A 55908-nucleotide genomic window follows, 5' to 3' on the forward strand; every position below is an offset into this window, starting at 1 on the left:
AACGAGGATGCACAAGGCGATGAAGGCAGGTTGACGCGGCGCATGCGCTGGGTCGGTGCGGGCCTGGTGGTGCTGGTGCTGGGCGGGCTGGTGTGGCAGGCGGTACAGGCCGGGCTCCAGCCGCCGCCGGAGGCGGAAGAGGTCGCCGTCGAAGACTTGGCCAATGCGAACACGGTGCAGAGGCTGGCCACGCTCGACGAGGCCCAGCTGTCGCAGCAGGGCGTGTCGGCCATGACGGCCGCGCTCGTGGCACCGGCCATGCAGGATCTTGCGGCCGATGAAATCGAGGTCTGCGGCCTGGGCCGCGTGAAGGCCGGTGCCGATGGCCGCCCGCGCGACATGGCGCCCATCGTGGGTGCCGCGCGGCGTGCGCGCGACCAGGTGCTGCCCATGCTTCTGTCCAGCCAGGACGACAACCTGCGCGCCGCCGGCCTGCTGATGGTCGCGCTCGACGAGGGCGCCGTGGCCGACGGCGTGCTCGACGGCGGCGCGGCGCGGGCGCGCGACGAGCTGGCCTCGCTGGCCGCGTTCAAGAGCACGCCGCAGGTCTACGCCTGGGCGATGCGGGCCTGCCAGCAGCAGCGCACCGCAGGGGTGTGCCGCATGCTGTCGGCCGAACAATGGGCGCGGCTGGAGCCGACCAACGCGATGGCCTGGCTGCAGGTGGCCGCCGACGCCTCGCTGCGCCGCGATGAGCCCGCGGTGGCCGAGGCCCTTTATCGCGTGTCGCACGCCACCCGGTCGGACGCGCGCCACGGCGCGCTTGCCGGCACGGTGCTCGCCAAGCTGCCGCCCGAGGCCGACCTGATGTCGCGCGTGAGCCTGGCCGCCGAGCTGACGAAGCTGGAGGCTCGTGCCGAGCTGCCGCTCGTGGCCGCCAGCCAGCACTGTGGCGTGAAGGACATGCGAGACGCCAACCGCCAGCAGCTGTGTTCGGGCGTCGCCGAAGTGCTGGCCCGGCGCGGCGGCACCGCCGCCGAAGTGGCCCTGGCCGCCAGCATCGGCGAACGCGCCGGCTGGCCGGCCGAGCGGGTGGCGGCCTTCGCCGAGGAGCGCGACGCGCTGGCGCAGCTGAGCGCAGCGGCGCAGTCCGATGCATGGAGCTGCAACGCCCTCGCGCAGACCCTCGGCCGCCTCCACGAGACCGCTCGCGTCGGCGAGATGGCCACCTTGCGCGGCGCGCTCAAGCGCTCGCCCGACGGCCCGGCAGTGCTGGCGAAGCGCTACCGCGAGTCGGTGGCCACGCGTGTGGCCTCGGCGGCGAGCGCCGCGTCGGCCACGGCGCAGTAGCCCGGCCCCCCGGGCGTCAGCGACCCTTCGCCATCGCGTCGGCGAGCGTGGCCGCCTCGGCGCCGAAGGCATACGCGTCCATGCCCAGGCAGCCGTAGGTCACCGCCTCGTGCAGGCGCTGCGGCACCGCATCGCGGCCGCCCGCGCCTGCGGCCACGTACCAGGGCAGCAGGTGCTCGTCGGTCGGGTGCATCTCCTTCGCGTGGGGGGCCTGCTCGCGGTAGGCGAAGAGGGCCTCCCAGTCGCGCTCGGCGCTGCGCTCGTGCATCCAGCGGCGGAAGGCCGCGCTGTCGGCGACTTCGGGCGCATCGAGGGCTGGGCGTTGCGCACCGAAGATGAGGCGCAGGTTGTGCGTGATGCTGCCGCTGCCCATCACCAGCACGCCCTGCTGGCGCAGCTCGGCCAGCGCTTCGCCGAGGGCGAACTGCTGGGCCGGCGGCATCGTCGGCACCCAGGCCAGCGGCAGCACGGGGATGTCGGCCTCGGGCCGCATGAAACGCAGCATGGTCCAGATGCCGTGGTCGAGGCCGCCTTCTTCGACGCGGTGCACCGGCCAGCCGGCGTCGGCCAGCCGCGCCTGCACCTGCGTGGCGAGCGCGGGGGCACCGGCTGCGTCGTAGCGCAGCTGGTAGAGCGCGTCGGGGAAGCCGCCGAAGTCGTGCACGGCGCGATGCTGAGCACCGGCGAGCAGCACCGGCTCACGCGCGAGGCTGTGCGCCGAGACCGCGAGGATGGCCTTCGGCCGGCCGAAGGTCGACTCGATGGCCGCTCCGAGCGACTGCAGGAACGGGCCGGTCGAACCGGGCTCCAACGCCAGCATGGGCGAGCCGTGCGAGAGGAAGAGGGCGGGGAGGGTGCGGGTGTCCATGAGGATCATTGAAGCACCCGCTCCCCCCGTGACCGTTCGGCCAATTTGCATGCAGTGTTCGCCTCGCGTCCAGCACCCATTTGCCCACGGCGAGCGGCCGCATCGGGTAAGGTGCCCGCACTTCGTTGGAGATCCGCATGTCCGTGCCGTCCAGGGCTTCTCTGTGGCAACTCGCGTCGCGCCAGCTGGCGCGCGACTTCCGCGCCGGTGAGCTGCGCCTGCTGCTGGTGGCGGTGACGCTCGCCGTGGCGGCGCTCACCGCCGTGGGCTTCTTCGCCGACCGCCTCAACCACGGCCTCGCGCGCGACGCCCGCCAGCTGCTGGGCGGTGACGCCATCGTCGCGAGCGACCAGCCGCTGCCGGCCGTCTTCACCCAGAAGGCGCAGGCCCTCGGCCTCAAGGTGGCGGCCACCGCGGCCTTCCCGAGCATGGGCCGTGCGCCCGACGAGAAGGGCGGCAACTCGCGCCTCGTGTCGGTCAAGAGCGTGAGCGATGCGTACCCGCTGCGCGGGGCGCTGCGCGTGGTGCAGACGCCGGGCGGCGCCGAAGAAGCGGTGACGCACGGCCCGGCGCGCGGCACGGTGTGGGTCGACGCGCCCCTGCTCGACAGCCTGCTGCTCCAGATCGGCGACGACCTCCTGCTGGGCGACGCCACGCTCAAGATCGCGGCGGTGATCGTGGTCGAGCCCGACCGCGGCGCCGGCTTCATGAGCTTTGCGCCGCGGGTGATGCTGCACGAGGCCGACCTCCTGTCGACGGCGCTGGTGCAGCCGGCCAGCCGCGTCACCTACCGCATGGCCGTGGCCGCCACCGGCGCCGACGAGGCGCCACTGCGCGAATACGTGCGCTGGGCCGACGAGCAGGTCAAGGGCCGCACGGTGCGCGGCGTGCGCGTCGAGTCGCTGGAGACCGGCCGCCCCGAGATGCGCCAGACGCTCGACCGCGCCGAGAAGTTCCTCAACCTCGTGGCCCTGCTGGCGGCGTTGCTGGCGGCGGTGGCGGTGGGCATAGCCGCGCGCGACTTCGCCGAGCGCCACCTCGACGACTGCGCCATGCTGCGCGTGCTCGGCCAGGCGCAGCGCACCATCGCGCTGCAGTACCTGATCGAGTTCGCGCTCGTGGGCCTGGCGGCGAGCGTGGCCGGTGTGGCCATCGGGTTTGCGGTGCACCACGTCTTCGTGTGGCTGCTGTCGGGCCTGGTGTCGGCCACGCTGCCGCTGCCCACCGCCTGGCCGGCGGTCTTCGGCGTGGGCGTGGGCTTCACGCTCCTGATGGGCTTCGGGCTCCCGCCGGTGCTGCAGCTCTCCCAGGTGCCGCCGCTGCGGGTGATCCGCCGCGACGTGGGCGCGCTGAAGCCCGCCTCGCTCGCGGTTCTCGGCGCCGGCGCGGCCGGCTTCGTGGCCTTGCTGCTGGCGGTGTCGTCCGACCTGCAGCTGGGCCTGATCGCGGTGGGCGGGTTTGCCGGCGCGGTGGCGGTGTTCGCGCTGCTGTCGTGGGTCGCCGTGCAGGTGCTGCGCCGCGCCGTGCCGGAGTCGCGCGCCCCGCGCTGGCTGGTGCTGGCCACGCGGCAGATCGCGGCACGGCCGGCGTTTGCGGTGCTGCAGGTGTCGGCGCTCAGCGTGGGCCTGCTCGCGCTCGTGCTGCTGGTGCTCTTGCGCACCGACCTCATCTCCAGCTGGCGGCAGGCCACGCCGCCTGATGCACCCAACCGTTTCGTCATCAACATCCAGCCCGAGCAGGGCGACGAGTTCCAGGCCAAGCTGCGCGCGGGCGGCGTGGCCAAGTTCGACTGGTACCCGATGATCCGCGGCCGTCTGGTGGCGATCAACGGCACCCCCGCCAAGCTCGACGACTACGACGACGAGCGCGCCAAGCGCCTGCTCGACCGCGAGTTCAACCTCAGCCACAGCGCCAAAGCGCCCATGCACAACGGCGTGACGGCCGGCCGCTGGGTCAGCGAAGAGAAGGGGGGCCTGAGCGTGGAGCAGGGCCTGGCCGAGACGCTGCGCCTGAAGCTCGGCGACACGCTGCGCTTCGACGTGGCGGGCCAGATGGTCGAGGGCCGCATCACCAGCCTGCGCAAGGTCGACTGGGGCTCGATGCGGGCCAACTTCTTCGTGATGTTCCCGACCGATCGCATGGTCGACGTGCCGGCGACCTACATCGCCGCGTTCCGCGCGCCGGCCACGGCGGGCTTCGACAACGCGTTGAGCCGCGACTTCCCCAACATCACCAACGTCGACGTGTCGGCCTCGATCGGGCAGATCCAGGCGGTGCTGGATCAGGTGGTGAGGGCGGTGGAGTTCTTGTTCACCTTCACCTTGGCGGCGGGGTTGGTGGTGCTGTTTGCGGCTGTCACCGCGACGCGTGAGGCGCGGGCACGGGAGTTCGCGGTGATGCGCGCGCTCGGGGCGAGCGGCAAGCTGCTGGCGCAGGTGCAGCGGGCCGAACTGCTCGGCGTGGGCGCGCTCGCGGGCGTGCTCGCGTCCGTCGCGGCGATGGCCGTGGGCTGGGCGCTGGCGAAGTACGCGTTCCAGTTCACGTGGAGCGCGTCGCCGTGGGTTCCCTTGGTGGGCGGCGCGGCGGGGGCGGTGCTGGCGCTGGGGGCGGGATGGTGGGGGTTGAGGGAGGTGCTGCGCAGGCCCGTGGTGGAGACCTTGCGGCGGGCTGCTGCTGAATAGCGCTGCGTGGTGGGTTGCCGGGATTTCACCCCGGCAGACCGCCACGCAGTGCAAAGATCAGCGCGCCACCCTGAACACTGACATCGCATCCGCCAACCGATGCGCCTGCTCCCGCAGCGACTCCGCCGCCGCGGCCGATTCCTCGACGAGCGCTGCGTTCTGCTGCGTCATCTGATCGAGCTGCGTCACTGCCACGTTCACCTGGCCGATGCCATCGCTCTGCTCAGACGCGGCCGTGCTGATCTCGCCAATGATGTCGGTCACGCGTTGCACCGAGTTCACGATCTCCGTCATCGTGGCGCCGGCGTCGGCCACGAGCCGTGAGCCCGCTTCCACCTTGTCGACGGAGTTCCCGATCAGGCCCTTGATCTCGCGCGCCGCTTCGGCGCTGCGCTGGGCCAGCGAGCGCACCTCGCCGGCCACCACCGCAAAGCCGCGGCCCTGCTCGCCAGCACGCGCCGCTTCGACCGCCGCGTTCAGCGCGAGGATGTTGGTCTGGAACGCGATGCCATCGATCACGCCGATGATGTCGCTGATCTTCTTGGAGCTCGCATTGATCTCGTCCATGGTCGACACGACCTGCGAGACCACGCTGCCGCCGCGCTGCGCCACCTCGGCGGCCGATGCCGCCAGTTGATTCGCCTGGCGTGCCGAGTCGGCGCTGTGCTTCACCGTGGCGGTGAGTTCTTCCATCGAGCTGGCGGTCTGCTGCAGGTTGCTCGCGGCCTGCTCGGTGCGTGAGGAAAGGTCGCTGTTGCCCGAGGCGATCTCCGCCGAGGCGGTGCTGATGCTGTCGGTGGCGTGGCGCACCTGGCCGATCACGCCGCTCAGCGAGACCTGCATGGTGTTGAGCGCACGCAGCAGGTCGCCCATTTCGTCGCGGCGCTCAGAGTTCACCGTGTGCGAGAGGTCGTTGGCGGCGATGGCGGTGGCGGCGCGCACGGCCTCGTGCACCGGCAGCACCACCGAGCGGGTGATGACGAAGGCCATCCCGGCGCCGACCGCGAGGCTGGCCAATGCCAGCGCGATCAGCACACCCTTGGCCATGGCCAGCGTGCTGCGCAGGGCCGCCTCTTCGGCGTCGGTGGCGTCGCGTTCGGTCTTCTGAAGTGCGCTCATCGCGGCCAGGTAGGCATCGGCAGCGGGCAGCAGCTTCTCCTTCAGCAGGGCTTCCACGGCAAACGGATCGGCCGCCTTCACGTGCGCCTGCATCTGGTTGCGCAGCTCGATGTAGGTGTCGCGACGTGTGGCGATGTCCTGCATCAGCTGGCGCGAGATCTCGCTCGTCATCCGCTTGTCGAGCGTCTCCTTGAGGGCGCTGATCTCTTGCGTGGTCGCCTTGATCTGCGGCTCGAAGTAGGCCTCGACATCGGGCTGGCCCGAGGCCTTGGCGATGGCGATGGTGCGCGCGAGGTTGAGCTGCGTCTTGCTGCGCCACTCGGTGACGAGGCTGGCGCGCTGGCTGCTGGCAGACAGGTCGCCCATCGCGTGCGAGGTGCGCTCCATCTGCACATAGGCCACGCCGGTCATCACCAGCAGCAGGGCGAGTACGGCACCGAAACCCAGGCCGAGCCGGGTGCGCATCTTCAGATTGTTCAGGCCGGTCATAGTTGCTCTTGTGGGTCTGTGTTGAGGGAGCTGGTGGTGCGCGCCGTCAGGCGCGCGCCACCCGGAAGACCGAGACCACCTCGGCCAGCTTGTGGGCCTGCTCGCGCAGAGATTCGGCGGCAGCGGCCGACTCTTCCACCAGCGCGGCGTTCTGCTGCGTCATCTGGTCGAGTTGCGTCACGGCCACGTTGATCTGGCCGATGCCATCGCTCTGCTCGCTCGAAGCGGCGGTGATCTCGCCGATGATGTCGGTCACGCGCTGCACCGAACCCACGATCTCGCTCATCGTGGCGCCGGCATCGGCGACCAGGCGCGAGCCGGCCTCGACCTTGTCGACCGAGCTTCCGATCAGGCCCTTGATCTCGCGCGCGGCTTCGGCGCTGCGCTGGGCCAGCGAGCGCACCTCACCGGCCACCACCGCGAAGCCGCGGCCCTGCTCGCCGGCACGCGCGGCTTCCACTGCCGCGTTGAGCGCGAGGATGTTGGTCTGGAAGGCGATGCCGTCGATCACGCCGATGATGTCGCTGATCTTCTTGGAGCTCGCGTTGATCTCGTCCATGGTCGACACGACCTGGGCAACCACACTGCCGCCGCGCTGCGCCACTTCGGCGGCCGACGAGGCGAGCTGGTTGGCCTGGCGGGCGGAGTCGGCGCTCTGGCGCACGGTGCCGGTGAGTTGCTCCATCGAGCTGGCGGCCTGCTGCAGGTTGCTGGCGGTCTGCTCGGTGCGCGACGAGAGGTCGGTGTTGCCTGTTGCGATCTCGGCCGAGGCGGTGCTGATGCTGTCGGTCGACGCACGCACGTTGCCCACCACGCGGCCCAGCGATTCGTTCATGTGCTGCAGGGCGCGCATCAGCGAGCCGAACTCGTCGCGGCGATTGGTCGAGATGCTTTGCGTGAGGTCGCCTTCGGCAATGGCGCCGGCCACGCGGATGGATTCGTTCAGCGGCTGGCGAATGCTGTGCACGAGCGTGGCGGCCACGAGCATGCCGAGCCCGATCACCAGGCCCGAACCGACGAATGCGGCGATCAGGATGCGCTGGCGGGCCTGGGCGGCTTCGGCGACGGCCTGCTCGCCCTTCTGGCGCTGCAGCTCGACGAAGGCGTCGATGGCGCCGAGGTAGCCGGCGGCGGTCTGTGCGTACTCGCCCTTGACGTGGGCCGTCACGGCGGTGCGGTCGCCGGCGGTCACGAGTTCGGTGGCCTTCTTGCTGGCGGCCACGAGCACTGCGCCCTTTTCGGCCACGGTCTTCATGGCGGCCTTGTCGGCCTCGGTGGTCGCGAGCTTGCCGATCTCGGCGCGCAGCGCGGCGATCTTCTTCGTGTCGTTGGCGAGGTTCTCCTTGAAGAGCTCGCCCACCGCGGGGTCGCTGCTGATGGCGTTGGCCATGCCACGGGTGACGGCGGTGTCGGTCAGACCCTTCCAGAGGGCCGAGCGTTCGATCAGGTCATGCGTGAGGGCGACCTGGCGGCCCGATTCGGCCTGCACGCTGGAAGCGGCGTAGGCGGCCAGCAGGGCGATGGAGAACATGGCTGCGAGCAGCAGCAGGATGGCGCCCCACAGCTTGCGGGAGACCGAAACGTTGTTGAGTGTCATGGTTCTTGTAGACGCGAGTGCAAAAAAACGTTCGTCAGAAACAGCTCGGGCGGTGAAGTGATCACCGCCCGAGGCGCAGAGAAGGCTCGGGCGCCTCAGTGCGATTCGTCCATCAGGCCCATGTCGGGGCTGGCCATCAGCGACTCGATGTCCATCATGATCAGCATGCGGTCGTTGACGCTGCTGATGCCGGTGATGAAGCTGGTGTCGACGGCCGAGGCCATCTCGGGCGCCGGCTTGATCGACTCGGCCGAGAGTTCGAGCACGTCGGAGACCGAGTCGACGACGGCGCCGACCACGCGGCCCTTGACGTTGAGCACGATCACCACGGTGAAGCTGTTGTACTCGGCGGTGTCGCAACCGAGCTTCAGGCGCAGGTCGACGATCGGCACGATCACGCCACGCAGGTTGACCACGCCCTTCACGAACTGCGGAGCGTTCGCGATGCGGGTGGGCACTTCGTAGGAGCGGATCTCCTGCACCTTCAGGATGTCGATGCCGTATTCCTCGGCGCCGAGGCGGAAGGTCAGGTACTCGCTGCCCGACTGGGCCGCCAGCGCGGCACGTGCCGCTTCGTGACGGGCGACGTGGGCTGCTTCGTGAATCATGTCCATGGGGTGTCCTCGTGAAATGGAAGCCGGGTGGAGGCTGTTCTGCTATGACTATCGGCTTGCCAGGTTGAAACTGAAGGTTCGATGTGTGTGGAATGCGCCCGCCTTTTCCGGCGGTGTGCGCGTCAGAAGGTTTCCCAGTCGTCGTCGGGCGCCGCGTTGGCGGTCGCGGGGGCCGGGGCTGCCGGCGTCTTGGCGGGAACGGCTGCCGCAACCGGCTCGGGCTTTGGCTTCGCTTCCGGCTTGGGAGCCACGGGCGCCGGCGCCGGCTTGGCGACGGCGGCCGGCTGCGGGGTGGCCTTGGCAGCCGGGGCCGGCTTGTGCACCGGCGCCGGAGCTGCCGACACCTTCGCCACCTGGGCCGACGCGCCTTCGAGCTTGAACGAGCCGACCACCTGCGCCAGGCGGATCGCCTGCTCCTTCAGAGCCTCGGCCGCGGCGGCCGATTCCTCGACGAGCGCGGCGTTCTGCTGCGTCATCTGGTCGAGCTGCAGCACCGCGTCGTTGACCTGGCTGATGCCCTGGCTCTGCTCGCTGGCAGCGGCGGTGATCTCGCCGATGATGTCGCTCACGCGCTGCACCGAGCCCACGATCTCGCCCATGGTGGCGCCGGCATCGGCGACCAGGCGCGAGCCGGTCTCCACCTTCTCGACGCTTGCGCCGATCAGGGTCTTGATCTCTTTGGCGGCCTGCGCCGAGCGGCCGGCCAGCGAGCGCACTTCGCTCGCCACCACCGCGAAGCCGCGGCCCTGCTCGCCGGCACGCGCCGCTTCCACCGCGGCGTTGAGCGCGAGGATGTTGGTCTGGAAGGCGATGCCGTCGATCACGCCGATGATGTCGGCGATCTTCTTCGAGCTGGCGTTGATCTCGTCCATGGTCGAGACGACCTGCGAGACCACGCTGCCGCCGCGCTGCGCCACCTCGGCGGCCGACGAGGCGAGCTGGTTGGCTTGGGCAGCCGAGTCGGCGCTTTGCTTCACCGTGCCGGTGAGCTGCTCCATGGAGCTGGCGGCCTTCTGAAGGTTGCTGGCGGTCTGCTCGGTGCGGACCGACAAGTCCTGGTTGCCCGAGGCGATCTCGGTGCTGGCGTTCTGGATCTGGGCCGACGAGGCCATCACCGTCTGCAGCGAGCTGCTGAGCTGGTGCGTCATCGCGCCGAGCGAGCGCATCAGGTCGCCCACTTCGTCGTTGCGATCGGTGCTGACGTTGGTGCACAGGTTGCCCTCGGCCACGGCGGTGGCCACGCCCACGGCGCGGCGCAGGTCGCGCACCACGCGGCGCTGCATCCACCAGGCGGCGCCCACGGCGCCCAGGCAGGCCAGACCGGCCAGCAGGCCCAGCAGCACGCTGTTGCGCGTGGCGGCGGCGGCGGCGGCGTCCATCTCGGCGCTGCTCGAGGATTCCATCTTCGCCACGAGCGCCCCCATGGCGGCCGTCATCGCGGCAAAGCTGGCATCGGCGTTCTGCATCGCGGCGATGCCGGTGTTGGGGTCGACGGTGGCGAGGTCGATGGCCGAGTCGGCGAGCTTGCCGTACTTGTCGATCTGCTGCGACAAGGCGGTCACGTCGTCCTTGAGGGCGGCGTCGGTGTCGCCTTCGGCCACGGCCGCGAGCGTGCGCTTCATGCCGCCGAGCTGGTTGCCCAGGCCCGTGCGGAAGGACTTGACCTTCGCATCGTCGAGCGAGCTCATCAGCGCCACGGTCTTGTAGACACTCGCGTGCGACTGGGCGAGCTGGTCCTGCACGCTCGTCACGGTGCGGAAGTTCTCCATGTCGCTCTTGAACGACGCCTGGCTCCGGGCGGCCGAGCGGCTTTGCAGCACGGTGCTCACCGCCCCCACCGACAGCACCACGGCCACCGTCAACAGCGGCGCGGCCAGCAGCTTCTTACCGAGATTCATGTGCAGTCCCGCAGCAGGCTTGCGCCGGTTTTATTTGTAGATGCCGCCGCAGACCACGGCGTCGTTGAGCTTCTCGCAGTACATGCTCTTGGGCTCGATCTTCTTGGTGACCGGGTTGGTGAACTTGTAGTCCTGCCAGAAGGTGCCCTTGGCTTGTGCCAGTTCCACGCGCTCCTTGACGAAGGCCTTGCCGTCCACGTCTTTCAGGTCGATCAGGTTCTTGCCGATCATCTTTTCGTTGGCACCGTGTGCATGCACCGTGCCGTCGAGGCCGTAGACCACGAGGTAGAGGTCGCGGTCGGTGAACTGGCCAGCCTTGTTGCTGATCTCGGTGTAACCCTTGTCCTTGCCATTGGCCTTGATGAAGGCCACGCCCTTCTTGACCATGGCCGTGGCTTCGGCCGCGGTGGCGTTGCCTTCCTTGGCGAAGGCGAAGGGTGCGAAGGCGAGGGTGGACAAGACGACGATGGCAGTGAGGTGTGCGCGCATGGAAGCTCCTGGTGACGCTTGACGGCAGGAATGCCGAGATTCACGGGGAATATCGGCAGGCCGAGGGCTGCTTGTAGGCATTCTGTGGGGGCGGGGGTGTGTTCAATTCGTGCAATAGCCGGCCCCTCGGGGTGCTTTTTTGCAGCCCCGAATGACAACGGCCCGTGAGGTCGTCACGGGCCGTGTGAGTGGAGGCGCGAGGCGCGTCAGAAGGTTTCCCAATCGTCGTCGGCGGCGACCTTGGCGGTGGCGGCCACAGGCGCGGGGGCCAACTGGGCAGGCGCGGCCACGGGGGCCGGGCGCGGCGCTGGCGCGGGAGCGGCGGCCACGGGCTTGGCCACCACGGCCGGCTTCGGTTCGGCCTTCACGTCCACCGGCTTGGGCGCGGCGGGCTTGGGCGCAGCCGGCTTGGCGGCCACCACCGGCTTGTGGACGACCGGCGCCAGCACCGGCGCTGCGGCGCGGGCGCTGTCGTTCGTGTTCAGCTTGAAGACCGCGACGGCCTCCACCAGCTTGCGCGCCTGGCCCTTCAGGCTCTCGGCGGCGGCAGCGCTTTCTTCCACCAGCGCGGCGTTCTGCTGCGTGGCCTGGTCCATCTGCGACACGGCCTCGCCGACCTGCGCCACGCCGGCCGATTGCTCAGTGCTGGCGGCGCTGATCTCGCCCATGATGTCGGTCACCCGCTTGATCGAGGCCACCACTTCCTGCATGGTGCTGCCGGCCTGGTCGACGAGGGCGGTGCCTTGCTCCACACGCTCCACGCTGGTGGAGATGAGGCTCTTGATCTCCTTGGCCGCTTCGGCGCTGCGCTGGGCCAGCGAGCGCACCTCGCTCGCCACCACCGCGAAGCCGCGGCCTTGTTCGCCGGCACGTGCGGCTTCCACCGCGGCATTGAGCGCGAGGATGTTGGTCTGGAAGGCGATGCCGTCGATGGTGCCGATGATGTCGGCGATGCGGCGCGAGGAATCGTTGATGCCCTTCATCGTCTCGACCACCCGGTCGACCACTTCGCCGCCGGAGACTGCCACGGTCGAGGCGCTCATCGCCAGCTGGTTGGCCTGGCGCGCGTTGTCGGCGTTCTGGCGCACGGTGCTGCCCAGTTCTTCCATCGAGGCAGCGGTCTCTTCGAGGGCGCTCGCCTGCTGCTCGGTGCGGCTCGACAGGTCGTGGTTGCCGGAGGAGATCTCGGCGCTGGCGGTGGCCACGCCTTCGGCGTTCTGGCGCACGCCTGTCACGATCTGGCGCAGGTTGACCTGCATCTTCGACAGTGCCTTGAACAGGTGGCCGATCTCGTCGCCCCGGTCGGTGCTGATCGTCTGGCTCAGGTCACCATCGGCAATGCGGTCTGCACTGCCGACGGCTTGCGAGGCGGCGACGACGATGTCGCGTGAGACCAGCCATCCAATGCCGAGCCCCAGCACGACCATGGCACACAGGCCCACGATCATGAACACGCGAGCCCGGGCGTAGGCGGCCTCTGCCTGCTTGGCGGAGTTGTCGCTGCCGCGAGCATTCAGCTCGACCAGTTTCTCGAGCGTGGCGTTGGCCGCAGCAAAGCTTTTCGCACCCTCACCGTTCAGGATCACCTTGGCTTCGACGGCCTTCAGTTCGCGCATCCGCTCGACCATGGTCGCGTTCATCCCGATGTAGGTCTTCAGCTCGGCATCGGCCGACTCGAAGAGCGCCTTCTCTTCAGGAGAACTCACGAGCTTGCTGTAGTCAGCCAAGTGCGAACCCAGCTGCTTCTGGATGGCGGCGAGCTTGGCTTCCACTGCGGGCACCTTGCTCGCGTCCTCGATCATGATGAGCTGCATGCGCTGCACGCGGAGCTGGGCAAGATCGTCCTTGATGGCATCGACCGTCCGCACGCTTGGCAGCCAATTGCTCGCCAGGTCGCCGGACGCATCGTTGACCAGGCGCAGCTGCCCCATCGACAGGAGGCTTTGCGCGAGCGCGATCACCAGGACGAGGGCAAATCCGCCCATCAGCTTGGTACGGATGCTGAGGTTCTTGATGTTCATGGGGCCCTGGTCTGGTAGGAGGTGAAACGGAAGGGAAGGGGGTCAGGCCGCGGTGCCGAGCTTGAAGGTGGCCACCACCTGGCTCAGGCTGCCCGCCTGGCGCTTCAGGCTTTCGGCCGCGGCGGCGCTTTGCTCCACGAGCGCGGCGTTCTGCTGCGTCATCTGGTCGAGGTGGGTGACGGCGTTGCTCACCTGGCCGATGCCACTGGTCTGCTCGGTGGTCGCCGAGCTGATCTCGCCGATCAGGTCGGACACGCGCTTGACCTGCGAGACGATGTCGTTCATGGTCGCGCCGGCTTCGCCGACGAGGCGTGAGCCGGCCTCGACGCGGTCGACGCTCGCGCCGATCAGTGCCTTGATCTCGCGGGCCGCTTCGGCGCTGCGCTGGGCCAGCGAGCGCACCTCGCCGGCCACCACCGCGAAGCCGCGGCCCTGCTCGCCGGCACGCGCGGCTTCCACCGCGGCGTTGAGCGCGAGGATGTTGGTCTGGAAGGCGATGCCGTCGATCACGCCGATGATGTCGGCGATCTTGCGCGAGCTGTCGGTGATCTCCTGCATGGTCGAGACCACCTGGCCCACGACCTCGCCGCCCTTCACCGCGGCCGAGCTGGCCGAGGTGGCGAGCTGGTTGGCCTGGCTGGCGGTGTCGGCGTTGTTGCGCACGGTGGCGTTCATCTCTTCCATCGAGGCGGCCGTCTGCTGCAGGTTGGACGCCTGCTGCTCGGTGCGCTGCGAAAGATCGGCGTTGCCGGTTGCGATCTGCGCCGAGCCGGTGGCGATGGAGTCGGAGGCGCTGCGCACCTGGCTCACCACCTGGGCGAGGTTGACCTGCATCTCGTGCAGCGAGGCCATCACGCTGCCGGCCGGTGCGGCCTGGGCGGCGCGCGACGGCGCGAGGTCGCCCACGGCCACGCGGCGGGCCACGTCGCCGAGTTCAGCCGGTTCGGCCCCCAGCGCGCGGCGCAGGTTTCGGGTGATGAGGAACGCCATGCCGATGGCCAGCGCCACGGCGAGGCCGCAGGCCACCAGCAGCGAGTTGCGGTTGAAGGCGTAGTTGGCCTGCATCTCGGTCACTTCGCTTTCACCGAGCTTGCGCAGGTAGTCGCTGTAGGCGCCGATGGTCTTCGACAGCTCGGCCAGCAGCGGGCGGCAGTCGTTGTTCATCATCGCGATGGACTCGTCGCGCTTGCTGTCGAGCGCGAGTTGCACGATCTGCTCGGAGACCTTGGCGTAGCGCGCCTCGATCGCTTCGATCTGCGCGACCTGCTTGCGCTCCTCTTCGGCCACATTGGGGTCGGCCACCATGCCCTTGAGCTTCTGGATGCGCTTGCCCACGTTGGCATGCGCTTCGAGCACGGCCTTCTTCTCGGCCTCGTGAATGGCGGGGCCGGACGAGAGCACGAGGTTGCGCGAGGCGATGGTGCGCTCGAACATCGCGCGGCGCACCGAGGCGGCCACCGAGATGCGGGCGCCGGTGTCGCCCACGTAGCGGCCGAAGTTGTCGTTGGCCTTGCTCAGGGCATGCAGGGCGAGGCCCGACACGAGCAGCACGATGGCCACGAGCGCCCCGAAGGCGGCCATCAGGCGAGAGGAGATCGTCAACTTGCTGGTATTCATTTTGGATTCCCTGTGGTGACGTTGATCTTCTTGGTGGGGGTCGGTGGTGCCGGCGGCATGACAGCCCGCTCGGCGCCGCAAGGGCTACGCTTCCAGGCGGAAGGTGCCCACCACCTTGCTCAGGTTGCCGGCCTGTTGCTGCAGGCTGTCGGCGGCGGCGGCGCTCTGTTCGACGAGCGCCGCGTTTTGCTGGGTCATCTGGTCGAGCTGGCTCACGGCGCTGTTGACCTGGCCGATGCCGTCGCTTTGCTCGCTGGCGGCGGCGGTGATCTCGCCGATGATGTCGGTCACACGCTGCACGGAGCCCACGATCTCGGTCATGGTGGCGCCGGCGTCGGCCACCAGCCGTGAGCCCGCTTCGACCTTGTCGACGGAGCTGCCGATCAGGCCCTTGATCTCGCGCGCCGCTTCGGCGCTGCGCTGGGCCAGCGAGCGCACTTCGCTCGCCACCACCGCGAAGCCACGGCCTTGCTCACCGGCACGGGCGGCTTCCACCGCGGCGTTGAGCGCAAGGATGTTGGTCTGGAAGGCGATGCCGTCGATCACGCCGATGATGTCGGCGATCTTCTTCGAGCTGGCGTTGATCTCGTTCATGGTCGAGACGACCTGCGAGACCACGCTGCCGCCGCGCTGCGCCACCTCGGCGGCCGACGAGGCGAGCTGGTTGGCCTGGCGGGCCGAGTCGGCACTTTGCTTCACCGTGCCGGTGAGCTGCTCCATGGAGCTCGCGGTCTGCTGCAGGTTGCTCGCGGCCTGCTCGGTGCGCGAGGAGAGGTCGCTGTTGCCGGAGGCGATCTCGGCCGAGGCGGTGCCGATGCTGTCGGTGGAGGTGCGCACCTGGCGGATGGTGTCGCGCAGCGATTGCTGCATGCCGGCCAGCGCCTGCAGCAGGCGGGCGGCTTCGTCCTTCCCGCGGGTGTCGACGTGTCGCTCGGCCAGGTCGCCCTGGGCGATGGCCTTGGCGAGCGCCTCGGCCTGGTCGAGCGGCTTGCAGATCGAGCGCATGTTGGCCAGCGTGAGCGGCAGGATGATCACCAGCAGCACGCCGATGGCACCAAGCAGCACGAAGGTGACGGTGCGGCCCGAGGCCTGCAGCCGCTGCTGGCCGGCGGCGGCCGACGCGTTGATCTCCTGCGCGAGCGAGTCGACCGTGGTCTGCGCCGCGGTGTAGTCGGCCTGGGCGCGGCTCACCACCACGAGGGCGGCACGGCCGGTGTCGAACGACTGGGCCTCGAGCTGCTTCACGATGGGCATGAAGCGGGTCTTGAAGGCGGTGAGCTGGGCCACGGCAGTCTTCGCATGTTCGGCCTGCGCGGGGTCGGTGAGGCCTTCGGCCAGCGTCTCGCCCAGCGCTTCGACTTCCTCGAAGGTCTTCATCCAGGCGTCGCGTGCCTTGCCGAACTTCTCGGGCGATTCGTACTGGATGAGCATGTCCTTCTCGTGAAGGCGCAGCTCGTTCATCGTGGTGCGCAAGGCGCCGATGCGCTGCAGCGACGCGAACTCGACGCTGAAAAAGGACATGCTGACCGAGTTGCTGTAGGTCTGGCCGGCAAAGCCGACCGCACCCACGACCAGCAGGGAGGCTGCGACCACGAACACGGCGCCCAGCATGCGGGTGCGGATCGTGAAGCTTCGGATGAGGTGGTTGAGGTTCATCGAAGTTCCTTCTCGATGGCGACCAGAACGAGGTGGCCGGGCGTGTGGTGCCCGGCCGTCGGGTGTCAGTGGCGGCTGCGGCGCACGAGGCTGCCGGTGTCCAGGATCAGCGCCACGCGGCCGTCGCCCATGATGGTGGCGCCCGACACGTCGTTGACCTTGCGGTAGTTGGCTTCGAGGTTCTTCACGACCACCTGCTGCTGGCCGAGGAGCTCGTCCACCAGCAGGGCGATGCGGCCGCCTTCGGCTTCCACCACCACCATGATTCCGCTCACGTGCTCGAAGTCGAAGCGCGGCACGCTGAACACGTGCTCGAGCTCCAGCACCGGCATGTATTCGTCACGCACGCTCACCACGCGGCCGCTGCCGCCGATGGTCTTGACCATGTCGGGCTGTACCTGGAACGACTCGACGACCGAGCTGAGCGGGAGGATGTAGACCTCTTCGCCCACGCCCACCGACATGCCGTCCATGATGGCCAGCGTGAGCGGCAGTCGCACCGAGACGCGCATGCCGTAGCCTTCGGCCGAGTCGATCTCGACCGAGCCGCCGAGTGCGGTGATGTTCTTCTTGACCACGTCCATGCCCACGCCGCGGCCCGACACGTCGGTCACCACATCGGCGGTGGAGAAGCCGGGCGCGAAGATCAGCGACCAGACTTCCGGGTCGGTCATGGAATCGGGTGCGTGGATGCCGCGCTCGCGGGCCTTCTTGAGCAGCTTCTCGCGCGACAGGCCACGGCCGTCGTCGCGCACCTCGATCACGATCGAGCCGCCCTGATGGGACGCGGAGAGCGTGATGGTGCCGGTCTCGGGCTTGCCCTTGGCCAGGCGGTCGGCGGGCGACTCGATGCCGTGGTCGCAGGAGTTGCGCACCAGGTGGGTCAGCGGGTCGGTGATCTTCTCCACCAGGCCCTTGTCGAGCTCGGTGGCTTCGCCGAGCGTCACGAAGTCGACCTTCTTGCCGAGCTTGGCGGCCAGGTCGCGCAGCATGCGCGGGAAGCGGCTGAACACCACCGACATCGGAATCATGCGGATCGACATCACCGATTCCTGCAGATCGCGGGTGTTGCGATCGAGGTCGGCGAGGCCGGCAGCCAGCTGCTGGTAGACCGCGGGGTCCAGGCCCTGCGTGTTCTGGGCCAGCATGGCCTGGGTGATGACGAGTTCGCCGACCAGGTTGATGAGCTGGTCGACCTTTTCCACCGACACGCGCAGCGTCGAAGCCTCGACGGCGGCGGCGGGACGGTCGGACTTCGCGACGGCCTTGGACGACGACGTGGCGGCCTTCGGGGGCGGCGCAACGTCGGTCGCATTGGCGGTGGCCGCGGCGGCGGGCGCTGCCGCGCCCGGAGCGCCGGGAGCGTCGTCGAAGAAGCCGTAGCCGGCGTCGGCCTTCTCTTCTTCGGGCGCGCCGGGGGCGCCGTTGTGGAAACCGTAGCCGGGGCCGAGCGGCAGGATCTGCACCTGCTCGCGGGCCACGTGGAAGGTGAAGAGGTCCAGCAGGTCGGAGTCGCTGCTGGTGGTGCAGACCTTGAAGCGGCGCACGCCGTCGGCGGCCATGCCGTTGTCGAGCGGGTCGATGGTGCCGAGGTCGGTGATTTCCTTGAACAGGTCGAGGATGTTGTTGGCCTGCTCCGGGTTGTCCATCGGGCCCACGCGCAGCTCCAGCATGCGGGCGCCTTCCTTGGCGGCAGCCGGTGCCGCTTCGGCGGCGGGGGCCGGTGCAGGCGCTGCCACGGGGGCCGCCACGGGGGCGGCGACCAGCGGCGCTTCGCCGGATGACATCGCGCGGATGTTGAACAGCAGCTCGGTGGTGTCGAGTTCGTCGCCCTCGCCGCCGTTCTGGTGGCGGGCGAGCTGGGCGCGCAGGGCGTCGCCCGACTGCAGCAGCACGTCGACCATCGCCGCGGTGGGCTCGAGTTCGTGGCGGCGCAGCTTGTCGAGCAGCGTCTCCATCTGGTGCGTCAGCTCGGCGACGTCCTTGAAGCCGAAGGTGGCCGCGCCACCCTTGATCGAGTGCGCACAGCGGAAGATGGCGTTCATCTCCTCGTCGTCGGCGGCTTCGACGTCGAAGTCGAGCAGCAGCTTCTCCATGCGGTCGAGGTTCTCGCCCGCTTCTTCGAAGAAGACTTGATAGAACTGGCTCAGGTCGATGCCGGCGCTCAGGTTCGCGCCTTCTTGAGACATCTCACCCATGTCGTGCTCCTGGTGTCTGTAGTGCTTGGAAAGAGGGCGGGTCGCTTACTTCACGACCTTCTTGATCACTTCGATCAGCTTGGCCGGATCGAAGGGCTTGACCAGCCAGCCGGTGGCACCGGCAGCACGACCGGCCTGCTTCATCTGGTCGCTCGACTCGGTGGTGAGGATCAGGATCGGCGTGGCCTTGAACTTCGGGTTGTCGCGCAGCTTCTTGGTCAGGCTGATGCCGTCCATGCGGGGCATGTTCTGGTCGGTCAGCACCAGGTCGAAGTCGCGGGCGTTGGACTTCTCGAAGGCGTCCTGGCCATCCACCGCCTCGACGACGTTGTAGCCGGCGCTCTTGAGCGTGAACGACACCATCTGGCGCATGGAGGCGGAATCGTCGACGGCGAGGATTGATTGCATGGCTTTCTCCGGGGGACTCGATGGATTTCGGTTAAACGGGGGATGTCTTTAGCGTCTGCCAGGTCTTGTCGGCTGACTCAGAACAATTCGATGGAACCAACGTCCATCTCGGCCTGTGTGACGGGATTCGGGCGCAGCGGAACCTCTTCCGCTGCCGCCATGCCGTCTTCGTCGTCGGCAAAGGCTTCGCGCGCCAGGCGGTCCACGCAGCTGCGCAGGCGCTTGTGGGTGTGGTTGATGAGCTGCGAGGCCATGTCCTGGAACTGCAGGGCCGTGACGGCGCCGCCCAGGTTCTGCATCACGTCGTCGAACACGGCTTCGCTCTCTTCCATGCCGTGGGGGTGCGAGCGCAGCGTGCGGATGTGCTCCGAGGCGCCGTGGAAGCGTTGCATCAGCGTGTCGCAGGCGTCGGCCAGCAGGGTTTGCAGCCGGTCGAGGTCGTTGCTCGCGGTCATCAGGTGGTCTTGCAGGTCGGCGGCCGCCTGCAAAGGCATCCCGCCGCCTTGCTCAGGCCAGGCTTGAGCGTCGTTCGCGTCTTCCATCAGCAGAGTTCTCCGCTCGATTTCGTTGGGGGTGCGTGGCCAATGCCTCGCACGAGGGTCATCTGGAAACATTTTTCGGCAGCTGGCCGGCAGACATAAGGGCGATGACGGCCCAGAAGTGCCACCAATTCAGGACATCGGCCACGCTTTGTGGCCTTGTTGGCATACTGGCCTCATGCCTCCCTTCGCCCCGCAAGAGAAGCGGCTGCGGCTGCTGCACCTGGAAGACTCCGAGCTGGACCACCAGCTCATGGTGGCCCACCTGCGCCGCGACGGGCTCGTGGCCGAAACGACCCGGGTCGACTCCGAAGCGGCCTTCCTGCAGGCGCTCGACGCCGAGCCCCCGTGGGACGTGGTCGTCTCCGACTACAACCTGCCGGGCTTCTCGGGCCTGGTGGCGCTCGACCTCATCAAGGCGAGCGGCAAGATGGTCCCGTTCATCCTCGTCTCGGGCGAGATCGGGGAAGACACCGCGGTCGAGGCGATGCGCAACGGCGCCTCCGACTACCTGTTGAAGAACAACCTGACGCGCCTGGCCCCGGCACTTCTTCACGCCGTGGAGACCCACGAGCTGCAACTGGCCCGCCAGCGCGCCGACCGCGAGCTGGGCGAGTCGAAGCAGCGCGTGCACGAGCTGGCCCAGCACCTGCAGGTGAGCGTGGAGCAGGAGCGCGCGGCCATCGCCCGCGAGATCCACGACGACGTGGGGGGCTCGCTCACCGCGCTCAAGTTCGACCTCGCCTGGATCGCCCGCCACAGCGATTCGCCCGAGGTGCTGGCGCGGGTCAACTCGGCCCTGGAGACCGTCACCCACGCCATCGAGGCCAGCCAGCGGGTGATGCACAACCTGCGCCCCGCCATCCTCGAGCAGGGCCTGATCGCTGCGTTGCAGTGGATGGCCAGCCGCTTCGAGAAGCGCACCGGCATCACCTGCGAATTCCGCAGCCGCCATGAGCACCTCACCCTGCCGCCCGGGGTGCCGCTGGTGGCCTACCGCACCGCGCAGGAGGCGCTGACCAACGTGTCCAAGCATGCGCAGGCCTCGGCGGTGCACATCGACCTGTCGCTGGCGGGCGGGGTGCTGTCGCTCGAGGTCAGCGACAACGGCCGCGGGCTGAGCCAGGACGACCTGGCCAAGGCACGCTCGTTCGGCATCCGCGGCCTGCACGAGCGTGCGGGCACGGTGGGGGGTTGGGTCGACCTCTCCAGCGGGCCTGGCGGCACCACGCTCATCCTGTCGGTACCGCTGGAGCCCGATACCGACAACATGGACCTCGAAATCACCGAGCCCGGCGAACTGAAAGACCCTTCTGGCCCCTACGATCCGACGGTATGGGGAGCTCTATGATCGTCCGTCCATCGATTGTTGTTGTCTGACTCAGCAGCCACCTCATGATCAAAGTTCTGCTCTGCGACGACCACGCGCTCATCCGGCGCGGCATCCGCGACACGCTCTCCGACGCGCCCGACATCCAGGTGATCGGCGAGGCCGGCGACTACGGCGAGCTGCGCACCCTGATGCGCACCGTGGGCGAGGCCGACGTGCTGGTGCTCGACATCAACCTGCCCGGGCGCAGCGGGCTCGACGTGCTGCATGTCCTCAAGGATGAGGGGACGACGATGCGGGTGCTGGTCGTGTCGATGTACCCGGAGGACCAGTACGCGATCCGCGCCTTGCGGGCGGGTGCCTTTGGCTATGTGAACAAGGGTGGCGACCCGGCGGTCATCGTGCAGGCGGTGCGCACGGTGGGGCAGGGGCGGAAGTATGTGACGCCTGAGATTGCGCAGATGCTGGTGGAGTCGCTGACGACGCCGGGGGCGGAGGCGGCGCATGAGAAGCTTTCTGATCGTGAGCTTCAGACGCTGGTGATGATCGCTTCCGGGAAGCGTCTTTCCGACATTGCGGAGGAGCTGACTTTGTCGCCGAAGACCGTCAGCGTGTATCGGGCTCGGGTGTTGGAGAAGCTTGGGTTGTCGAACAACTCGGAGATGACGGTTTACGCGATTCGCAATGGCTTGGTGGGCGGTGAGTAGGCTTTTCACTGCTTAGGCTGCTTGCCGGGATTTCGCCCCGGCGGGCGACCTTCTTTTCTTTGCTTGCCCAAAGAAAAGAAGGCAAAAGAAAGGGCACCCCGTTCGCCGGTCCGCCTAGGGCGGACTACTCTGCGCTGCTCGGTCTTGGGGTGTCGGGCAGAACTCACTCCGCGAGCTTCGCTCGCTACGTTCAAACAGCTGCCCGAAGTCAGTTCACGAAGCGTGCTGCGCACGCCACCCCAAGCCCTGCGCTGCTCGACGGCTCTCAAGGGCCCCGGGAAACCCTCGCCCGCTTCGCGGGCCTCGTACTCTCGGCTCGCTTCGCCTCGTGCTTGATGGGTGGGGCGCGCAGCGCTCCCACCTTGGAGGCGATGCGAAGCGAGCCGTCTGGTCGCCTTTTCTTGGTTACTTCTTTTGGCGAAGCAAAAGAAGTAACTCGGCCGCCGGGCCGAGACCCGGCAACCCGCCACGCAGTGCCAAAAAACAAAAAAGGGCGACCACCCGGCCGCCCTCTGCAAGAGACGAAAAACCTCAGAACCCGAGACTAGCCAGCAGGTCGTCCACCTCACCCTGGTTCGTGACTACATCGGTCCGACCCTCAGCATTCACCACCGGCCCATTCAGCTTCTCGGTCGTGTGCTCGATGACCTTCTGCGCCTCAGGCGGTGCCGCCTGAACGAGAAGCTTCACCAGGCTGTCTTCCAGATCGGCCGCCAGCGACACCACCTTGGCCACCACCTGGCCGGTCAGGTCGTGGAAGTCCTGCGCCATCATGATGTCGGTCAGGTGCTGGTCGATGCGCGCGGTCGCGGCTTCGACATCGCCCACGAAGTTCATCACCGAGCCCGAGGCCACGGCCTTCACCGGGTCGGCCACGATGGCGGCGGCGATGCGGCGCGTCTCGGCGGCGATGGCGTTGTGCTCCACCTTGGCCTGGTCGACCGAGTTCAGCACCTTGTTGGCCGCATTGCCGGTCTTCTCGGCGATGTAGTTCAGGCGGCTGCGCGCATCGGGCAGGCCGTTGGCGGCGTTCTGCAGCTTGGGCATCACGCCCAGCTGGTGCAGGGTGTCGTGCAGTTGGCGCGTGATCATGCCGAGCTGCTGGAACACTTCTGGCGAAGTCCCACCCGTGTGGGCGGCCGCATGGGCCGGCTCCAGCACGGCGATGTCGTCCATCTTCATGGTTCCCCCCTCCTCAGGCCGCGGTGGCCAGTTTTTGCATGATCTTTTGAACCTTCTCTTCCAAGGTGGCCTTGGTGAAAGGTTTGACGATGTAGCCGGCGGCGCCATCCTGGGCGGCGCGCACGATGTCTTCCTTGCGGGCTTCGGCGGTGACCATCAGCACGGGGATGTGCTTGAGGCTCGCTTCGGCCTTGATGGCGGCCAGCAGCTCGAAGCCGTTCATGTTGGGCATGTTGATGTCGCTGACGACGAAGTCGAACTTCGTGTTCTTCAGCAGGTTCAGCGCAGCCACGCCGTCTTCGGCCTCTTCGGCGTTGTTGTAGCCGAGTTCCTTCAGCAGGCCACGCACGATGCGGCGCATGGTGGAGAAGTCGTCGACGATCAGGAACTTCATGTCAGGGTTGCTCATGGCGGGACCTCGCAGTGCTACTGCCGCTGTTATCGGGCGTTCGGATTGGTTATTGAGGGGGCGATGCCGGCTTCAGGTGCGACTTTGGGCACAGCTGGCGCCGTCGTCGGCGGTTCTTCGGCAGGGGGCGGCTTGTTGAAGAAGCGGTCTTCCGCGTCGCGGTTCATCACGATGATGCTGATGCGCCGGTTGCCGGGGGCGAGCGGATCGTCTTTCTCGAAGGGCACGCTGGAGGCCAGGCCCTGCACGCGCAGCACACGGTCGAGTGGCAGGCCACCGGCGGTGAGTTCGCGGCGCGAGGCGTTGGCGCGGTCGGCCGAAAGCTCCCAGTTGCCGTAGCCCATCCCGTTGCGGTCGGCGGCGAAGGGTTGGGCGTCGGTGTGGCCCTCGAGCGTGAGGCGGTTGGGCACTTCGGCGAGCACGGAGCCGATGTCTCTCAGCAGCTCGCGCATGTACGGTTTCACGACCGCGCTGCCGCTGTCGAACATGGGGCGGCTCTGCTCGTCGATGATCTGGATGCGCAGGCCATCGGCGGTCATGTCGAGTTTGACCTGGTTCTTCACGTTGCCGAAGCGCTCGGCTTCGCGCAGCATCTTCTCGATGTGCGCCTTCACCTGCTCGAGCTTGCCGGTCTCGCCGGCACGCTGCTCGGCGCGCATGGCGGCGAGGTTGATGGTGCTGCGGGTGGTGTCGATGTCGCCACGCTTGACCTGGCCGCCCGAGCGGGTGAGGTCGGTGCCACCGCCCTTGACCACATGCGACGAATCGCCCGAGCCGCTGCCGCCGGAGAGCAGGGCCACCTTGAGCGGCGAGTTGAAATAGTCGGCGATGCCCTTCTTGTCGCCCTCGGTCGTGGAGCCGAGCAGCCACATGAGCAGGAAGAACGCCATCATCGCCGTCACGAAGTCGGCATACGCGATCTTCCACGCGCCGCCATGGGCAGCGTGGCCGCCCTTCTTGACGCGCTTGATGATGATCGGCTGCAGCTTCTTCGAGTCACCGGCCATGATTACTTCTTGCCTTTGACGTGGCCTTCGAGCTCAGCGAAGGTGGGGCGCTCGGTGGAGTACAGGACCTTGCGGCCGAATTCGACGGCGACCTGCGGGGCATAGCCCTGCATGCTGGCCAGCAGCGTGGTCTTGATGCACTGGAGTTCTTTCGTGCCTTCGTCGTTCTTCTGCTCCATCAGGCCGGCCAGTGGCTCGGCCACGGCGTAGGCGAGAAGAATGCCGAGGAAGGTGCCGACGAGTGCCGAGCCGATCATGCCGCCCAGGATGGCGGGCGGCTGGCCCACCGAACCCATGGTGTTCACCACGCCCAGCACCGCGGCCACGATGCCGAAGGCGGGCAGGGCGCCGGCCAGGCGGGCGATCGCCGCTGCGGGCGCGTGGGCCTCGTGGTGGTGGGTGTCGATCTCGCTGTCCATCAGGCTTTCGATCTCGTGGGCGTTCAGGTTGCCCGAGACCATCATGCGCAGGTAGTCGGTGACGAACTCGACCACGTGGTGGTCGCTGCCGACCGTCGCGTATTTCTTGAAGAGGGCCGAGCTCTGCGGCTCTTCCACGTCTTTTTCGATCGACATCAGGCCTTCCTTGCGGGCCTTCTGCAGGATGTCGTAGAGCAGCGCGAGCAGCTCCATGTAGCGTGCCTTGGTGTACTTGCTGCCCTTGAGCAGGGCGGGCAGCGCGGCCATCGTGGCCTTGAGCACCTTGGGCTGGTTGTTCACCACGAAGGCGCCGAGCGCGCCGCCCAGGATGGCCATCAGTTCCGTCGGCAAGGCGTGAATGATCACGGACATGTTGCCGCCGTGAATGATGTAGGCCCCGAAGATGCAACCCAGGGCGACGCCGTAGCCAATAAGAACAAACATGGTCGTTGGTGTTTCGTCGTCACACCCGCTGGCTCTGATCGGCTGGCGGGCTCAGGGCTTTATCGGCCCCAAGGGAACGCGTCTTGAGCGAGTGTGTGCAGCCAAAGCGTCAATTGATCGCCTCAACAGGCCGGCTTTTGCGGTCTAAACCGCCGGGGCCAAAAAAAACGGACCTCGAGAGGTCCGTCGGAAAGCACTTTCTAGGTGCCAGGAGGAGACAAAGCAAAAACTTCGATACGAGGCTTATCGGCTCGGTACGGGAAGACTTGAGACGTTTGGGGAAACCGGTGCACTCAGTGCATCTGGATCCCACCCGAGGCCTTGCCCTTGCCGGCGCGCGCCGGGGGGTTGCACAGGCCGCAGATGTAGTGCTTGCTGATCTCGTGCGGGTGGGTCACGAAGTGGCCACCGCACTTGGAGCACTTGGTCAGGGTCAGCATGCCGTTGTCGACGAACTTCACCAGGCGCCAGGCGCGGGTGACGGACAACAGGGCTTCGAGGTTCTGGGCCTGGGTCTGTTCCAGGTAGAGCTGGTAGGCCTTGATCACGGTGTCGATCTCGTCCATCTCGGCGACCTTGTTCAGGTACTCGTGGATGTTCATGAAGAGCGACGCGTGGATGTTGGGCTGCCAGGTCATGAACCAGTCGGTGGAGAAGGGCAGCTGGCCCTTGCTCGGCGACTTGCCCGAGACCTCTTTATAGAGACGCAGCAGACGTTCGTAAGACAGGTCGGTTTCGGATTCCAGCACTTGCAGGCGAGCGCCGAGGTTGATGAGCGTGACGGCGCGCTCGATCTGCTTGGCTTCGGTGAGGATGCTCTTGGTGCGCATGGGAATCTTCTCCTGGGGCTGTCTATGTATAGGTGTGGGACTGTCGGTCGATCAGAAGCTCAAGCGGCTTCTTGATGACGCCCGGCCATCAGGATCGAAGCGTGCAGGCGGCTCGTCGTGTCGTTCGAGGCGGCCTTGCCGTGGTTGGTCAGGAGGCCCCAGACCATGTCGTCGTCCATGCGGAAGCGGCACAGCAGCGTGTTGCCGGAGGCGACCTTCATCATCTGAGCCGGCGTCAGCAGCGCAATCATCGAAGCGCTCTCTTCGCTGATGCCCAGGCGGAAGAGGGCTTGTTCGCGGTCCGAGCGGATGAGGCTCTGGGCCAGCATCAGGTACGACAGGTTGGCTTCGCGGATTTCGGTCAGGATTTGGTCGGCGTTCATGCTGTTGTTCCTTGGGTCTGTCTGGTTGGTTGTCTGCTTGCGTTGCGATACGTCTCAACGTGGGATGGACTGTAAAGATCGGAATTGGGGGCCAACATCAGGCCGGTTCTGTGGCTTGAGTCCAGCTTCTTCTGTGGGGCGTGTCAGGCAACTTCCTACAAACGTAACCACATGCACGCCCTCTGTGACGCAGTGCACACGGGCAGGTGCTGGTTACCACTGATGCGGGGTGTAGATGGCTGACAAGCGGATCGTCTTGTCATCCGTTCGTGGTCGAGCGCACGAGCTTGTTGTGCTCGGGTTGCCCCACCCTCAAGACCGGCCGCCGCCTGCCGAAAACATTCAGTGGCCTTCAGTGCCGTGAACAACGACTGAAACGCCACCTTCATCCGGCTTGACAAATTTCTAAAGTTCCGGAAAAGGCAGGCCGATAAGCAAACCAACGGGGACGGGAAACCAGAACCGGGGTCCGGAGTAAGCGGCCAAGTGTTTCGAGTCGAGCAACCTAAAGAAGCTCTTCGCGGGATCTGAGGATGACGCACGCCGGGCGCAGCAGGCAGAGGCGAGGAGCCCCTGCCAGTTCGAAGCAGAAGCGAGGCCACTGACTGATAAGGGCCGAGCGACTGCGGAGGCAATGCCGGCGCTTGCCGGAAGTCACTTCAACCGTTATTGGAGATTTTCAAATGGCAATGACCATCAACACCAACATCTTCTCGCTGAACGCCCAGCGCAACACCGCTTCGACGCAGAACAGCCTCTCGACCGCCATGCAGCGCCTGTCCTCGGGTCTGCGCGTCAACAGCGCGAAGGACGACGCCGCCGGCCTCGCCATCGCCGAGCGCATGAATGCTCAAGTGCGCGGCATGAACGTCGCCTCGCGCAACGCCAACGACGGCATCTCGCTCGCACAGACCGCTGAAGGCGCGCTGGGCAAGGTGAGCGACGCACTGCAGCGCATGCGTGAACTGGCCGTGCAGTCGGCCAACGGCACCAACAACGCCGACGACCGCGACAACCTGCAGGCCGAGTTCCAGCAGCTGAACGACGAAGTCGCCCGTATCGTGGATGGCGCCAAGTTCAACGGCACCAATCTGCTGAACGCTGCCACCACGTTCACCTTCCAGGTGGGCGCCGGCACCGACACCGCCGACACGATCGACGTGGACTCCACCGACCTGACCGCCACCGTGACGGCCGTGGGCGCCCTCGACATCTCGGGTGCAGACGCCACCGGCGCGACCGCTGCCCTGGATGCGCTGGACACCGCCATCACCGACGTCACGACTGGCCGTGCCGCGATGGGTGCCGTGCAGAACCGCTTCGACTCCGTGATCGCCAACCTGGCGACCTCGGCCGAGAACCTCTCTGCCGCTCGTGGCCGCATCATGGACGCCGACTTCGCATCGGAGACGATGAACCTGTCGCGTGCCCAGATCCTGCAGCAGGCCGGCACCGCGATGATCTCGCAAGCCAACCAGCTGCCGCAGCAAGTGCTGTCGCTCCTGCGCTAATTCATCTGCCTCCTGGCGGTTGATCCGGACGCCCCTCCCGCTTCGGCGGGTGGGGCGTTCGCTTTTCAGAAACAGCCGGTTTTCCGGCTTCATTTCGGCCTTATGGGCTGAGGCGGCCCGTCAAACAATGCGCTCCACAGGTCCTCGAAGGTGGCCTGGTCATCCTCGAAGGAGTGCAACATGCCCCAGACCATCAACACGAATCTCAACTCGCTGAATGCGCAGAGAAACCTGAGCTCCTCGCAGGGGTCACTCTCGATCGCCATGCAGCGCCTGTCGTCCGGCTTGCGCGTCAACAGCGCCAAGGACGACGCCGCCGGCCTTGCCATCGCCGAACGCATGAACGCGCAAGTGCGCGGCATGAACGTCGCGGCGCGCAACGCCAACGACGGCATCTCGCTCGCGCAGACCGCTGAAGGCGCGTTGGGCAAGATCGGTGACGCCATGCAGCGCATGCGTGAACTGGCCGTGCAGTCGGCCAACGGCACCAACAACTCGCAAGACCGCGACAACCTGCAGGCCGAGTTCCAGCAGTTGAACGACGAAGTCGCGCGCATCGTCGCGGGCACCCGCTTCAACGGCACCGTGCTCTTCGACGGCACCTCGACCACCTTCAACTTCCAGGTGGGCGCCGGCACCGACGCCACCGACACACTGTCGATCAACACCGTGGACCTGACCGCCACCGTCGCCGCGATGGGCGCCCTGAACATCTCGGGCACCGACAACACCGGCGCGCTGGCCGCGATCACCGCCCTCGACACCGGCATCATGGACACGACCACGGCCCGCGCCACCTTCGGTGCTGCGCAGAACCGTTTCGACTCCGTGATCGCCAGCCTCACCGTCTTCGCCGAGAACCTAGCCGCCGCCCGCGGCCGGATCATGGACGCCGACTTCGCCGCCGAAACCGCGGCGCTCTCCCGTGCGCAGATCCTTCAGCAGGCCGGCAACGCGATGGTGGCCCAGGCCAATCAGCTGCCCCAGCAAGTTCTCACGCTGCTGCAACGGTAAAAAAATGCACTTCCGGGCTCAAGTTCCGGAAGTTCGCGCCGAAGACGGGATATCCGAGGAAGCTTGGATATTCCGTATTTGCGTTTGTGGGTCCTGACTTTTACGGCTCGTGATGCCAATCTTCAGGACAAGTTTGTAGGAGGTGTGAAATGGCTAGCGTCAGTTCGGCCGGTATCGGCAGCGGGCTGGACGTCGAGTCGATCGTCACCAAGTTGATGTCGATCGAGCAGCGTCCCGTCACGCAACTCAAAACTCAGGCTTCGACCATCCAGACGAAGATCTCGGCCTTCGGCCAGCTTCAGTCTGCGCTGTCCACCTTCCGCGACTCCTCCAACGCCCTCAGCCGAGCCACCACCTGGGGCGCCACCACCGCCAGCTCATCGGACGCCGGCGTGCGCGTCAGCACCTCGGAAGGAGCCCCCGTCGGCAACTACGCCATCGAGGTGAAGACGCTAGCCGTCCCGCAGTCGGCCGTGACGGGTGCCTACGACTCCGCCGATGCCCTGGTGGGCGCCGGTACGCTGCGCGTGGAGATCGGCAGCTTCGGCCAGGCCGGCTTCGCGCCCCAGCCCAACCTCGATGCGATCAACATCGACATCAGCGCCACCGACACCCTGACCACGGTGCGCAACAAGATCAACGCAGCCGGAGCCGGCGTCTCGGCCATCATCGTCAACGATGCCACCGGCGCGCGCATCATCATCAGCTCCACCAACCCGGGCAGCAACAGCGTCTTCCGCACGAGCGGCGACGGCGGTGCAGCGGCCTTCGCCTTCGAGCCCGGACTCGACCCGTCGCTCAACGCGATGACGCAGACCCAGGCAGCGGCCGATGCCGAGCTCAAGATCAACGGGCTGGACGTCATCTCGCCCACCAACACCCTGTCCGACGTGGTGCAGGGCCTCACCATCAACCTGCTGCAACCCACCACGGGCACCGCGCAGGTCACGGTCGCGCAAGACAACGACGCGCTGAAGAAGTCGGTCGACACCTTCGTGGAGTCGTACAACGCGCTGGCCAAGATGCTGCGCACGCAGACCAAGTACGACGAAGCCACCAAGACGGCCGGCTCGTTGCAGGGCGACAGCACGGCAGTCGGCTTGCAGCGCCAGTTGCGCAACCTGCTCACGAGCGAGACACCCGCCAGCTCGGTCTACGAGACGATCAACTCGATCGGCATCGCCTTGCAGTCCGACGGCACCCTCAAGGTTGACAGCACCAAGCTCACCGCCGCGCTCAACGCCAACCCGGCCGAGGTGAAGAAGCTCTTCTCGGCCTACACGCCGCAGGTCAACGACACGGATCCCGACGTCAACGGCATCGCCACGCGCCTGCGCATCTTTGCCGACAAGGTGCTCGGCCTCGACGGCTCGCTCACCAGCAAGACCGAGGGGCTGAACACGACCCTCAAGCTCAACCAGAAGCGGCAGGACGAGCTGACCGACCGCCTGGCGCTCACCGAGGCGCGGCTGCGGGCGCAGTACACAACGCTCGACACCAACATGGCCAAGATGTCGGCGCTCAACAGCTACATCACCAACCAGGTGGCGGCCTGGAACAAGAGTTCGTGAACTGAAGGCGGCCGGTCGGCGCGACAAGCGCTGAAAACCCGGCCAGTTCCGATGCGGTGGAAGGCTCAAGCGGCGCCCGGATCGAACCGATAACTAGGCATCAGTTGTTCAACCAAGTTCAACGCCAGAGACGCCCAGACCATCATGTTTGCATCCGCCTTCTCCGCCCCCAGCAAGCGCCAGCTCGGCGCCTACCAGCAAGTCCACGTGACCACCGGCGTCGACGGCGCTTCGCCGCACCGCCTGGTGCAGATGCTCTTCGAAGGCCTGCTCGACTCGCTGGCGCGCGCCCGCGGCGCCATCGCCCACGGCAACGTGGTGCTCAAGGGTGAGGAGATCGGCCGCGCGGTGCGCATCGTCGAAGAAGGCCTCAAGGCCGGGCTCAATGTTCAGGATGGCGGCCAGCTCGCCCGTGACCTGCACGACCTCTACGCCTACGTGACCTTGCGCCTCACCTACGCCAACCTGCACAACGACGAGGGCGCGATCGCCGAGTGCGTGAAGCTCATCGAGCCCATCGCCGCGGCCTGGGACGAGATCGCCCAGAAGGACGCTGCATGAAGCGCAGCACCCTCCGCTCGGCTGCCATCGCCCGCCACAACCCGACCGACGCCATGAACTCCGCACTGCTCCAGTACTACGAAGCGATCGAACAGGCCAGCGCCGACATGCTGCTGGCCGCCCGCGCCGGCAACTGGGACGCCGTGGTCAAGCTCGAAGGCGCCTGCGCGCTGCTCATCTCGCAGCTCAAGCACGCCGCCACCAAGCAGGCGCTCGACACCGAAGAGGCGCAGCTCAAGTCGCGCATCATGCAGCGCATCCTGATCAACGACGCCGAGATCCGCCAGCTGGCCGAGCCCTGGCTGGAAGACCTCGACGGCATCCTCGCCGGCAAGCCCAAGTCGGTTCACTGACTGGAGGCAACGAGCCCGTGGACTCCCTGCCCATGCAGCTCGACGCCCTGGCCGCCGCGCATGGTGGCCTGGCCGATTTCCGCATCGATTCGCCCGCCGAGATCCTCTCGGTGCTGAAGAGCCTGCAGGGCGGCAACGTGCTGGTCAACCTCAACGGCAGTGACGGCACGGCCTTCACCACCACGCTCTGGGCGGTCGACCCCGACCGCGGCATCCTGAGCTTCAGCGCCGACGAGCACAGCAGCCAGGTGCAGCAGCTGGTCGAAGCCGAAGAGGCCGTGGCCGTGGCGTACCTCGACAGCATCAAGCTCCAGTTCGACGTGAGCGGGCTGCTGCTCGTGCACGGCGGCAAGACCTGTGCGCTCAGCTGCTCGCTGCCGCGCGTGCTCTACCGCTTCCAGCGGCGCGCCGGCTACCGCGTGCGCCCCATCCTGCGCAACACTCCGGTGGCCAAGGTGCGCCACCCGATGATTCCCGACATGGCCTTGACCTTGCGGGTGCTCGACGTGAGCATCGGCGGCTGCGCGCTCTTCCTGCCCGACGACGTGCCGCCGCTGCAACCCGGCGTGGTGCTCAATGGTGTGCAGATCGAACTCGGCCTCGACACCCGGCTCACCACCTCGCTGCGCCTGCAGCACGTGACCTCGCTCAACCAGGAGGCGAAGGGTGTGCGCCTGGGCTGCGAGATCGTCGATCCGAGTGCCGACACCTTGCGCTCGCTGCAGCGCTACATCAACCAGACCCAGCGGCGCGCACGCGCGCTCGGCGGCTGAAGCGTCGTCCTATTTCTTGCTCGCGGAGGCGGCAGGCTTTGCCGCCGCGGGGGCCGATGCCGGCTTGCCGGACGCCATGTTGACCGGCCGGTCGGCGCGCTGCAGCTCGCTCCAGGTGGCGCTGCACTGCTTGGCCAGCTTCTCGTCGAGCGCGGGGCTCGGCTTGGCCATCGCCTTCAGCGCCTTGCTGCGCTCCTCGCGGTAGCGCGCGCTGCTGCGCTGCTTCGCCAATTCGGCGCGCTGCTTGTCGTCGGGCTTGATCTTCCAGAGGGCCAGGTAGGCGTCGTCGCCGCGGCCTTTCATGTGCTCGAAGCGGGCTTCGCACTTCGCGTAGCCGAGGTCGAACTGGGCCAGCGTCTTCACGCCGGGCCCGGCGTGCACGGCGGTCGCCGCAAGCGTGAGTGCGGCGCAGGCGAAGAAGGTTCTCATGGGGCGCGATTGTGGTGGCGAGCGGCGCGCCCCGCTGAAACCGAGTGTGAAGCTGTTACCTCGGAGCCGATTCGCTTGCCGCGCCCGAGGCCGGCAGGCCGATGCGGGCGGCCGTGCGCTCGATGGCGCTGCCCGCCTTGCGGGCGCCCCGCTCGGCGGCGCTGGCCGCACGTTTGACGCCGCTGGCGGCAGCATTCACGCCGGTTTCGATGCCGCGCTCGGCGGCACTGGCGCCGCGTTTGACGGCGCTGCCCACCTTGTTGACCACGGTCGGCTCGCTGGCCGCCTTGTCGGTGGCGAAGGCGGCGGTGGCGCACGAGACCGTGAAGACGGCCGCGAGGAGGGCGCGCAGAGTGGGTTGCATGGTGAGCTCCAAGGGTCGGGTCCGGAGCTTTGAATGATAGCGAGCGCTCGTTCGCGCAAAGCCGCAAAGGGCTTCGCGCGAACCCGCGTCAGAAGAAGAAGCGCAAGGTGACGGCGGTGGAGGTGCCGGTGTCCGTCTGCTTCGTGTCGATCCGGCCCGCGAAGTAGTCGTCGGCGTGCCCTGTCACACGCGAGTAGTAGTAGCTCGCTTCGATGCCCACCGCGAGCTTCTTGGTCACCAGGTACTCGAAGCCGACCACCGGCGCAAGCACGAATCCGGCTGCCGAGGTGTCCTGTGGCGAGCCGACCGTGTACTCGGTGTGCGACCGCATGCGGTGGTACCCGAGGCGGCTGCCCGCGAGAAACCGGGTGTTCTCCGCCACCGGCCACAGGCCCATCGCGCCTACGCCGAGGGTGGTGTACACGCTGCGGGTGTAGGCCGTGCTGCTGTCGCTGCGCCGCTGCGTCCTGTTCGTGAAATAAGGCTCGATGCGAACGTCTGGCCCGATGTCGATCGGCACGAACACCGTCCCAGAGTTCTCGAACACCGCGACGCCGAGGCCGACTTCTGCCGCCTGAGCGGGCATGGCCAATGCTGCTGCTGCCGTGCAGGCGCACAGCGCGAACTTGTGAATCATCCGATCCTCCCGTTTTTTGGAACGCGGGAGTTTGCCAGAGCGGGCGAGCGCGCCTTCGCTGCAGTGCAGCGGCGGCTCACACCTGCATGTTCATGATTTCCGAGTAGGCCTGGACGAGCTTGTTGCGCACCTGCAAGGTGGCCTGGAAGCCGATCTGCGCCTTCTGCATCGCGACCATCGTCTCTTCGAGGCTGACGGTCGGGTTGCCCAGCTGCACCTGGCGTTGCATCTCGGAGGCCTGGTTCTGGCTTTCGCTCACCGAGCGCAGGGCACTCGTGAGCTGCGCCTGGAAGCCGCCGCCCGTGACGGACTTGGCACCGCGTGTGTTCAGCGGCTGGCCGTCCACGCCCAGACCCGCGCGGGCCACGGCCTGCTCGAAGTTGAAGGGCTTGAGGGTCACGTTCATGGCATTGAACTGTAGGCAAGTGTGTAAGCAGAGATGTTCGGAAGTGGGGCGGCTTTGTCGGCCTGTTCAACCCATGCCCCACCCTCAAGTTCTCGAACAATCGTTGTCAGACGGGTGCATTTGCGCCCAGCGAGCACACCCCAGAGCAACATGGACAACGCGGTCGCCATCGCCAACCCCAACGTTCTTCCCGCCAACGCCGGCTTCGGCGCCCGGCTGGCGGCATTGCCCACCAAGAGCCGCATCGGCCTGGGGTTGGGCGTAGCCGCGCTCATTGCCGTGCTGGCCGCGCTCACGCTCTGGAGCAGCCAGGGCGACTACAAGGTGCTCTACGCCAACCTGTCCGACAAGGACGGCGGCGCCATCATTGCCCAGCTCTCGCAGCTCAACGTGCCCTACCGCTACACCGAAGGTGGCGGCGCGATCCTCGTGCCGGCTTCTCAGGTGCACGACCTGCGCCTGAAGCTTGCCTCGGCCGGCCTGCCCAAGGGCTCGGTGGTCGGCTTCGAGCTGATGGATGGCGCCAAGTTCGGCCAGACGCAGTTCCAGGAGCGCCTCACCTTCCAGCGCGGGCTGGAGGGCGAACTCACCCGCTCCATCACCGCCATGCCTTCCGTGCAAAACGCACGCGTGCACCTGGCGTTGCCCAATCAGAATGGGTTCTTCCGGGAACAGCAGAAACCCAGCGCCTCCGTGATGCTCACGCTCTACCCCGGCCGCACGCTCGACCGTTCGCAGGTGGCCGGCATCGTGCACCTCGTCTCGAGCAGCGTGCCCGAGATGAACCCCAAGGCCGTGAGCGTGCTCGACCAGACCGGCGCGCTGCTGTCGGGCCCGCAAGAGGGCAACAACGGCGCCGGGCTCGATGCGCAGCAGCTGCAATACGTGAACCAGATCGAGGCGAGCTACACCAAGCGCATCCTCGACATCCTCGAGCCCGTGGTCGGCCGCGACAACCTGCGTGCGCAGGTCACCGCCGAACTCGACTTCTCGCAGACCGAAGCCACCTCCGAAGAATTCAAGCCCAACCAGGGCCCGAACGCCCAGGCCACCGTGCGCAGCATGCAAAGCAGCGAGCAGAGCGGCAGCCAGGCGGGCGGAGCGACCGGCATCCCCGGCGCCACCTCCAACCAGCCGCCCGTGGCGGCCACCGCCCCGGTGACGGGTGCCTCGTCTCCGCTGCAGGCCGCGCAGGCCGGCGGCCAGAGCAACAGCAGCCGAAGCGCCGTCACCAACTACGAGGTCGACAAGACCGTGAAGGTGACGCGCAACGCCACCGGCACCGTGAAGCGCCTCAACGCCGCGGTGGTGGTCAACCACATCACCAAGACCGACGCCAAGGGCAAGACCACCACCACGCCGCTCACCGCCGGCGAGCTGGAGAACCTCAACAGCCTGGTGCGCGAGAGCATCGGCTTCAAGCAGGACCGCGGCGACTCGGTGAAGATCATCAACGCACCCTTCAAGGTCGAGGCCGCCCCGAAGGACGAGACCCCGATCTGGAAGCAGCCCGCCACCGTCGACCTGCTGCGTGCCGCCGTCGTGCCGGCTGCGCTGGCACTCGTGGCCCTGGTCGTCATCTTCACGCTCATCCGCCCGGCACTCAAGGCCGCGCTGCAGCCGCCCGCCCCCGAGCCGCGCGAGGCGCTGGCCGTGGTCGACGACAAGGAGTCGCTGCCCGAGGAGCCCGAGATGCTGCGCATCGAATCGCCCAAGGTCAGCGCCCACCTGGCGAGCGCGCGCACCTTCGCCAAGGAAAACCCGTCTGCCGTGGCCAACATCGTGCGCGGCTGGGTCAATGGCGACACCCTGAAGGCATAACGAAACAACATCATGGATGCACAGGGTCTGGAAGACGCCGCGATACTGCTGATGTCCCTCGGCGAGGAAGAAGCCTCCGAGGTCTTCAAGCACCTCACGCCGAAGGAAGTGCAAGGCCTGGGCGAGACCATCGCCCGCATGAAGAGCATTCCGCGCGAGAAGCTCGACGACGTGCTCACCAAGTTCGCCTCGGTGGCCTCCGAGCAGAGCATGCTCGTGACCGACACCGACGAATACGTGAAGGCGGTGCTGCGCAAGGCCCTCGGCGAAGACAAGGCCAACCTGCTGATCGACCGCATCCTGCAGGGGGGCGACGTCTCCGGCATCGAAAGCCTGAAGTGGATGGACTCCAACTCGGTGGCCGAGCTGCTGCGCAACGAGCACCCGCAGATCGTGGCGGCCATCCTCGTGCACCTCGACTTCGACCAGGCGTCCGGTGTCCTGAAATGTTTTACCGAGCGCCAGCGCAACGAAGTGCTGGTGCGCGTGGCCACGCTCGACGGCATCCAGCCCTCGGCGCTGAAAGACCTGAACGAGGTGATGAGCAAGGTGCTCGCCGGCGGTGACAAGCTGCGCAAGGCCTCGCTCGGCGGCGTGAAGACGGCGGCCGAGATGATCAACCTGCTGGGCGGCAGCGTCGAGACCGCGGTGCTCGACTACATCCGCGAAGCCGACAACGAGTTGGCCCAGAAGATCATGGACAACATGTTCACCTTCGACGACCTGGAGAAGGTCGACGACAAGGGCATCCAGCTGCTGCTGAAGGAGGTGCAGAGCGAGTCGCTCGTGATCGCGCTCAAGGGTGCGACGCCCGAGATGCGCGAGAAGGTGTTCAAGAACATGTCGACCCGCGCCGCCGAGACGCTGCGCGAAGACCTCGAGTCGCGCGGCCCGGTGCGTGTCTCCGAAGTCGAAGCCGAGCAGAAGGAAATGCTCAAGATCGTGAGACGCCTGGCCGACGAAGGCCAGATCGTGTTGGGCGGTGGCGGCGACGATGAGTTCCTCTAAAAACGGCGGCGCGCCCAAGCCGGCGTCCCCCTACGCCCGGTTCATCCCACGCGAGGAGTTGAACTCCTTCGCCGCGTGGAAGCCCGGTGCCCTCACCGGCAACGAAGACGCGCCGCAAGCCCCCGTGCAGCGTGCCGAGCCCCCGGCTCCGCCCGCGCCACCCAAGCCCTCGCCCGAAGAGGAGCTCGCCGCCCACGTCAAGGCCGCGCGCACGTCGGGCTATCAAGACGGCTACCGCGACGGCCTGGTGGCGCTCGACGGCTTCAAGCAGAGCTACGCCGCGCAGATCACCGCGCAGATGGGCGCCATCGCCGAGTCGTACAACCGCCAGCTCGACGCTTTGCAGCAGGACATGGCCCGCGCCCTGGCCGTCTCGGCCACGCACCTTGCGCGCCAGATCGTGCGCAGCGAACTCAAGCAGCGCCCCGAACTGGTGGCCGCCGTGGCGCAGGAAGCGGTCGACACCCTCCTGCGCAGCGCCCAGCACATCACGCTGCGCGTGCACCCCGACGACCATGCCCTCGTGGCCCAAGGCGCCGCCGAGGTGATCGAAGCGCGTGGCGGGCGTGTGATCTCCGACAGCGAGATCACCCGTGGCGGCTGTGTGGTCGAGTCCGACATCGGCGTGATCGACGCAAGCGTGGAGACCCGCTGGCGCCGCGCCGCCGCCTCGCTCGGCTGCGACGAACGCTGGAACGGCGGCCCGTCGGCCGATGAAGACACCGCGATGGATGACGAGAGGGGCACACCATGATCGCCTCGCCCATCGAAACCCATGCCATGGAGCAGGGCGAGAAGTGGCACCGCTACCTCGCCGACCTGCAGAACTTCGCCGCCGACCCCGTGCCGCTGGAGACGCAGGGCACGCTGGTGCGCGTGGCCGGCCTCGTGCTCGAAGCCGCGGGCATCCGCGTGCCGGTGGGCTCGGTGTGCCAGATCCACATGGACGACCACCACAACGTGCCGCCCGTGCTGGCCGAGGTGGTGGGCTTCTCGGGCGACCGCGCCTACCTCATGCCCACCAGCAGCGACGTGCAGGGCCTGGCGAGCGGCGCCCGCGTGGTGCCGCGCCCCTCGCCCATCGTGCCGCTGCAACTTGCCACCCCCAACCACCCCTGGCGCCGCGGCGAAGACCGCACGCAGCACCTGCCGGTGGGTGACGGCCTGCTCGGCCGCGTGATCGACTCGCACGGCCACCCCATCGACCGCAAGGGCCCGCTGCACCACGTGCAGAAGGAGCCGCTCGTGCGCCGCTCCATCAACGCAATGGACCGCGACCCCATCCGCCAACCGCTCGACACCGGCGTGCGTGCCATCAACAGCATGCTCACCGTGGGCCGCGGCCAGCGCATCGGCCTCTTTGCCGGCACGGGCGTCGGCAAGTCGGTGCTGCTGGGCATGATGGCCCGCTACACCGCGGCCGACGTGATCGTGGTCGGGCTCATCGGCGAGCGTGGCCGTGAAGTGAAAGAGTTCATCGAAGACATCCTGGGCGAAGACGGCATCCGCCGCTCGGTGGTCGTGGCCGCGCCGGCCGACGCACCGCCGCTCACCCGCATGCAGGGCGCCAACTACGCCACCGCCATTGCCGAACACTTCCGCGACCGTGGTCAGCATGTGCTGCTGCTGATGGATTCGCTCACCCGCTATGCGATGGCACAGCGCGAGATTGCACTCGCCATCGGCGAGCCGCCGGCCACCAAGGGCTACCCGCCGAGCTGCTTCGCCAAGCTGCCGCAGCTGGTGGAGCGCAGCGGCAACGGCATCCACGGCGTGGGCTCGATCACCGCCTTCTACACCGTGCTCAGCGAAGGCGACGACCAGCAGGACCCGATCGCCGATGCGGCCCGAGGCATCCTCGACGGCCACATCGTGCTGAGCCGCGAGCTGGCCGAAGCCGGCCACTACCCGGCCATCGACATCGAGCGCTCGATCTCGCGCGTGATGAACAACGTAAGCGAAGGTGCGCACATCGATGCCGCCCGCCGCTTCCGCCAGCTGCATGCCAAGTACAACAAGGCGCGCGACCTGATACAGCTCGGCGCCTACACCCCCGGCCATGACCCCGAGCTCGACACCGCGGTGCGCCTGCACCCGCAGATGGTGTCGCTGCTGCAGCAGGACATGCACCGGCCCGCGTCCCTCACCCAGAGCCTGCGCGAACTGCGCGAGCTCACCACCCACTGAATCACTGAGGCTGCACCATGAGCAACCCTTCGATCGATCCTCTGATGGCTTTGCTGGGCCAGGCCGAACGCGAGCGCGACACCGCCGTGGCGCTGCTGCAGCAGGCGAATGACAGCTTTGCCGCCGCGCAGAGCCAGGCCGACCAGCTGGTGGCCTACCGCGGCGAGTACGAAGCGCGTTTCCGCGAACAGTTCAAGAGCAACAACTCGGTCAGCATCCTCCAGTGCTACCAGGGCTTCAGCAGCCGCCTCACCCAGGCCATCGAGCAGCAGCAGCACATCGCTGCGCACGCCGAGCGCAAGGTCGAGCAGGCGCGTGAAGACCTGCGCGAGCAGGAGATGCGTGTGGCCTCGGTGCGCAAGCTGCTCGAGCGCCGCCTCACCGAGCAGCGCATCGCCGCCGATCGCCGCGACCAGAAGCAGACCGACGAATTCGCGGCGCGTGCCGCCTGGGCGCAGCTGCAGCAGCGCTCCATCGCCGCCTGAGCCCGCCGCACACCGATCGAGCACCGAGCCACGACCATGAACCCCGCCATCTCGTCTTTCGTTCCGCCGGTTGCGCCGCAGATGCCGGCACAGCCTGCGGCACCGGCGCCGTCCTCGCAACCCGGCTTCTCGCAGATGCTGAGCCAGGCCCAGGCGCGCGAAGCGGAAGCTCCCACGCCTGACGCCGCACCCGAGGCCGCCGCGCCGAAGCCCGCGCACGCGAGCGAGCGTGGCCACAAGTCCGAGAAGGCCGAGAAAGCCGGCAAGGCCGACAAGGGCCAGAAGGCCGAATCCGAAACCCGTACCGACAAGGCGGCAAAGGCCGAAGGCGAGGCCGATGCCGTGGAGTGCGCCGACAAGCCCGAGGCCGAAGCCCCCGCCGCCGACCCGGCCCTGGCCGACTGGCTGGCCTCGCTGCAGCGGCCGGTGGTGCCGCCGGAGGCCGAAGCCGGCAAGGGCAGGGCTGCCGCAGCAAGCGACGAGCTCGCTGACACGGCCGAGGCCTCGAAGAAGGGCGGCGCGCGCGGCGCGCTGGCCGCTGCCGGCAAGGACGTGAAGGCGCAAGACGCCGCCCAGGAAGCGCGCGAGCTCAAGGCCAAACCCGAGCCGACGACCCGCGATGCGGCGGAAAGCCCCTCGTTCAAGGCCGCGCTGGCCCAGGCCGACGACAGCCGGCGCGACGTGAAACCCGCGCAGGAACTGCAGACCCCGCATGCCGTGGGCGTGGCGACGACCCACGCCGCCTCGCGCACCGGCGAGACCACCGCCCCGGTGGCGGTGCAGGTGCCCACGCAGGCCACCGCGCCCGAGTTCGCCCGCGAACTCGGCGTGCAGGTGAGCGTGCTCGCCAAGGACGGCATCCAGCAGGCCGAGCTGCACCTCAACCCGGCCGAGATGGGCCCGATCTCGGTGCAGATCGCCATCGACGGCACGCAGGCGCAGGTTAATTTCGGTGCCGACTCGGCCGCCACGCGGCAGATCATCGAGAACGGCCTGCCCGAACTCGCCGCCTCGCTGCGCGAGGCAGGGTTCACGCTTTCCGGGGGTGGCGTGCACAGCCAGGCCCGCGGGCGTGAGCAGGGCGAGGGCGATGGGCGGGGTGAACGTGGTGACGGCAACTCCCGCGCACTTGGCGGAGTTGAGACGGATGTCACATCCCGCCGCGTCGTGAGCCGCGTCTCCGAAGGCGGAGTCGACGTCTACGCCTGAGCGTCGGCGCCGGAGTGAGGGCTCCGCTTCGCGGAAGCCGGACTTTCCCCCCGCTTATCGGGCCATCGAAAACCGCCCCGGTTTTCATAATTTCCTTCAAGCAGAGCCCCGTGCGGGCTCTCCATTGAAGGAGTGTCCATGTCCAAAGCCGCTGCCGCCACGGCCGATGCCGTTGCCGGCGATGCCCCTGCCCCGAAGGGCAAGAAGAAGCTGATCATCATCCTCGCGGCCGTGCTCGTGCTGGTGCTGGGGGGTGGTGCTGCGGCCGTGGTCGTGATGAAGAAGCGGGCCGCTGCGGCAGCCGCCGCCGAGGAAGAAGACGGTGGCGAGGCCAGCGCTGCCGCCGCCGCAGAAGCGCGCCGCAAGGACGCCGCCAAGCACCCGCCCGTGTTCGTGCCGCTGGAGCCCTTCGTCGTCAACCTCGCCGACAAGGAAAGCGACCGCTACGCCCAGATCGGCGTCACTCTGGAAGTCGAAGACGCCAAGTTCGCCGAAGAGATGAAGGCCTACATGCCGGCCATCCGCAACGGCATCCTGATGGTGCTGTCGCACAAGACCTCGGGGCAGCTGCTCTCGCGCGAGGGCAAGCTGGCCCTGGCGAAAGACATCATGCGCGAGGCCGGCTTGCCGCTGGGCATCGAGATGAAGGACGAGCCCGTTGCGCAGGTCGAGTCCACCGACGACGAGGTGGAAGACGAGGACCAGCCCAAGAAAAAGAAGAAGAAGGCATCGCACGGCTCCGGTAGCCCGATCAAGCGCGTCCACTTCTCGAACTTCATCGTTCAGTAAGAACATGAACCAGCAAATCCTGTCGCAAGACGAAGTCGATGCACTGCTGCAAGGCATCACCGGCGAGAGCCAGAAGCTCGAGCAGGAAGATGCGCCCACCGGCGGCGTACGCGACTACGACATCGCCAGCCAGGAACGGATCGTCCGTGGGCGCATGCCCACGATGGAAATCATCAACGAGCGCTTCGCGCGCAACATCCGCATCGGTCTCTTCAACTTCATCCGCCGCAGCCCCGAGATTTCGATCGGCGGCATCAAGGTGCAGAAGTACAGCGCCTTCCTGCGCGAGATCGTGGTGCCCACCAACTTCAACATCATGAGCGTGCGGCCGCTGCGCGGCTCGGGTCTCATCGTGTGCGACCCGACGCTCGTGTTCGCCGTGATCGACGCGCTCTTCGGCGGCGCCGGCAAGTTTCACACCCGCATCGAAGGCCGCGATTTCTCGCCCACCGAGCAGCGCATCATTCTGCGCCTGGTGGAAGTGATCACCGCCGAGTACAAGAAGGCCTGGCACGGCATCTACCCGCTGGAGCTTGACTACCAGCGCTCGGAGATGCAGCCCCAGTTCGCCAACATCGCCACGCCGAGCGAGATCGTGGTCGCCACGAGCTTCACGCTCGAGATCGGCGACACCACCGGCACCATCCATTTCTGCATTCCCTACGCCACGCTGGAGCCGATCCGCGACGTGCTGTATTCGACCATCCAGGGCGACAGCAACGAGCCGGATCGCCGCTGGGTCAACCTGATGAAGCAGCAGATCCAGGCCGCCGAGGTCGAGGTCGTGGCGGAGCTCGCCAAGGCCGATGCCACGGTCGAGCAGCTGCTCGCCTTCAAGCCGGGCGATTTCATCGAGCTCGACCTCGAAGCCGGCATCCAGGGCAAGGTGGTGGGCGTGCCCATCTTCGACTGCCACTACGGCACGTCCAACGGCAAGTACGCCCTCAAGATCGATCGCATGTTGTCCAGTTCGAACATGACCTGGCTTGGAGAGAACAATGTCAGCTGAAGAAAACACCCCCCAGTCTGCCGAAGACGCGATGGCCGCCGAGTGGGCCGCCGCACTCGCCGAAGCCAAGCCCGAGGTCGCCTCCGAAGTGCAGAGCGAGGCCGCGCCCGTGGCCTTCCAGAACTTCGGCCAGGCCAACCCGGCAGCCGCGGGCAACGACATCAACATGATCCTGGACATCCCGGTGCAGCTCACCGTGGAACTGGGTCGCACGCGCATCCCCATCAAGCACATCCTGCAGCTGGCGCAGGGCTCGGTGGTCGAACTCGACGCGCTGGCCGGCGAGCCGATGGACGTGCTGGTCAACGGCTACCTGATCGCCCAGGGCGAGGTGGTGGTGGTGAACGACAAGTTCGGTATCCGCTTGACGGACATCGTGACGCCGAGCGAGCGCATGCGTCGCCTCTCCAAAGGCGGCTGATGTCTACGGGTATCACCTCGATCCTGTGGTTCATCGCCATCGTCGCGATGATCCCGGCCGCCTTGTGGCTGCTCAAGCGCACCCCGATGGGCGGCGCTGGCGGCCAGGGCGTGATGCGCAGCGTCGCGATGCTGCCGCTCTCGCCCAGCCAGCGCATCGTCACCGTCGAAGTGGGGCAGGGCGCCGACCGCCAGTGGCTCGTGCTCGGTGTGACCGCGCAGACCATCACCACGCTGCACACCATGCCGCCGCAGGCCGACGCCGCACTGACCGCCGGCCAGCCGGTGCCCCCTTTTGCGCAACTGCTCGCCAAGCTGCGCCGCGATCCCCAAGGACCCAGTGGTGGACACTGATCTCGCTTTTTTTTCGCCCCGCATGAAGCGCGTGGCGCGCCTTGCCGGCCTGTCGTTGATTTCGGCCGTTCCTTGCATGGCTTTAGCCCAACAAGCCGGCGGCCCGAGCCTGCCGCTCGTGGTGGGGCAGGGCGCGGGTGGCACCAGCTACTCGGTGCCCATCCAGACGCTGCTCTTCTTCACGGCGTTGAGCTTCCTGCCGGCCGTGCTGCTCTTGATGACGGGCTTCACCCGCATCGTGATCGTGCTGAGCCTCTTGCGCCAGGCACTCGGCACGCAGTCGGCGCCGCCCAACCAGGTGATCGTGGGCCTGAGCCTCTTCCTCACCTTCTTCGTGATGAGCCCGACGCTCGACAAGGTCTACGCGCAGGCCTACCAGCCTTACGCTGAAAACAAGATCGCGTTCGACGAAGCGCTCAAGCGTGGCGAAGTGCCCATGCGCGAGTTCATGCTCAAGCAGACCCGCCAGTCCGACGTGGCCCTCTTCGCCAAGCTCGCCAAGGTCGACCCCAGCGTGAAGGCCGCCGACGTGCCTTTCAAGGTGCTCGTGCCCGCCTTTGTGACCAGCGAGCTGAAAAGCGCCTTCCAGATCGGCTTTCTCATCTTCATCCCGTTCCTGGTGATCGACATGATTGTGGCCAGCGTGCTGATGAGCCTGGGCATGATGATGCTGAGCCCGGTGCTGGTCGCCTTGCCCTTCAAGCTGATGCTCTTCGTGCTGGCCGATGGCTGGAACCTGCTCCTGGGTTCGCTGGCGGCAAGCTTCGCGCAGTAGAGAACGCACCATGGATTCCCAACAAGTCTTCACCGTCGGCCAACAGGGCCTCTACCTCCTGCTGATGGTGGCCGCACCCGTGCTGCTGGTCATCCTCGGCGTGGGCCTGCTCGTGAGCATCTTCCAGGCGGCCACGCAGATCCATGAGTCGACGCTGTCGTTCGTGCCCAAGCTGGTGGCGGCCGTGGCCGTGATGGCGATTGCCGGCCCTTGGATGATGACGACGCTGGTCGAATTCATCCAGCGCACGATCACCTCGATTCCGGGCGCGGTCGGCTAGCCCGGGCGTCTCGTGCTCACCTTCAACGACGCCCAGGTCATGGAGTGGCTCACGCTGCTCCTGTGGCCGTTCCTCCGCACGCTGGCGCTGTTCACCACCATCCCGGTGCTGTCGCAGCGGCAGGTGCCGATGCGCATCCGGGTGGCGCTCGCGTTTCTCATCACGGTCTGCGCTCAGGCCTCGCTGCCGGCGATGCCGGTGATCCAGCTGAACTCCGCGGTGGCGGTGCTCGTCGTCATCCAGCAGGTGCTGGTGGGTCTCACGCTCGGCTTCGCGGCGCGCATCGTCTTTGCCGCCATCGAGTTCGCCGGTGAACTCGTGGGCCTGCAGATGGGCCTCAACTACGCCGGCTTCTTCGACCCGTCCACCGGCGGGGCGGGCACCGCGGTCGGCCGCTTCTTCGGCACCACGGTGGCCTGGCTCTTCATCGTGATCAACGGCCACCTGCTCATCATCATGGCGCTGGTGGGCAGCTTCAATGCCTTCCCGGTGTCTCCCGAGCCGTTTGCCTTCCTGCGAACCTTGCAGCCGCACACCTGGGGCGCGGAAGTGTTCCAGCTGGGCCTGTGGATCGCGCTGCCCATGGTGACCATGCTGCTCTTCGTCAACCTGGTGCTGGGCGTGATCTCGCGCGTGTCGCAGCAGATGAACATCTTCGCCATCGGCTTCCCCATCACCCTGGCCGTGGGCCTCTTCGGGGTGCTGCTCACCCTGCCGATGATGCAGGCGCCGTTCACGATGGTGCTGGAACAAATGCTGTCCCGGTTCCAGTAGGACGGAACTGGCCGGGCCTTTGCCCTCTTATTCGGCTCAAGATTCCGCCGCGAATCGAAACAATGATGGGGACTACCACCCCCATCCATGGCCGCCTCCGACCAAGACCGCAACCTGCCAGCTTCGCAACGGAAGCTGGACAAAGCCCGCAAAGAGGGCCAGGTCGTCCGTTCGCGCGACCTGGGGCACTTCGCCGCCATCGCGGTGGGCGGCGCCGCTGTCGTCGCCGCGGCCCCGCAGATCACGCACTGGTCGGGCAAGCTGCTCACCAACGGTCTGCGCTTCAACGCGGCGGCGGTGCAGTCGCCCGAATTCATGACCCAGCGCCTGGCCGATCTGGCGATGCAGATGCTCCTGATCGTGTTGCCGCTGGGCGCGCTGATGATGATCGTGGCGCTGGCGGCCAGCGTCTTCGCGGGTGGATGGGTGTGGACCTTCAAGCCGCTCATGCCCAACTTCGGCAAGCTCAACCCGATCACCGGCATCCCGCGCATCTTCTCGAAGCAGCAGCTGATCGACGCGCTCAAGGCCTCGCTGCTGGCGCTCATCCTCGGCACCATCGGCGCGCTCTACCTGCGCGCCAACATCGACACCTTCGGCGGTGCGCTCACCATGGCGCTGCCGGCCGCTCTGTCGCACGCCGGCACCGCCATCGTGGGCGGCATGCTGCTGCTCCTGCTGGCGCTCGCGCTCTTTGCGACGGTCGACGTGCCATTGCAGAAGTTCCTGCACGCCCAGCGGCTCAAGATGAGCCACCAGGAAATGAAGCAGGAGCAGAAGGAGACCGAGGGCAACGTGGAAGTGAAGGCCAAGGCGCGTGCCCGCATGCGCGAGATGGCCAACAAGCGCATGCTGGCCGCCATCCCCAACGCCGACCTGGTGGTGATGAACCCGACCCACTATGCGGTGGCGCTCAAGTACGACGACGCCAAGATGGGCGCGCCGAAGGTGGTGGCCAAGGGCGCCGACCTGATGGCCTTCAAGATCCGCGACACGGCCCGGGACTCCCAGGTGCCGGTGCTGCAAGCGCCGGTGCTCGCGCGTGCGCTCTATGCCCATGCGGAGGTCGACCGCGAGATTCCCGCGGCGCTCTTCTCCGCCGTGGCGCAGGTGCTGGCCTACGTGTACCAGTTGCGCGCGGCCATCGCCGGCCGTGTGGCGATGCCGGGCGCGTTGCCCGAACTCAGCGTGCCGCCGGAGCTGGACCCGCACAACAAGCCGGGCTGGGTGCCTGACGAGGTGATCGAATGAATGGCGTGATGAAGCAGTTGCAGTCCTGGCTCGGGCCACAGCACGCGGGGGCGATGAAGGCGCTGATGGCGCCGGTGTTCATCATCCTCGTGCTTGCGATGATGGTGTTGCCGCTGCCGGCCTTCGCGCTCGACATGCTCTTCACCCTCAACATCGCGATGGCGCTGATGGTGATGGTGGTGGCCGCCTACATGGTGCGCCCGCTCGATTTCTCGGCCTTCCCGACGGTCATCCTGCTCACCACGCTGATGCGCCTGTCGCTCAACATCGCCTCCACCCGCGTGGTGCTGATGGAAGGCCACACCGGCCCGGGCGCGGCCGGCAAGGTGATCGAATCCTTCGGCCACTTCCTGATCGGCGGCAACTTCGCGGTCGGCCTGATCGTCTTCGCGATCCTCGTGGTCATCAACTTCGTGGTGGTGACCAAGGGTGCGGAGCGCATCGCCGAAGTGGCAGCGCGCTTCACCCTCGATGCGATGCCCGGCAAGCAGATGGCGATCGACGCCGACCTGAACGCCGGCCTCATCGACGAGAAGGAAGCCAAGCGCCGCCGCGCAGAAGTGGGCGCCGAAGCAGAATTCTTCGGCTCCATGGACGGTGCCTCCAAGTTCGTGCGCGGCGACGCGATGGCGGGCTTGCTCATCCTTTTCATCAACATCATCGGCGGCTTCATCATCGGCGTGGTGCAGCACAGCCTGTCGGCCGGGCAGGCCGCCAACAGCTACATCCTGCTGGCCATCGGCGATGCGCTCGTCGCACAGGTGCCCGCACTGCTGATCTCGGTGGCGGCGGCGATGGTCGTCTCGCGCGTCGGCAAGGAGCAGGACGTCGGCACGCAGATCAGCAGCCAGGTGTTTAATTCGCCGCGCACGCTGGCCATCACCGCGGGTGTCATCGGCCTGCTGGGCCTCATCCCCGGCATGCCGCATTTTGTCTTCCTGATGATCGCCGCCAGCCTTGGCTACGGCGCCTGGTGGATGCACCGGCGCAACCAGCGCGCCAAACTCGCCCCGCCCACCCCGGCCGTGGCCGCCGAGCCGAACGCCGAAGCCACCTGGGACGACCTGCAACCCGTCGACACCCTGGGCCTGGAAGTGGGCTACCGCCTGATCGCGCTGGTCGACAAGGCCAAGAACGGCGACCTGCTCCAGCGCATCAAGGGCGTGCGCCGCAAGTTCGCGCAAGACGTGGGCTTCCTGCCGCCGCCGGTGCACATCCGCGACAACCTCGAGTTGAAGCCCAGCATGTACCGCCTCACGCTGCGCGGTGCGGTGGTGGGCGAGGGCGAAGCCTTCCCCGGCATGCTGCTCGCCATCAACCCGGGTGGGGCCACGACCAACCTCATCGGCACCAAGACCACCGATCCGGCCTTCGGCCTGCCCGCGGTGTGGATCGAAGAACGCCAGCGCGAAGCTGCGCAGATGAACGGCTTCACCGTGGTCGACTGCTCGACCGTGATCGCCACGCACCTGTCGCACCTGATGCAGATGCATGCCGCGCGCTTGCTCGGCCGGGTGGAAGTGCAGCAGCTCGTGGAGCACGTGACCAAGCTCGCGCCGCGCATGATCGAAGACGTGGTGCCCAAGATGGTGAGCATCCCCTCGCTGCAGAAGGTGCTGCAGCTGCTGCTCGAAGAGGGCGTGCACATCCGCGACATGCGCTCCATCGTGGAGTGCCTGGCCGAACATTCGTCGACCGTGAGCGACCCGGCCGAGCTGGCCCGCCGCATCCGCATCCACATCGCCCCGGCGATCGTGCAGCAGATCTACGGCCCGGTGCAGGAGCTGGAAGTCATCGCGCTCGAACCCGACCTCGAACGCCTGGTCACCCAGGCGCTCAACTCGCCGCACGGTGCGGCGCTCGACCCCGGCGTGGCCGACACGCTTGCGCGCAGCGCCGCGCAGTCGGCCAAGCGCCAGGAAGACCTGGGCCACCCGGCCTGCCTCTTGGTGCCCGACATGATCCGCGCCCCCATGGCCCGCCTGCTCAAGCGAGCAGCGCCGCGCCTGCGGGTGCTGGGCCATTCCGAGATTCCCGAGACGCACTCGATCCGCATCGGTGCCGTGATCGGGGCACAAGCCTGACCCCTGCTCGAAGGCTAGGCCCATGAACGACAGACCCAGCGCCGCGATGGTGATCGCCGCGGCGTGCGCACTCTTCTGCCTGGCGGCCATCTTCAATCCGGCTGCCGCCGCAGAAGACAGCATCGCCACCGACCGGCCCGATTTCGTGGAGTCGAGCGACGTGGTGGGAAAGGGCCGCGTGCAGATCGAGACCGGCTTCGCCTCCGAGCGCAACCGGGCCGACGGTGTGCGCTCGCGCATGGCCATCACCCCCACGCTGCTGCGCCTGGGTTTCAACGAGACGCTGGAGTTCCGCGTCGAAAGCGATGGCATCACGCGCAGCAGCAGCACCGATGCGAGCGGCACCCAGCGCGAGCGCGGCACCGCCGACGCGGCACTCGGCCTCAAGTGGCACATGCAGGATGGCGACGAGGCCACCGGCAAGCCTGGCGTGGCCTGGCTGCTGCATGTGGACACTTACAGCGGCTCTGGCGCCTACCGCGGCCAGGGCTTGCGTCCTTCTTTGCGTGGCGTGGCGGAGTGGGAGCTGCCGAATGGGCTTTCTTTGGGCGTGATGCCGGGGGTCGTGGTCGACAAGAACGACGCTGGCAAGCGCTTCGCCGCCGGCATGCTTGCTGTCACGGTGGGCAAGGCGTGGTCGCCTGCCTGGAAGACCTTCGTCGAACTCGCGGGCCAGCAGCTTGCGTCGAAGAAGAACGGCGGCTCTGTCATGACCTTCGATGCTGGCGTGACACGCCTTCTGAGCGACTCGCTTCAGGTCGACTTCAGCATCGCGCGCGGCCTCACTGCCGAGTCACCTGACTTTCAGTGGGGTGTGGGGATCGCCATCCGGTTCTGAGGGGGCGGGTTTCGTCCGCACTGCGTGGTGGGTTGCCGGGATTTCGCCCCGGCGGGCGAGTCCCTTTTCTTTGCTTGCCCAAAGAAAAGGGACCAAAAGAAAGGGCACCCCGTTCGCTCGGTCCGCCTAGGGCGGACTACTCTGCGCTGCTCGGTCTTGGGGTGTCGGGCAGAACTCACTCCGCGAGCTTCGCTCGCTACGTTCAGACAGCTGCCCGAAGTCAGTTCACGAAGCGTGCTTCGCACGCCACCCCAAGCCCTGCGCTGCTCGACGGCTCTCAAGGGCCCCGGGATACCCTCGCCAGCTTCGCTGGCCTCGTACTCTCGGCTCGCTTCGCCTCGTGCTTGAGGGGGCGTGCGCGTAGCGCTGCCCTGGAGGCGATGCGAAGCGAGCCGTAAGGCTACCCGTGGGTGGCGTCGAGGAGCGCAGGGCTTGAGGGGGCGCGCGCCAGCGCGCATCGTCAACTGACTTCGGGCGGCTGTCTGAACGCAGCGCTCGAAGAGCGCGGAGTGAGTTCTGCACGACCCCTCAAGACCGAGCACCGCAGAGCAGTCCGGCCACAGGCCGGACCGCCACCGTCGGGTCGCCTTTCTTTGCCTACTTTCTTTGCCTACTTTCTTTGGCGAAGCAAAGAAAGTAGGTCGGCCGCCGGGCCGAGACCCGGCAACCCGCCACGCAGTGCAATAGCCAGCCTCAAGCCCCCGCCAACTTCTTGAAAGTAGCGAGCACAGCATCCCCCTTGAACGGCTTCACGATCCACCCCTTGATGCCGGCAGCCTTCCCCCGCTCCTTCATGATCGGCGAGTTCTCCGTCGTCAACATGATGATGTTCACCGCAGCGTTGTTCAGCTCCCCACGGATCTTCTCGGCCATCGTGAGCCCATCCATGTTGGGCATGTTCACGTCGCTCACCACGAGCTTGATGCCGGGGTCGCTCTTGAGCTTGGTCAGGCCGTCGCGGCCGTCGACCGCGGTTTCCACCGCGAGGCCGGCCTTCTTCAGGAAGTCGCTCACCTCCACGCGCACGGTGCTGGAATCGTCCACAACCAGGATCTGGGCCATTTGATTTACCTCTGTCAGTCGGAGAAAAAGAAAAGATCAGAACAATTCGAGTTCGCCCGAGGCGAACATCGAATCCACCGAAGGAATGTTTTCCTTGAACTTATCGGGCGACCACGACAGGTTGAACGCGAACCACTGGTAGACCGTGATCGGGTGCACCTCGGGGTCTCGGCGGTCGTGCAGGCGGTACTTCACGCACAGGAGCGGGTCGTCGGAGCCAAACGAGATGTAGCGGTGCCGGTGGTTCACGATGATGGGCACCTGCGTCAGCGAGCGGCTGTGGTCGGGCTCGTCGCTGATGAAGCGGTTCTTGAAGGCGCCCCACACCATGTTGGTGGCTTCGCCGAGCAGGCTGTTGATCTCGCGAAAGCTGGAGACCTCGTTGTGCGCGGTGCCGAAGGTCTCGCAGCGCACGAAGTCCATCAGCTCCTGCTCTTCGGTCTGCAGCATCATGTAGCCGCGGCACCAGTTGCTCTCGAGCGGGATCATGCTGAAGAGCTCGCCGAAGATGATGCGGTCCTTCACGAGGCAGGGGGCATCGTGCTCGACCAGCACGTCCTTGAACTGCACCTCGATGGCCGTCTTGCTCACCTCGGTGATGCCGCGCACCAGCGCGCCGGGGTAGACGCGGTTGAAGAGCGACGAGGCCACCGCTTCGCGCAGCACTTCGAGGTGGCGCATGGTGTAGGCCGCGCGGAAGTGGCGGCGGTCGGCCTCGGGCAGGCCGTCGAGCGTGGGTTCGGTGTCGCGGCGCAGGAAGATCGGCAGGTCGGGGCGCACCTGGTGGATCTCGCGGGCCATCGCGATGCCGCCACCGGGGCCGCGGGTGTGCTCCCACAGCAGGATGGCGCCGAGGTCGACATTGGTGCGCAGCACCGACATCGCATTGCCCGCCGCCACCTTCACCGCCACGAGATCGTTCGCCTCGCAGAAAGCCTTGGTCAAGGCATGCTGGGCGGGGTCGCTGTCGAGCACCAGAACCTTGGAGACCAGGGACGTTTCAGCGGCAGCAACCGCCGCCGGGGTTGCGGGGTGATTCATGTCTAGAACATCTCCAGTTCGCCCGCTGTGTCGGTTTCCTCTTCCGCACGCGGTACAAAGGGGAAGTCGAAGTCGACATCGGCGCAGAGTGCGAGCGTGAAGTACATCACCACGCCGGGTGACAGCTCGCATTTGAAGCGCCGGTGGTAACTCGGCTTCACGGCAACGACATGCTCCACCGAGTTGCGCTTGAGCACACACGGGGTCGACATGCCGATGTGGGGAAAGAAGGGCACCAGGTCGCGGTTGAACGCACCGCAGAAGAGGTTGCCCCGTTCGTTCATCGCGTCGAGAAAACGCTCGCCCTGCATCTCGTCGGCGGGCGTGCCCGCAAGGCCCGCCACGTAGGCGCGTGTGGCGAGGTCGTGGTCGAACTGAAGGAGCAGCACCACGCGAAAGAGGTACGAGGAGACGGAGAACATCACCACGTCGGGCGCCTTGGGCACCGCGGCATCGTCGTCGGGCGTCACCTCGCAGGCAGTGCCGGCCGGCACGAGCGAGTTCTTCGTGGCTTGGACGACGAAGTAGTCGAGCCCGTTTCGAGCCCGGTCGCTGACCGTCGCGAGTTTCACGCGGCCTCCGCCATCACGGCCTGGCGCGTCTTGCCGTTGAGCAGGCGCAACTCGTTGAGGGCGCCCATGATCATCTTGCCGCCGGCCTGCAGGTCCTGGAAGGTGGCGCCGGTGATGAGGTCGTTCTTGTAGAGGTTGGAGCGGTAGTCTTTCGACAGCTTGTCGGCACGGGTGGCGAGGTCGCGCACTTCGGCGGCGACGACGGCGAAGCCGCGGCCCTGGTCGCCGGCGCGGGCGGCTTCGATCGAGGCGTTGAGCGCGACGATGATCACCTGGTTCACGATCTGCGCGAACTCGTCGTTCTTCGAGTGCATCTCGCGGTTGTGCTGCAGGAGCTGGTTGAGCTCGTCGTTCCAGCGCTCGAAGGTTTCGATCAGGCCCAGCAGCTTGTCGATGGTGCCGCCCAGGCGGTCGGCGCCTTCGAGGGCGTGGTTCTTCAGCGTCTGGGTGCCGCTGCTCACGGTCTTGAGCAGCATCTGGTGGGTGCGGTGCTGTTCGTGATGCTGGGCTTCGAGGGCCGCGCGCTCGGCGGCGGCCGAGCGGGCCTGTTCTTCGAGCTGGCGCTGCAGCTCGGCGACGGTGACGGCACTGGCCTGCTCGACCGCCTGCACGGCGGTGGTACGGGCCAGTTCCACGGCTTCCGCGGTGCGCTTGCGGCCCCACCAGAAGGTGGTGCCGGCACCGATGACGAGGCCGAGGGCAAGGAGGGCGAGCGAGACAACGGTCATGAGAAGCTCTATCGGCGTTTGGTTACGAATCTGAAGTGTTCGCTCAGCCCGGTGTGCTGTTCTTGGCGGCTTGCCACCGGATGCGCAAGGCGTCGAACGACATCGCGGCGTGCGCCGAGGCGGCGAACTTGTCGGGCAGGCTGATCACGGTCTCGAAGACGCGGTAGTCGGCACGCTCCTTGTCGTCGAGGAAACGGATGGCGATCTCGCCGCCTTCCTTCTCCAGGAAGGCGCGCACCGCGTCCATGCCCACGCCGCGGCCCGAGACCTCCGTGACCTTTTCCGCAGTCGAGAAGCCCGAGCGGAAGATGAGCTGCGCGATCTCTTCGGCGCTGCTCTTGGAGCCGCGGGTGAGCAGGTTCTGCGCCATCGCCTGCTGGCGGATCTTGCCGATGGCCAGGCCCCGGCCGTCGTCGCGCAGGTGGATGTGCAGCTTGCCGTCGTCCACCCCCAGGCGCATGCGGATGTGGCCAGCTGCCGGCTTGCCCGCGGCCACGCGCTCGGCGGCGGGCTCCAGCCCGTGGTCGACCGAGTTGCGCAGCAGGTGGGTGAAGAGGTTCTTCAGCAGTGCGCTCGCCTGCGTGCGGACGGCGATGCCGTGGTCTTCGATCGAGACTTCGGGCACTTCCTTGCCCAGCTCGCGGGCGAGCGAAGGCAGCGATTCGAGCGTGCCCGAGAGCACTTCGCCGAGCGGCTGGGTGCCGAGCATGTGCAGGCGTGCCCCCACCGCGTCGAGCGCGCCAGTCACGGAGGTGAGGCTCGTGCGGTCGGCGCCCATCAGTTGCTGCAGCACCTGCTGCACCAGCTCACGCTCGACCATCAGGAACTTTTCGACCGCCGCACGACGGCCCGGGCCCTTGCGGCCGAGCACGGTGTCGTTCACATGGGCGTACTGCTCGATCAGCTCGCTCACCTGCGCGAGTTCGGCCAGCAGCACCGGCTGCTCCCACGCGGCTTCGGCATCCTTGCGCAGGTCGTCGTAGTGCTGCTCGGTGGTGTGCACCTGGTTGGTGAGCCCAAGGAAGCCATACGTCCGCGCATTGCCCTTGATGGTGTGCATGTTGCGGAAGAGCAGGTTGATCGCGTCGAGGTCCTTCCTGGCCGTCTTCTCGATCAACGCCTTGTTCTCGGCGAGGAAGCCGCGGGCCGAGTCGATGAACTCGTGGAACTTCTCCTGGCTCACCGCCAGGATCTCGCCGATCACCTGCAGCTCGCGCTTGCGGGCGTTGGCTTCGGCTTCCAGGCGCTTGAGTTCGGTCACGTCGCGCACGCAGAGCATGAGCTTGTCGACCGTGCCTTCGTCGTTGGCAATCGGCGACCACGAGAGGGCCAGCGACTTCACGCTGCCGTTGGCCAGCGTCTTGTCGAACTCACTCACCAGCAGGTGCGAGTTGAACTCGTAGTTCATCTCGTCTTCGCCGATCACCGAGGCGATGGCTGCATCGACCTGCGAGAGCAGGTCGGCACCCAGGCTGGTGTTGGTGAAGATGAGGTCCATCAGCGAGGCACCGGCGATCTCCTTCGTCTCCAGGATGGTCTCCAGGTAGGCCGAGTACTCGGGGTGGATGGTGCCGCCCGAGACCACCGTGAGCACGCCCTGCGGCATGTTCTGCAGCATCGCGTTGATGTCGTTGGTCTTCTGGCGCAGCTGGGCGGTGCGCTCGGCCACGCGCTTTTCGAGCGAGGCGTAGAGCAGCGCGTTGTCCAGAGACACCGAGAGCTGGCCGGCGATCATGGCCACCGAGTCGAGCCGCTCGGCGCTGAAGGCCTTGCGGCGCTGCTCGTTCTCGAGCATCAGCATCGCGTTGAGCGCCCCCTGCTTCAGGATGGGCACCATCATCAGCGAGCACTGCGCGAACCTCTGCGCGTAGGGGTCGGCGGCGAAGCGGTCGTCGCTCGTCACGTCGTCGACCACCAGCACCTGGTTCAGCCGCTCGGCGTAGCGGAAGACCGAGAGCGGAATCTCCGCTTCGGCACCTGCCTGGTCGACAGTGAGCGCGCCGCTGTCGCGGGCCAGCGTGTCGGCCAGCACCCAGGCGCCGCTGCCGTCGTCGGCCTTGATGACCAGGCGCACGCCGGTTGCGCCGGTGATGGCCGAGAGCACCTTGCCCACGGCGGTGGTCAGCTTCGAGAGGCTGGTCTCGGAGCTGAGCGCCTGCGAAGCGCGCAGCACCGCGATCATGTCGACCGCTTCGGTGTCGACGACCGTGCTGCGGGGCGCGGAGCCGTCGGCACTGCGCTTTTGCAGCGCGGCGCGCAGGAAGGGGTGGGCACGGCGCAGTTCCTTCACCTTGGCGGCGGCCCCCCAGGCTTCGTAGGTCTCACAGGCGTGCAGCATCAGCGGCAGGGCACGCTGCTCCATGCCTTCGCTCAGGTGGAAGAGGGCGGCACGCTCGTGGATCATGGCGCGGTGCCACGGGCGGCTGTGCAGCTTTGATTCGGCGGTGGCGGCCTCGAAGGCGAGGCCGGCGGCCCACACCGAGTCGGCCATCCACGCACGCTCGGCTTCGAGCCAGCGTTGCAGGTGGAGGAAGTTCTCGGGTGCGTCCGCGGCGCGGGCTGTCAGCCACTTCAGGTGGCCTTCGAATTCTTCGACCAGCTTGGCGCGAGCCTCGTCGCCCGTCGGCAAGGCACGTGCCTGATCGCAGAGCGACACGCAGCGCAGCACACGTGCCGCCACCGAGAGGTAGTAGCCCGGCATGCGCGGCAGCAGGGCAATGGCCTTGGCACTGTGCGAGGCGAGCAACGGGCCCTGGCAGAAGAGGGCGGCGCCGATGGAGCGGATGACGTGGTACACGGCGGCGATGGCGCCGGTCGGGTCGATCGCGCGCTCGTGCTCGGCCTCGTCGAAGCCGTCTCCGTTCAGGCTGCCGGGCGCGGAGGTCTGGCCGCGCAGGCTCTTCACGAGCTGCAGGCGCGGGGTGTAGCGCTGCGAGAACTCCTTGTTCTTCGAGCGGCCGGCGAAGGCCATGCCTTCCTCGATCTCGTTGGCCACCACGTCGAGCGTGGGCGCGCAGTCGAGCAGCAGGTCGGCGGCGAGGTAGGTGTTGGTGACGAAGGATTCGTCGCCGATGGCGAAGAGGTCGCGGCGCGCGCGGCGCATGGTCGTGTCGACGGCCGTGTCGATGGGCTCGGCCCAATGCGCGACCGACATGCCGAAGACCACGCGCACGAAGGAGGTGGCCGGCTCGTAGCCGCGCGCTTCACCCACGGCCAATGCGTGGCGGCACACCTTGTAGGCACCTTGATAGTCCTGCGCGATGCTCAGCAGCACCATGCTCGTGCCGCCCAGCGACGAGAGAATGCGCGGCGACGGGCCATGCTCGGCCCACACCTTGTGCCCCTGCAGCGAGATCCAGGCCCAGATCGACGGGTCGACCGCGTAGGCAGCGTTCGACGACTCGGGG

Annotated in this window: 53 protein-coding genes (2 of these 53 running past the window's edge); 26 read left to right on the forward strand and 27 right to left on the reverse strand. The window is 67.1% G+C overall.

From position 1 onward, the window contains the following. On the forward strand, nucleotides 1-1290 hold the 3' portion of the coding sequence (locus RXV79_RS06895) for a hypothetical protein (protein ID WP_316702662.1). 9 nt of this gene lie to the left of the window's left edge; 1290 of the gene's 1299 nt are visible here — the last part of the coding sequence; its start codon lies beyond the left edge, outside the window; its stop codon occupies nucleotides 1288-1290. 16 nt (nucleotides 1291-1306) lie between these two features. Here RXV79_RS06895 and RXV79_RS06900 read toward each other — a convergent pair whose 3' ends face one another. Continuing rightward, the gene (locus RXV79_RS06900) at nucleotides 1307-2158 is read right to left on the reverse strand and encodes a dioxygenase family protein (protein ID WP_316702663.1); all 852 of its coding nucleotides are present in this window, start codon (nucleotides 2156-2158) and stop codon (nucleotides 1307-1309) included. A 137-nt stretch (nucleotides 2159-2295) separates the two neighbouring features. Between RXV79_RS06900 and RXV79_RS06905 the strand changes: the two genes are divergently transcribed. Next, on the forward strand, nucleotides 2296-4839 hold the full coding sequence (locus RXV79_RS06905) for an ABC transporter permease (protein WP_316702664.1): 2544 nt from the start codon (nucleotides 2296-2298) through the stop codon (nucleotides 4837-4839). Between the two features lie 57 nt (nucleotides 4840-4896). Here the strand turns inward: RXV79_RS06905 and RXV79_RS06910 are convergent, their stop codons facing one another. From RXV79_RS06910 to RXV79_RS06960, 11 genes are all read right to left on the reverse strand, one after another. Further along, on the reverse strand, nucleotides 4897-6423 hold the full coding sequence (locus RXV79_RS06910) for a methyl-accepting chemotaxis protein (protein ID WP_413816668.1): 1527 nt from the start codon (nucleotides 6421-6423) through the stop codon (nucleotides 4897-4899). Nucleotides 6424-6493: 70 nt separating this feature from the next. Next, nucleotides 6494-8044 (reverse strand): methyl-accepting chemotaxis protein, encoded by a 1551-nt coding sequence (locus RXV79_RS06915; RefSeq protein WP_316702666.1) that lies wholly within the window; start codon nucleotides 8042-8044, stop codon nucleotides 6494-6496. Nucleotides 8045-8139: 95 nt separating this feature from the next. Next, a complete protein-coding gene (locus tag RXV79_RS06920; RefSeq protein ID WP_201805371.1) occupies nucleotides 8140-8658 on the reverse strand; it encodes a chemotaxis protein CheW in 519 nt (172 codons plus the stop codon). A gap of 122 nt (nucleotides 8659-8780) precedes the next feature. Next, entirely contained in the window at nucleotides 8781-10556 is a 1776-nt protein-coding gene (locus RXV79_RS06925) for a methyl-accepting chemotaxis protein (protein ID WP_316702667.1), read from the reverse strand. Between the two features lie 30 nt (nucleotides 10557-10586). Continuing rightward, nucleotides 10587-11045: a cache domain-containing protein gene (locus RXV79_RS06930; RefSeq protein ID WP_316702668.1), complete on the reverse strand. Its 459-nt coding sequence runs from the start codon at nucleotides 11043-11045 to the stop codon at nucleotides 10587-10589. Between the two features lie 206 nt (nucleotides 11046-11251). Further along, complete coding sequence (locus RXV79_RS06935; protein ID WP_316702669.1) at nucleotides 11252-13066, reverse strand: methyl-accepting chemotaxis protein; 1815 nt, start codon at nucleotides 13064-13066, stop codon at nucleotides 11252-11254. A 42-nt stretch (nucleotides 13067-13108) separates the two neighbouring features. Beyond that, complete coding sequence (locus RXV79_RS06940; protein ID WP_316702671.1) at nucleotides 13109-14683, reverse strand: methyl-accepting chemotaxis protein; 1575 nt, start codon at nucleotides 14681-14683, stop codon at nucleotides 13109-13111. 84 nt (nucleotides 14684-14767) lie between these two features. Continuing rightward, entirely contained in the window at nucleotides 14768-16339 is a 1572-nt protein-coding gene (locus tag RXV79_RS06945) for a methyl-accepting chemotaxis protein (protein WP_316702672.1), read from the reverse strand. 65 nt (nucleotides 16340-16404) lie between these two features. Beyond that, nucleotides 16405-18537, reverse strand: a complete 2133-nt coding sequence (locus tag RXV79_RS06950; protein ID WP_316702673.1) for a chemotaxis protein CheA — start codon at nucleotides 18535-18537, stop codon at nucleotides 16405-16407. 45 nt (nucleotides 18538-18582) lie between these two features. After that, nucleotides 18583-18945, reverse strand: coding sequence for a response regulator (locus RXV79_RS06955; protein WP_201805361.1), 363 nt, complete (start codon nucleotides 18943-18945; stop codon nucleotides 18583-18585). A gap of 77 nt (nucleotides 18946-19022) precedes the next feature. Beyond that, nucleotides 19023-19487 carry a hypothetical protein gene (locus tag RXV79_RS06960; RefSeq protein WP_296721951.1) on the reverse strand — a complete coding sequence of 155 codons (465 nt, stop codon included), beginning with the start codon at nucleotides 19485-19487 and terminating at the stop codon, nucleotides 19023-19025. A gap of 175 nt (nucleotides 19488-19662) precedes the next feature. On the opposite strand from RXV79_RS06960, the gene RXV79_RS06965 reads away from it, so the two are divergent. Continuing rightward, nucleotides 19663-20835, forward strand: coding sequence for a hybrid sensor histidine kinase/response regulator (locus tag RXV79_RS06965; RefSeq protein WP_316702674.1), 1173 nt, complete (start codon nucleotides 19663-19665; stop codon nucleotides 20833-20835). A 44-nt stretch (nucleotides 20836-20879) separates the two neighbouring features. Further along, complete coding sequence (locus RXV79_RS06970) at nucleotides 20880-21521, forward strand: response regulator (RefSeq protein WP_316702675.1); 642 nt, start codon at nucleotides 20880-20882, stop codon at nucleotides 21519-21521. Nucleotides 21522-22052: 531 nt separating this feature from the next. On the opposite strand, the gene RXV79_RS06975 is transcribed toward RXV79_RS06970, so the two are convergent. From RXV79_RS06975 to flhD, 6 genes are all read right to left on the reverse strand, one after another. Then, on the reverse strand, nucleotides 22053-22703 hold the full coding sequence (locus RXV79_RS06975) for a protein phosphatase CheZ (protein WP_316702676.1): 651 nt from the start codon (nucleotides 22701-22703) through the stop codon (nucleotides 22053-22055). Between the two features lie 13 nt (nucleotides 22704-22716). Further along, nucleotides 22717-23112, reverse strand: coding sequence for a chemotaxis response regulator CheY (gene cheY / locus RXV79_RS06980; RefSeq protein ID WP_257829021.1), 396 nt, complete (start codon nucleotides 23110-23112; stop codon nucleotides 22717-22719). A gap of 29 nt (nucleotides 23113-23141) precedes the next feature. Further along, nucleotides 23142-24119, reverse strand: coding sequence for a flagellar motor protein MotB (motB, locus tag RXV79_RS06985; protein WP_316702677.1), 978 nt, complete (start codon nucleotides 24117-24119; stop codon nucleotides 23142-23144). Between the two features lie 2 nt (nucleotides 24120-24121). After that, on the reverse strand, nucleotides 24122-24982 hold the full coding sequence (motA, locus tag RXV79_RS06990; RefSeq protein WP_316702678.1) for a flagellar motor stator protein MotA: 861 nt from the start codon (nucleotides 24980-24982) through the stop codon (nucleotides 24122-24124). Nucleotides 24983-25275: 293 nt separating this feature from the next. Beyond that, the gene (gene flhC, locus RXV79_RS06995; protein ID WP_316702679.1) at nucleotides 25276-25812 is read right to left on the reverse strand and encodes a flagellar transcriptional regulator FlhC; all 537 of its coding nucleotides are present in this window, start codon (nucleotides 25810-25812) and stop codon (nucleotides 25276-25278) included. A gap of 59 nt (nucleotides 25813-25871) precedes the next feature. Further along, nucleotides 25872-26195, reverse strand: a complete 324-nt coding sequence (gene flhD / locus RXV79_RS07000) for a flagellar transcriptional regulator FlhD (protein WP_201805349.1) — start codon at nucleotides 26193-26195, stop codon at nucleotides 25872-25874. A gap of 683 nt (nucleotides 26196-26878) precedes the next feature. On the opposite strand from flhD, the gene RXV79_RS07005 reads away from it, so the two are divergent. The 6 genes from RXV79_RS07005 (at nucleotide 26879) to RXV79_RS07030 (ending at nucleotide 31978) form a co-directional block, all read left to right on the forward strand. Beyond that, nucleotides 26879-27706 carry a flagellin N-terminal helical domain-containing protein gene (locus RXV79_RS07005; protein ID WP_316702680.1) on the forward strand — a complete coding sequence of 276 codons (828 nt, stop codon included), beginning with the start codon at nucleotides 26879-26881 and terminating at the stop codon, nucleotides 27704-27706. Between the two features lie 180 nt (nucleotides 27707-27886). After that, the gene (locus RXV79_RS07010) at nucleotides 27887-28720 is read left to right on the forward strand and encodes a flagellin N-terminal helical domain-containing protein (protein ID WP_316702681.1); all 834 of its coding nucleotides are present in this window, start codon (nucleotides 27887-27889) and stop codon (nucleotides 28718-28720) included. Between the two features lie 149 nt (nucleotides 28721-28869). After that, a complete protein-coding gene (gene fliD / locus RXV79_RS07015) occupies nucleotides 28870-30291 on the forward strand; it encodes a flagellar filament capping protein FliD (protein ID WP_316702682.1) in 1422 nt (473 codons plus the stop codon). A 144-nt stretch (nucleotides 30292-30435) separates the two neighbouring features. Further along, entirely contained in the window at nucleotides 30436-30852 is a 417-nt protein-coding gene (gene fliS, locus RXV79_RS07020) for a flagellar export chaperone FliS (RefSeq protein ID WP_316702683.1), read from the forward strand. A gap of 53 nt (nucleotides 30853-30905) precedes the next feature. Further along, a complete protein-coding gene (locus RXV79_RS07025; RefSeq protein WP_316704010.1) occupies nucleotides 30906-31205 on the forward strand; it encodes a flagellar protein FliT in 300 nt (99 codons plus the stop codon). A gap of 17 nt (nucleotides 31206-31222) precedes the next feature. Next, complete coding sequence (locus RXV79_RS07030) at nucleotides 31223-31978, forward strand: flagellar brake protein (RefSeq protein ID WP_316702684.1); 756 nt, start codon at nucleotides 31223-31225, stop codon at nucleotides 31976-31978. Between the two features lie 9 nt (nucleotides 31979-31987). Here RXV79_RS07030 and RXV79_RS07035 read toward each other — a convergent pair whose 3' ends face one another. The 4 genes from RXV79_RS07035 to fliE form a co-directional block, all read right to left on the reverse strand. Beyond that, complete coding sequence (locus tag RXV79_RS07035; RefSeq protein ID WP_316702685.1) at nucleotides 31988-32407, reverse strand: hypothetical protein; 420 nt, start codon at nucleotides 32405-32407, stop codon at nucleotides 31988-31990. 55 nt (nucleotides 32408-32462) lie between these two features. After that, nucleotides 32463-32771, reverse strand: a complete 309-nt coding sequence (locus RXV79_RS07040) for a hypothetical protein (RefSeq protein ID WP_316702686.1) — start codon at nucleotides 32769-32771, stop codon at nucleotides 32463-32465. 88 nt (nucleotides 32772-32859) lie between these two features. After that, nucleotides 32860-33408 (reverse strand): hypothetical protein, encoded by a 549-nt coding sequence (locus tag RXV79_RS07045; RefSeq protein WP_316702687.1) that lies wholly within the window; start codon nucleotides 33406-33408, stop codon nucleotides 32860-32862. 76 nt (nucleotides 33409-33484) lie between these two features. After that, nucleotides 33485-33814 carry a flagellar hook-basal body complex protein FliE gene (gene fliE, locus RXV79_RS07050; RefSeq protein WP_316702688.1) on the reverse strand — a complete coding sequence of 110 codons (330 nt, stop codon included), beginning with the start codon at nucleotides 33812-33814 and terminating at the stop codon, nucleotides 33485-33487. 150 nt (nucleotides 33815-33964) lie between these two features. Between fliE and fliF the strand changes: the two genes are divergently transcribed. The 16 genes from fliF (at nucleotide 33965) to RXV79_RS07130 (ending at nucleotide 49098) form a co-directional block, all read left to right on the forward strand. Beyond that, the gene (fliF, locus tag RXV79_RS07055; protein ID WP_316702690.1) at nucleotides 33965-35635 is read left to right on the forward strand and encodes a flagellar basal-body MS-ring/collar protein FliF; all 1671 of its coding nucleotides are present in this window, start codon (nucleotides 33965-33967) and stop codon (nucleotides 35633-35635) included. Nucleotides 35636-35647: 12 nt separating this feature from the next. Beyond that, on the forward strand, nucleotides 35648-36643 hold the full coding sequence (gene fliG, locus RXV79_RS07060) for a flagellar motor switch protein FliG (protein WP_316702691.1): 996 nt from the start codon (nucleotides 35648-35650) through the stop codon (nucleotides 36641-36643). After that, nucleotides 36630-37397, forward strand: coding sequence for a FliH/SctL family protein (locus tag RXV79_RS07065; RefSeq protein ID WP_316702692.1), 768 nt, complete (start codon nucleotides 36630-36632; stop codon nucleotides 37395-37397). The genes fliG and RXV79_RS07065 overlap by 14 nt, the downstream gene beginning before the upstream one ends. Then, on the forward strand, nucleotides 37394-38830 hold the full coding sequence (gene fliI / locus RXV79_RS07070) for a flagellar protein export ATPase FliI (protein WP_316702693.1): 1437 nt from the start codon (nucleotides 37394-37396) through the stop codon (nucleotides 38828-38830). The genes RXV79_RS07065 and fliI overlap by 4 nt, the downstream gene beginning before the upstream one ends. A gap of 17 nt (nucleotides 38831-38847) precedes the next feature. Then, nucleotides 38848-39315, forward strand: a complete 468-nt coding sequence (gene fliJ, locus RXV79_RS07075) for a flagellar export protein FliJ (protein WP_316702694.1) — start codon at nucleotides 38848-38850, stop codon at nucleotides 39313-39315. Nucleotides 39316-39351: 36 nt separating this feature from the next. After that, nucleotides 39352-40524, forward strand: a complete 1173-nt coding sequence (locus RXV79_RS07080; RefSeq protein ID WP_316702695.1) for a flagellar hook-length control protein FliK — start codon at nucleotides 39352-39354, stop codon at nucleotides 40522-40524. 138 nt (nucleotides 40525-40662) lie between these two features. Then, the gene (gene fliL / locus RXV79_RS07085) at nucleotides 40663-41313 is read left to right on the forward strand and encodes a flagellar basal body-associated FliL family protein (protein WP_316702696.1); all 651 of its coding nucleotides are present in this window, start codon (nucleotides 40663-40665) and stop codon (nucleotides 41311-41313) included. Between the two features lie 4 nt (nucleotides 41314-41317). Beyond that, the gene (gene fliM, locus RXV79_RS07090) at nucleotides 41318-42322 is read left to right on the forward strand and encodes a flagellar motor switch protein FliM (RefSeq protein WP_316702697.1); all 1005 of its coding nucleotides are present in this window, start codon (nucleotides 41318-41320) and stop codon (nucleotides 42320-42322) included. After that, nucleotides 42312-42743, forward strand: coding sequence for a flagellar motor switch protein FliN (fliN, locus tag RXV79_RS07095; RefSeq protein WP_316702698.1), 432 nt, complete (start codon nucleotides 42312-42314; stop codon nucleotides 42741-42743). The genes fliM and fliN overlap by 11 nt, the downstream gene beginning before the upstream one ends. Next, nucleotides 42743-43096, forward strand: coding sequence for a FliO/MopB family protein (locus RXV79_RS07100; protein ID WP_316702699.1), 354 nt, complete (start codon nucleotides 42743-42745; stop codon nucleotides 43094-43096). The genes fliN and RXV79_RS07100 overlap by 1 nt, the downstream gene beginning before the upstream one ends. A 22-nt stretch (nucleotides 43097-43118) precedes the next feature. After that, nucleotides 43119-43871, forward strand: a complete 753-nt coding sequence (gene fliP, locus RXV79_RS07105; protein ID WP_413816690.1) for a flagellar type III secretion system pore protein FliP — start codon at nucleotides 43119-43121, stop codon at nucleotides 43869-43871. Nucleotides 43872-43881: 10 nt separating this feature from the next. Then, entirely contained in the window at nucleotides 43882-44151 is a 270-nt protein-coding gene (gene fliQ / locus RXV79_RS07110) for a flagellar biosynthesis protein FliQ (RefSeq protein ID WP_257829049.1), read from the forward strand. 12 nt (nucleotides 44152-44163) lie between these two features. Beyond that, nucleotides 44164-44925: a flagellar biosynthetic protein FliR gene (gene fliR, locus RXV79_RS07115; RefSeq protein ID WP_316702702.1), complete on the forward strand. Its 762-nt coding sequence runs from the start codon at nucleotides 44164-44166 to the stop codon at nucleotides 44923-44925. Nucleotides 44926-45012: 87 nt separating this feature from the next. Then, the gene (locus RXV79_RS07120; RefSeq protein WP_316702703.1) at nucleotides 45013-46176 is read left to right on the forward strand and encodes an EscU/YscU/HrcU family type III secretion system export apparatus switch protein; all 1164 of its coding nucleotides are present in this window, start codon (nucleotides 45013-45015) and stop codon (nucleotides 46174-46176) included. Next, nucleotides 46173-48260, forward strand: coding sequence for a flagellar biosynthesis protein FlhA (flhA, locus tag RXV79_RS07125; RefSeq protein ID WP_316702704.1), 2088 nt, complete (start codon nucleotides 46173-46175; stop codon nucleotides 48258-48260). The genes RXV79_RS07120 and flhA overlap by 4 nt, the downstream gene beginning before the upstream one ends. Before the next feature lie 22 nt (nucleotides 48261-48282). After that, nucleotides 48283-49098 carry a transporter gene (locus RXV79_RS07130; protein WP_316702705.1) on the forward strand — a complete coding sequence of 272 codons (816 nt, stop codon included), beginning with the start codon at nucleotides 48283-48285 and terminating at the stop codon, nucleotides 49096-49098. Nucleotides 49099-49791: 693 nt separating this feature from the next. Here the strand turns inward: RXV79_RS07130 and RXV79_RS07135 are convergent. The 5 genes in view from RXV79_RS07135 to RXV79_RS07155 are tightly spaced (at most 43 nt apart) and all read right to left on the reverse strand, a layout consistent with a single transcriptional unit that may run on beyond the window. Then, a complete protein-coding gene (locus RXV79_RS07135) occupies nucleotides 49792-50160 on the reverse strand; it encodes a response regulator (protein WP_257825430.1) in 369 nt (122 codons plus the stop codon). Between the two features lie 36 nt (nucleotides 50161-50196). Then, on the reverse strand, nucleotides 50197-51201 hold the full coding sequence (locus RXV79_RS07140) for a chemotaxis protein CheX (RefSeq protein WP_316702706.1): 1005 nt from the start codon (nucleotides 51199-51201) through the stop codon (nucleotides 50197-50199). A 2-nt stretch (nucleotides 51202-51203) separates the two neighbouring features. Further along, on the reverse strand, nucleotides 51204-51773 hold the full coding sequence (locus RXV79_RS07145; protein ID WP_316702708.1) for a hypothetical protein: 570 nt from the start codon (nucleotides 51771-51773) through the stop codon (nucleotides 51204-51206). Next, entirely contained in the window at nucleotides 51770-52501 is a 732-nt protein-coding gene (locus RXV79_RS07150) for a methyl-accepting chemotaxis protein (protein WP_316702709.1), read from the reverse strand. The genes RXV79_RS07145 and RXV79_RS07150 overlap by 4 nt, the downstream gene beginning before the upstream one ends. A 43-nt stretch (nucleotides 52502-52544) precedes the next feature. After that, nucleotides 52545-55908, reverse strand: partial view of a protein kinase domain-containing protein gene (locus RXV79_RS07155; protein WP_316702710.1) — the 3' portion only. It continues 2609 nt past the right edge of the window; 3364 of the gene's 5973 nt are visible here — the last part of the coding sequence; its start codon lies beyond the right edge, outside the window — the gene reads right to left on this strand; it ends in the stop codon at nucleotides 52545-52547.

This window comes from Piscinibacter gummiphilus (genome assembly GCF_032681285.1).
GTDB classification, from domain to species: Bacteria; Pseudomonadota; Gammaproteobacteria; order Burkholderiales; family Burkholderiaceae_C; genus Rhizobacter; species Rhizobacter gummiphilus_A.

Bases quoted from the DNA above. Each gene is read 5' to 3' on its own strand.
- RXV79_RS06900 (WP_316702663.1), bottom strand. From the start codon at position 2,158: ATGGACACCCGCACCCTCCCCGCCCTCTTCCTCTCGCACGGCTCGCCC.
- RXV79_RS06905 (WP_316702664.1), top strand. From the start codon at position 2,296: ATGTCCGTGCCGTCCAGGGCTTCTCTGTGGCAACTCGCGTCGCGCCAG.
- RXV79_RS06910 (WP_413816668.1), bottom strand. From the start codon at position 6,423: ATGCGCACCCGGCTCGGCCTGGGTTTCGGTGCCGTACTCGCCCTGCTG.
- RXV79_RS06915 (WP_316702666.1), bottom strand. From the start codon at position 8,044: ATGACACTCAACAACGTTTCGGTCTCCCGCAAGCTGTGGGGCGCCATC.
- RXV79_RS06920 (WP_201805371.1), bottom strand. From the start codon at position 8,658: ATGGACATGATTCACGAAGCAGCCCACGTCGCCCGTCACGAAGCGGCA.
- RXV79_RS06925 (WP_316702667.1), bottom strand. From the start codon at position 10,556: ATGAATCTCGGTAAGAAGCTGCTGGCCGCGCCGCTGTTGACGGTGGCC.
- RXV79_RS06930 (WP_316702668.1), bottom strand. From the start codon at position 11,045: ATGCGCGCACACCTCACTGCCATCGTCGTCTTGTCCACCCTCGCCTTC.
- RXV79_RS06935 (WP_316702669.1), bottom strand. From the start codon at position 13,066: ATGAACATCAAGAACCTCAGCATCCGTACCAAGCTGATGGGCGGATTT.
- RXV79_RS06940 (WP_316702671.1), bottom strand. From the start codon at position 14,683: ATGAATACCAGCAAGTTGACGATCTCCTCTCGCCTGATGGCCGCCTTC.
- RXV79_RS06945 (WP_316702672.1), bottom strand. From the start codon at position 16,339: ATGAACCTCAACCACCTCATCCGAAGCTTCACGATCCGCACCCGCATG.
- RXV79_RS06950 (WP_316702673.1), bottom strand. From the start codon at position 18,537: ATGGGTGAGATGTCTCAAGAAGGCGCGAACCTGAGCGCCGGCATCGAC.
- RXV79_RS06955 (WP_201805361.1), bottom strand. From the start codon at position 18,945: ATGCAATCAATCCTCGCCGTCGACGATTCCGCCTCCATGCGCCAGATG.
- RXV79_RS06960 (WP_296721951.1), bottom strand. From the start codon at position 19,487: ATGGAAGACGCGAACGACGCTCAAGCCTGGCCTGAGCAAGGCGGCGGG.
- RXV79_RS06965 (WP_316702674.1), top strand. From the start codon at position 19,663: ATGCCTCCCTTCGCCCCGCAAGAGAAGCGGCTGCGGCTGCTGCACCTG.
- RXV79_RS06970 (WP_316702675.1), top strand. From the start codon at position 20,880: ATGATCAAAGTTCTGCTCTGCGACGACCACGCGCTCATCCGGCGCGGC.
- RXV79_RS06975 (WP_316702676.1), bottom strand. From the start codon at position 22,703: ATGAAGATGGACGACATCGCCGTGCTGGAGCCGGCCCATGCGGCCGCC.
- cheY (WP_257829021.1), bottom strand. From the start codon at position 23,112: ATGAGCAACCCTGACATGAAGTTCCTGATCGTCGACGACTTCTCCACC.
- motB (WP_316702677.1), bottom strand. From the start codon at position 24,119: ATGGCCGGTGACTCGAAGAAGCTGCAGCCGATCATCATCAAGCGCGTC.
- motA (WP_316702678.1), bottom strand. From the start codon at position 24,982: ATGTTTGTTCTTATTGGCTACGGCGTCGCCCTGGGTTGCATCTTCGGG.
- flhC (WP_316702679.1), bottom strand. From the start codon at position 25,812: ATGCGCACCAAGAGCATCCTCACCGAAGCCAAGCAGATCGAGCGCGCC.
- flhD (WP_201805349.1), bottom strand. From the start codon at position 26,195: ATGAACGCCGACCAAATCCTGACCGAAATCCGCGAAGCCAACCTGTCG.
- RXV79_RS07005 (WP_316702680.1), top strand. From the start codon at position 26,879: ATGGCAATGACCATCAACACCAACATCTTCTCGCTGAACGCCCAGCGC.
- RXV79_RS07010 (WP_316702681.1), top strand. From the start codon at position 27,887: ATGCCCCAGACCATCAACACGAATCTCAACTCGCTGAATGCGCAGAGA.
- fliD (WP_316702682.1), top strand. From the start codon at position 28,870: ATGGCTAGCGTCAGTTCGGCCGGTATCGGCAGCGGGCTGGACGTCGAG.
- fliS (WP_316702683.1), top strand. From the start codon at position 30,436: ATGTTTGCATCCGCCTTCTCCGCCCCCAGCAAGCGCCAGCTCGGCGCC.
- RXV79_RS07025 (WP_316704010.1), top strand. From the start codon at position 30,906: ATGAACTCCGCACTGCTCCAGTACTACGAAGCGATCGAACAGGCCAGC.
- RXV79_RS07035 (WP_316702685.1), bottom strand. From the start codon at position 32,407: ATGAGAACCTTCTTCGCCTGCGCCGCACTCACGCTTGCGGCGACCGCC.
- RXV79_RS07040 (WP_316702686.1), bottom strand. From the start codon at position 32,771: ATGCAACCCACTCTGCGCGCCCTCCTCGCGGCCGTCTTCACGGTCTCG.
- RXV79_RS07045 (WP_316702687.1), bottom strand. From the start codon at position 33,408: ATGATTCACAAGTTCGCGCTGTGCGCCTGCACGGCAGCAGCAGCATTG.
- fliE (WP_316702688.1), bottom strand. From the start codon at position 33,814: ATGAACGTGACCCTCAAGCCCTTCAACTTCGAGCAGGCCGTGGCCCGC.
- fliF (WP_316702690.1), top strand. From the start codon at position 33,965: ATGGACAACGCGGTCGCCATCGCCAACCCCAACGTTCTTCCCGCCAAC.
- fliG (WP_316702691.1), top strand. From the start codon at position 35,648: ATGGATGCACAGGGTCTGGAAGACGCCGCGATACTGCTGATGTCCCTC.
- RXV79_RS07065 (WP_316702692.1), top strand. From the start codon at position 36,630: ATGAGTTCCTCTAAAAACGGCGGCGCGCCCAAGCCGGCGTCCCCCTAC.
- fliI (WP_316702693.1), top strand. From the start codon at position 37,394: ATGATCGCCTCGCCCATCGAAACCCATGCCATGGAGCAGGGCGAGAAG.
- fliJ (WP_316702694.1), top strand. From the start codon at position 38,848: ATGAGCAACCCTTCGATCGATCCTCTGATGGCTTTGCTGGGCCAGGCC.
- RXV79_RS07080 (WP_316702695.1), top strand. From the start codon at position 39,352: ATGAACCCCGCCATCTCGTCTTTCGTTCCGCCGGTTGCGCCGCAGATG.
- fliL (WP_316702696.1), top strand. From the start codon at position 40,663: ATGTCCAAAGCCGCTGCCGCCACGGCCGATGCCGTTGCCGGCGATGCC.
- fliM (WP_316702697.1), top strand. From the start codon at position 41,318: ATGAACCAGCAAATCCTGTCGCAAGACGAAGTCGATGCACTGCTGCAA.
- fliN (WP_316702698.1), top strand. From the start codon at position 42,312: ATGTCAGCTGAAGAAAACACCCCCCAGTCTGCCGAAGACGCGATGGCC.
- RXV79_RS07100 (WP_316702699.1), top strand. From the start codon at position 42,743: ATGTCTACGGGTATCACCTCGATCCTGTGGTTCATCGCCATCGTCGCG.
- fliP (WP_413816690.1), top strand. From the start codon at position 43,119: ATGAAGCGCGTGGCGCGCCTTGCCGGCCTGTCGTTGATTTCGGCCGTT.
- fliQ (WP_257829049.1), top strand. From the start codon at position 43,882: ATGGATTCCCAACAAGTCTTCACCGTCGGCCAACAGGGCCTCTACCTC.
- RXV79_RS07120 (WP_316702703.1), top strand. From the start codon at position 45,013: ATGGCCGCCTCCGACCAAGACCGCAACCTGCCAGCTTCGCAACGGAAG.
- flhA (WP_316702704.1), top strand. From the start codon at position 46,173: ATGAATGGCGTGATGAAGCAGTTGCAGTCCTGGCTCGGGCCACAGCAC.
- RXV79_RS07130 (WP_316702705.1), top strand. From the start codon at position 48,283: ATGAACGACAGACCCAGCGCCGCGATGGTGATCGCCGCGGCGTGCGCA.
- RXV79_RS07135 (WP_257825430.1), bottom strand. From the start codon at position 50,160: ATGGCCCAGATCCTGGTTGTGGACGATTCCAGCACCGTGCGCGTGGAG.
- RXV79_RS07140 (WP_316702706.1), bottom strand. From the start codon at position 51,201: ATGAATCACCCCGCAACCCCGGCGGCGGTTGCTGCCGCTGAAACGTCC.
- RXV79_RS07150 (WP_316702709.1), bottom strand. From the start codon at position 52,501: ATGACCGTTGTCTCGCTCGCCCTCCTTGCCCTCGGCCTCGTCATCGGT.